This window comes from Mumia xiangluensis, from assembly GCF_010994095.1.
Classification (GTDB): domain Bacteria; phylum Actinomycetota; class Actinomycetes; order Propionibacteriales; family Nocardioidaceae; genus Mumia; species Mumia xiangluensis.
Genome location: NZ_WJYO01000004.1, coordinates 400,976 through 458,646, shown reverse-complemented (window position 1 = coordinate 458,646; position 57,671 = coordinate 400,976). Strand labels below are relative to the sequence as shown.

Sequence of the window (57,671 nt, the reverse complement as noted above, 5' to 3'; positions counted from 1 at the left end):
CGCGCGAGGTCGGGGGCGTCCTCGCCCCAGATCTCCTCGAGCGTCTCCTCGGCACGCCCGAGGACCTGCGCCTCGGAGCTCCCCCACGCGCTGACGCGGTCGTGCGGGGAGAGCTCGGCATCCGTCGTCGCCAGCACCTTGCGGACCAGCTGACCGTGCACGCCGAGCAGGTCGTCGCGCAGGGCGGCCCGCGCCATCGATCGCCACCGGTCGTCGCGCGGAAGGCCCTGGATACGGTGACCGAGGCGGTCCAGGCCCAGCTGCTCGCCGAGCTCCAGGAACACCCTCGCGACCGTCTCGACGTCGGCGTCGGTCGAGCGGACGACGTCGGCCATCTCGATCGCGCCGTACGCCGGGTCGAGGACGGCGAACTGCTCAGCGACCTCGCGGGCGACGCCCGCCGCGGTGAGCCTCTCGGTGCGCGCCTCCCACGCGTCGCGCTCCCGTCCGATCAGGAACCCGGGCAGACTGCGCAGCAGGTGCTCCACGGTCGTGTCGAAGTAGTCGACGCTGCCCTCGACGTCGGCGTACCGCCGATGGTTCACCAACCACCGCGACATGCGCTCGACGAGCGCCTGGACGGCGCCACGCATCCGCTCCTGCACATCGGCCGGCACGACGTTGTCGAGCTCCGCGACCTGCGCCAGGAGACCCCGCTCGCCACAGATCTCCGCGGCGATCGAGCGAGCGCGCGCGAGGTCTGCCGCCGAGATGCCGGTCTCCCCCGACAACCGGTGGAAGTAGGAGATCCCGCCCCGGTTCACCATCTCGTTGACGATCGCCGTCACGACGATCTGCCGGCGCAGCGGGTGCTCGGCCATGTCGGCGCGGTACGGCCGTTGGAGTGCCGACGGGAAGTATCGGACGAGGTGCGTCTTGTAGTAGGGGTCGTCCGCGATGTCGGAGTCCAGCAGCTCCGCCTCGAGGACGATCTTCGTGTACGCCAGCAGGACCGCGAGCTCCGGTGCCGTCATGCCCACGCCAGCCGCGCGCCGCTCGGACACCTGCTTCTCGTTGGGAAGGAACTCGAGGGCCGGATCCAGGTACCCGCCTCGCTCCAGGCGCGTCATCCAGCTCGCGTGCGCGTGGAGCAGGCTGACGGCCGCGTCCACGGACCCGGCGAGCGACACGTTCTGGTCGTAGTTGTCCTCCAGCACCAGCCGGGCGACCTCGTCGGTCATCGACGCCAGCAGGGTGTCGCGCTCGGCCTCGGTCAGGTCTCCCCGTGCCATCACCTGGTTGAGCAGGACCTTGATGTTGACCTCGTGGTCGCTCGTGTCGACGCCGGCGGAGTTGTCGATGAAGTCCGTGTCGATGCGGCCGCCCGAGAGTGCGTACTCGATGCGCCCCAGCTGGGTGAGCCCGAGGTTGCCACCCTCGCCGACGCACTTGCAGCGCAGGTCGGCCCCGTTGACGCGGATAGCGTTGTTGGCCTTGTCGCCGGCGTCGGCGTTCGACTCCGACGACGCCTTGACGTACGTCCCGATCCCGCCGTTCCAGAGCAGGTCGACCGGCGCCTTCAGGATCGCGCGCAGCAGCTCCGGCGGGCTGAGCGTGGTGACCTCGTCGTCGATGCCGAGGGTCGCCCGCATCGCGTCGCTGACCGGGATGGTCTTCGCCGTCCGCGGGAAGACACCGCCTCCCTCCGAGATCAGGCCCGGGTCGTAGTCCGCCCAGCTCGAGCGCGGCAGAGCGAACAGCCGCTGACGCTCGGCGTACGAGGTCGCCGCGTCGGGGTCGGGGTCGATGAAGATGTGGCGGTGGTCGAAGGCGGCGACCAGGCGGATGTGCTCGGACAGCAGCATGCCGTTGCCGAACACGTCGCCAGACATGTCGCCGATGCCGACGCAGGTGAAGTCCTCGGTCTGGCAGTCGACGCCCATCTCGCGGAAGTGCCGCTGCACCGACACCCAGGCGCCCCGCGCCGTGATGCCCATGGCCTTGTGGTCGTAGCCGGCCGACCCACCGGAGGCGAACGCGTCGCCGAGCCAGAAGCCGTACTCGCCGGCGATCTGGTTGGCGATGTCGGAGAACGTCGCCGTGCCCTTGTCGGCGGCCACGACGAGGTAGGTGTCGTCGCCGTCGTGGCGGACGACGTCCGGCGGTGCCACCGCCTCGTCGCCCACCCGGTTGTCGGTGAGGTCGAGCAAGGACGAGATGAACGTCTTGTAGCACGCGACGCCCTCCGCCATCCAGGCCTCACGGTTGCCGGGGTCCGGGAGCCGCTTGCAGTAGAAGCCGCCCTTCGCGCCCACCGGCACGATGACCGCGTTCTTGACCATCTGGGCCTTCACGAGGCCGAGGACCTCCGTGCGGAAGTCGTCGCGCCGGTCGGACCAGCGCAGCCCACCGCGCGCGACGCTGCCGAAGCGCAGGTGGACGCCCTCGACCCGCGGCGAGTAGCAGAAGATCTCGTGCTCGGGCCGCGGCTCGGGGAGGTCCGGGATCTCGCGCGGTGCCAGCTTGAACGAGATGTACGACCGTGGCCCGCCGTCGGCGCCCCGCTGGTAGTAGCTCGTGCGCGCCGTCGCTCGCACGAGGGTCCGGTACGACCGCAGGACACGATCCGTGTCCAGTCCCTCGACCGCCTCCAACCGCTTGCGCAGGTCGGCCTCGACGGCCTCGGTGAGCCCTTCGCGGTCTGCATCGTCGATCGACGGGTCGAACCGCGTCTCGAACAGGTCGACGATGCGCCGGACGACCTCGGTCTCGGACATCAGCACGTGCTGCAACGACTCGAGGCTGAACGGCGTGCCGGCCTGCTGGAGGTAGCGGGCGTACGCGCGGAGGACGACGACCTGGCGCCACTCGAGCCCCGCGGCGAGGACGAGCCGGTTGAAGCCGTCGACCTCGGCGCGGTCCTCCCAGCACGCGACGAACGCGTCGGTGAGCCGACGGCGCCCCACGTCGTCGGTCACGGTCTGCGAGCGGGCGCGGAACCAGTAGACCCAGACGGGCTCCTCGGTCTCGAGCCGGTACGGGCGTTCGTCGAGGACGTCGACCCCGTGCGAGGCGAAGACCGGCAGCACGTCGGTGAGGGCCGCGGGTTCGCGGGTGTAGAGCCGCAGCCGCAGGGCGTGCGGGTCCTCGGCCGCGGGATCGGGCTCGACGGTCAGGCGGACCCTCGCCTCCGGGCCCGCAAGCAGCGAGCGCGCGGCGAGCACGTCGTCGACCGCGTCGACGGCCGCGACGTCCTCCTTGTAGCCCGCCGGGAACGCGTCCCGGAAACCGGCGAGGGTCGCGGTGGTGCTGGCCGGGCCGAAGCGGGCGTCGACGGCTTCACCGAGCGCGTCGGACCAGGAGCGTACGGCGGTGGCGATCTCACCCTGGAGCTCCGCAGGTGTGACGGTGCCGAGCTCCTCGCCGGGGCGCGGACGCACCACGAGGTGCACGCGGGCCAGCGGTGACTCGCTCACCCACACCCCGTAGTCGATCATCGGGTCGTTGCCGACCCGCTCGGCGATCATCGACTCGACCTTGAGGCGCACGGCCGTCGTGTAGAGGTCGCGCGGCAGGTAGACCAGGCACGACAGGAAGCGCTCGTACGGGTCACGGCGTACGAACAGCTGGACGTGGCGCCGCTCCTGGAGGTGGATCAGTGCCTCGGCGATCTCCGAGAGCCCCGCGACCGGGATCTGGAACAGCTCGTCGCGCGGGTACGTCTCGAGCAGGTCGAGGATCTCCTTGGCCGCGTGGCTGTCGGCGTCGTAGCCGAGGGTCGAGACGAGCTGCGCGACCTTGCGGTCGAGGATCGGGATGCGGGTGATGCTGCCGGTGTACGCCGAGGAGGCGAGCAGCCCGAGGAACCGGCGCTCACCGACGACGTTGCCTGCGGCGTCGAACGTCTTGATGCCGATGTAGTCGAGATAGCTGCTGCGGTGCACCGTCGAGCGCGAGTTGGCCTTGGTGATCACCAGCACGGTCTTCTCCCGCGCCCGCTCGCGGGACGACTTCGGAAGACGGTTGAGCGTCGCCGACTCGGGGCGCTCGTGGCGCAGGATGCCGAGCCCGCTGCCCTTCACCGGACGGAGCCGCTCGTCGCCGACCTCGCCCTCGAGGTCGTACTCACGGAAGCCCACGAACGTGAAGTTGTCGTCAGCGAGCCAGGCCAGGAGCTGGGCTGCCTCACCCGCCTCGTCGGCACCGATCCCGACCGGCGGGTCGGAGCGCAGCTCGGCGACGATCTCGTGCGCACGCGACCGCATGGGTCCCCAGTCGTCGTTGACCAGACCCACGTCGTGCAGGACGCGGCGGACCCCGTCGACGATCACCTCGGCCGCGTCGTTGCGGTCGCTGCGGTCGATCTCGAGGTACATCCAGGACTCGCGGACCGTGCTGGCGCCGCCGGCTCCGGGCGTCGTGCCTCCCGCGAGGCCGGCGAGCTGGGCGGACACCAGCCGGCCGTCCCCGTCGCGCTCGACGTCGAGCTGCGGATGGACGAGCCAGTCGACGCCGAACCCGGCGGTCGCGAGGTACGCGACGGTCGAGTCGACCAGGAACGCGCGGTCGTCGGTGACGACCTGGAGCACGAGGTGCCCGCCGGCGGACCACCCGTCGGTCTCCTCGGCGGGCTCCCAGGCCCGCAGCAGCGTCTCCCCCGGTCGACGCTCCCGCGCCAGCTCGGCATGGCTGAGGACGGCGCCGCGCAGTGCGTCGGGCAGCCGTTCCTCCCGTTCGTCAGATGGCACGTGCTGGTAGTACGAGGTCACCAGGACTTCGGTGACTTCTGCTGGCAGCTCGCCTTCCTCGACGGACAAGATCGGACTCCTTCGGGTTCACATCGTTGTGACCTCTCGAACACTACTTTGCCGCGTCGGCGCTGCGGACTGCCATGATGTCCGGATGAAGCTGCACGAGATCGCCGACTACCCCGGCGCGACCCCGGACCAGGTCTTCGACATCATCCGCGACGACGAGTTCCGCGCCGCGGTGTGCGAGAAGATCCACGCGATCGCCTACGAGGTGACCGTCGAGGACGGCGGCGACGAGGTCCAGGTCCAGATCGACCGGACGATGCCTGCCGACATGCCCGACTTCATCAAGAAGATCACCGGCGAGACCGTCGAGGTGCGTCAGGTGGAGTCGTGGGGACCGCCGGCCGCCGACGGGTCACGGTCCGGCACGGTGCGCCTGACGATCAAGGGTCAGCCGGCGACGATGGACGGCACGATGGCGATCCGTCCGGCTGCGGGCGGCTCCGAGCTCGTCGTCGACGGCGAGGTGAAGGTGAAGATCCCGCTGATCGGCCGCAAGATCGAGCCCGAGGTCGCGAAGGCCGTCATCGAGGCGCTCCGGGTGGAGTCGGAGGAGGGCCGGGCCAAGTTCGCCAGAGGCGAGTAGTGGGCCTGGCCGGTCAGACGGCGGTGCGCCAGGAGTACACGACCTCGGTGCCCGTCACGATGTCCTGGACCGACCGTGAGTGGCGGTTGACGGCGGACCAGAACAGGCCGATCGGGAAGACGACGACCACGAGCGCACGCAGCGCCGCCCGCCACAGGCGTACGCGTCCTCCATGCCGTCCGAGCACCCGCGTGCCCATCACCTGACCGCCGAGCGTCTTGCCGCTCGTCGCCCAGCACGCGGTCAGGTATCCGCCGAGGTAGACCCCACCGAGCACCAGCAGGACGATGAACGGCCAGCGCGGCCAGTGCCAGCTCACCGGGTTGTAGAGGAAGCTCAGCGCCGCGAGACCCGCGTACGTGCTCCCGACCGCCACGACCGCGAGCGCGTAGTCGATCCCGCCGGCGATCGTGCGCGTGACCACACCTGCGGGCTTGCCCTGCAGGCCCGCGCCGGGGCCGACCGGATGGCTGTGCGCGACGCTCACCTGTCGCCCCTCTCGCGGTTGCGGCGCCACACGAGCACCCGGTCGACCGCGCGTGCGACGACCTCGTCGGCGGACGCGGCTCCTGAGCGTGCCTCGACCACGAGGTCGGCGGCCACGCCGCTGGAGGAGTCGCGGATGATCTCGGGCAGGTCGACGTCGTCGATGACCTGGTTCGCGAGCGAGTCGAGGTCGACGCGCTCACGGACGAGGGCGGTGAGGTCGAGTCCATCCAGGACGTGCGTGACGATCCGCTGGAGGTCGACGCGGTCGAGGACGGTCGCGGTGAGGTCGAGGTCGTCGAGGGCGGCCTGGACGACGTCGCCCAGCGCGACCTGCTTGGTGACGAGCTCGGTGAGGTCGAGCTGGTCCAGGACGACGGAGACGACGGAGAGGAGGTCGACGCGCGACAGCACGAGGGCTGTCAGGTCGATCTGGTCCAGCACCGCGTCGGCGATCAGCGGCACCGCCTGGCGTGCGCTGCGCACGGCGAGGTCCTCGGACTCGCGACGCCTCCGCGCCCCGCGGGCCCCGAGGCGCGCGACCAGCGTGCCGGGCGCGCGCGAGGTCGGCACGAGGGGCGGGTACGCGAGGTGGTGGGCGATCTGGGAGACGGCGGGGCCGAGCAGGGCTCGCGCGGTGACGACCGCGCGTACGCCGATCGTCAGCGTGAGGTCGGCGGCTCCGACCACGACATCGAACGCGGTGGCGGACGCACGCGCGGCGTCGCCCGCGTCGTCGGCACGAGAAGGCTCACCCGCACCGGGAACGCTTGCAGCCTCACTGCCGCCGTCGTCCGGTCCGCTGTCCACGGCTCGAATCTAGAGCACGCTCGACGTCACGGCAGCAGCAATGCGTTCGAGAAGTGCGGACGCATCGGTCACGCACCGGTCCAGATCGGGCTCGACGTGCTGGAGGGCGAACACGTGGTCGACGCCGGCGGTGCGTGCCTCGTCGTCGGAGAGCGTCGTCCTGCCGCAGACCACGACCACGGGGATGCCGCGGGCGGCAGCTCGGGCGGCCACGACCGCAGGGCCCTTGCCTCGCAGGGTCTGGGCATCGAACGACCCCTCACCGGTGATGGCGACGTCGACGTCGTCGAGCGCCCGGTCGAGCCCGACGAGATCGAGGACCAGCTCGGCACCCGAACGGGTCTCGGCGCCCAGCACGGCGAGCGCCGCGAACCCCACCCCGCCCGCGGCCCCGGCGCCGGGCACGTCGCGCAGGTCGCGCCCGGTCGCGTCGGCGACGACGTCGGCCCAGCACGAGAGGGCGGCATCGAGCGTCGCCACCTGAGCGGGGTCGGCCCCCTTCTGCGGTGCGTACACGACAGCCGCGCCGTGCTCGCCCGTCAACGGGTTGTCCACGTCGCAGGCCACCACGAGTGCCGTCCCGCCGAGATCGATGCCGCTCAGATCGAGCGACGCGACCTCGGCGAGGCCCGCACCGCCGTCGGCCAGCGGCACGCCGTCGCCGTCGAGGACACGGGCACCGAGCGCGGTGAGCATCCCAGCACCTCCGTCGGTCGAGGCGCTGCCGCCGATGCCGACGACGACACGGGTCGCGCCGTCGGCGACCGCGGCGGCGATCGCCTCGCCGAGCCCGCGTGACGTGGCGGTCATCGGCGCAGGCGCGCCGGGCAGGCGTACGAGTCCGCACGCGTCGGCCATCTCGACCACAGCGTCGTCCCCGTGACGCGCGACCGTGGTCCGCACCGGCTCGCCGGTGGGCCCGGAGACCGTGACGGGCACGGGGGTCCAACCCGCGGCGAGCGCCGCCGCAACCGTGCCGTCACCGCCGTCGGCGATCGGCAGCTCGACGACGTCGGCACCCGCGGCGCACAGACCGCGTCCGATCGCCGCGGCGACCTCGGTCGCGTCCAACGACCCCTTGAACTTGTCGGGCGCGACGAGGAACCGTGTCACAGGTAGGGCTCGACGAGCTCGGCGTAGCGTCGTGCCATCGTCGCGACGACGTCCTCCCCTGCCGCCGCCCACACGTCGGCGTTGAAGATCTCGACCTCGACGTCACCGGCGTACCCGGTCGCCGCGACCGCCCGCGTGAACGCCGGGAAGTCGACGTGACCGTCGCCCATCATGCCGCGGCCCAGCAGGTTGTCCGCGGGGACGGGCGTGATCCAGTCGCACACCTGGTAGGCGACGATCCGCTCGCCGGCGCGCGCGATCTGCTGCTCGACGTCCGGCTCCCACCACAAGTGGTAGGTGTCGACGACGACGCCGACCTGTGAGGCGGGGTGCTGCTCGGCGATGTCGAGCGCCTGCCGCAGGGACGAGACGACGCCCCGGTCGGCGGCGAAGATCGGGTGCATCGGCTCGATGCCGAGCCGTACGCCGCGCTCGCCTGCGTACGGCGCGAGCCGGCCGATCGCCTCTGCCGCGCGTTCGCGGGCACCGGCGAGATCCTTGCTGCCGCCGGGGAGCCCACCGGGGACGAGGACGAGCACGTCGGTCCCCAGCGCCACGCACTCGTCGATCGCTGCGCGGTTGTCGGCGTCGGCGGCCTCACGGGCGTCGGGCTCCTCGGCCGTGAAGAACCCTCCGCGGCACAGCGAGGACACCCGCAGACCGCTGTCCGCAACCCACTGGGCCGCGGTCTCCAGACCGACCTCGGCCACCGGCTCGCGCCAGAGGCCGATCGACGACAGCCCCGCGGCGCGGGCACCGTCGAGGGCCTCGCGCAGCGACCACTGCGCGGTCGTCCGCTGGTTCAGCGAGAGCCGCGCCAGGCGCGGATCCCCGACCGGCGGCGTCTCGACGCGCGCCGCGTCACCGCTCGGCACGTCCAGCACGGCCGTCACGGTCGCGCCCCGGCGGTCTCGAGGAGCAGACCGAGCCGGTGCGCCGCGAGGTCGGGGTCCGGGAGCAGGCGTGCCTCGTTGGCGAGGGCGAACACCTCGGACAGGTGGACGACGCTGCGTGCCGACTGGAGACCGGACACCATCGTGAAGCCGGGCTGGTGGCCCGACAGCCACGCGAGGAACGCGATGCCGGTCTTGTAGTAGTACGTCGGAGCGCTGAACACGTGCCGCGACAGCGCCAGGGTCGGCGCCATCTCGGCGTCGTACGTCGCCACGTCGCCCTCGTCGAGCGCAGCCAGCGCGGCCGACGCCGCAGGGGCGACGGCGGCGAACGCTCCGAGCAGTGCGTCGGAGTGGTGCGTGCCGTCGCCGCGGATCAGCTCCGGGTAGTGGAAGTCGTCGCCGGTGTAGAGGCGTACGCCCTCCGGCAGCGCCGCGCGCAGCCCGACCTCGTGCTCGGCCGACAGCAGCGACACCTTGACGCCGTCGACGCGGTCGGCGTGGGTCTCGACCAGCTGGAGGAACGTGGCCGTCGCCGTGTCGACGTCGGCCGAGCCCCAGTAGCCGGCCAGGTGCGGGTCGAACGCCTCGCCGAGCCAGTGCAGGATCACGGGCTCGCTGACCTGCCCGAGGACCGCGTCGTACACCGCCAGGTAGTCGTCGGCCGACGACGCCAGCGCCGCGAGGTGCCGCGAGGCCATCACGATCACCTGGGACCCGGCGCCCTCGATCGCGGCGACCTGCTCGAGGTACGCGTCGGTGACCTCCGCGAGCGTACGGAGCTCGGCACGATGGTCGGTTCCGGCGCCCGAGGCGATCCGCGCACCGGCCTCGCGCGCCTGCTCCGCGCTGCGGGTCACGAGCTCGACGACCGCGGGCCAGTCGAGGCCCATGTTGCGCTGAGCGGTGTCCATCGCCTCGGCGACGCCCATGCCGTACCGGAACAGGTGCCGGCGGAACGCGAGCGTCGACTCCCAGTCGATCGCCGCCGGTGCGCCGGGGACGTTCTCTCGATAAGGGTCGGCGACGACGTGCGCGGCTGCGAACACCGTACGGCTGCGGTACGGCGCGGGGTGGTCGACCCAGTCGCGAGGCTCCCGCAGGTCGACGCCCTGCCACGTCCCGTCGGCCCGCGGGACCGCGATCGTGCCGCGCGTGGTCGTCACGCGATCCCCTCGATGCTCACCGTCCGGCCCTCCCGCGACGACTCCAGAGCGGCGTCGACCAGCTGCAGCCCGCGCACGCCCGACCAGAGGTCGTGGCGGTGCGGGCGTCCGGCGTGCCAGTCGAGGAGGAACTCCTCCCACTGAGCCCGGAAGCCGTTCGCGAACTCCTGGTTGTCCGGCACCTCGGACCACTGGTCGCGGAAGACCTGGTCGGTCGGCAGGTCGGGGTTCCACACCGGCTTCGGCGTGCGGACCCGCGACTGCACCTTGCAGCCGAAGAGGCCAGCCACCGCGGAGCCGTCCGTGCCGTCGACCTGGAACTCGACGAGCTCGTCCCGGTTGACCCGCACGGCCCACGACGAGTTGATCTGGGCGACGATGCCGCCCTCGAGCTCGAAGATCCCGTACGCTGCGTCGTCGGCGGTCGCCTCGTACTCCTCGCCCTTCTCGTCCCAGCGGGTGCCGATGTGCGTGACCGCCTTGGTCGTGACCGTCTCGACCTTGCCGAGGATGTTCTCGAGCACGTAGTTCCAGTGGCAGTACATGTCGAGGACCATGCCGCCGCCGTCCTGGGCGCGGTAGTTCCACGACGGCCGCTGGGCGGGGAGGTAGTCGCCCTCGAACACCCAGTAACCGAACTCGCCCCGCACCGACAGGATGCGGCCGAAGTAGCCGGCATCGACCAGGCGGCGCAGCTTGAGCAGGCCGGGCAGGTACAGCTTGTCGTGGACGACGCCGTTCATCACACCGGCTGCGTCAGCGGCGCGCGCGATCTCGACGCCCTCGCCGACGGTCTCGGCGATCGGCTTCTCCGTGTAGATCGCCTTGCCGGCCGCGATCGCCTTGAGGAGCGACTTCTTGCGCTCCGAGGTGACGAGCGCGTCGAAGTAGATCGGCGCGGACTCGTCGGCGAGAGCCTCGTCGACGTCGACCGTCCACTCGGCGATGTCGTGCTTGGCCGCGAGCTCGGCGAGCTTGTCGGCGTTGCGGCCGACGATCACCGGCTCGACCTGCAGACGGCTGCCGTCCGGCAGCTGCACGCCGCCGTCGTCGCGGATCGCGAGGATCGAGCGGAGCAGGTGCTGGCGGTACCCCATCCGACCGGTGACGCCGTTCATGACGATCCGGACGCTCTGCTGTGCCATGGACTTCACCTGTTCTTCGTAGATGCGGGCTCGCTCGGGCGCCCACCGAGGTAGAGCGCACCGAGCTGCGGGTCGGCGAGGAGCTCGGGTGCAGGACCCGAGATGTGGACGCGTCCGAGGTCGAGCACACAGCCGACGTCGGCGGTCTCGAGGGCGCGACGGGCGTTCTGCTCGACCAGCAGCACGGCGATCCCCGCGTCGCGCATGCGGACGACCTGGTCGAACACGGTGGCGGTCGTCTTCGGGTCGAGGCCCATCGACGGCTCGTCGAGCAGCACCACCTTGGGGCTGACCATCAGCGAGCGGGCGAACTCGACCTGCTTCTGCTGCCCGCCGGACAGCAGGCCGGCGAGCTGCTTCCACCGCTCCCCCACGATCGGGAAGAGCGACTGGACGAACGCCACGCGCTCCGCGACCTTCGCCTTGTCCCGCACGGTGAAGGCGCCGAGCATAACGTTCTCCTCGACCGTCATCTCACGGAAGACGCTGTGCCCCTGGAGCACGTGGGCGAGACCGGAGGCGAGCATCGCCTGCGGGCCCTGGCCCGTGACGTCCACGCCGTCGACGACGATCGACCCCGACCGCGGTGTGAGCAGGCCGCTCGCCACCTTCAGGACCGTCGACTTGCCGGCGCCGTTCGGGCCGACGAGGCACACCACCGAGCCGGCGGGCACCTTCACGGTGAGGCCCCGCAGCACGAGCGCTGCGCGCCCGTAGCCGGCCTCGATGTCGTTGAGCTCGAGCAGGTATTCAGACACCGAGATACGCCTCCAGGACTCGAGGATCGGTCTGGACCTCCGACGGAGGTCCTTCCGCGATCGGGCGGCCGCGGTCGAACACGATGACGTGGTCGCTGAGGCTCATCACCATCTCCATGTTGTGCTCGACGACGACGAAGGTCCGGCCCTCGGCGTTGAGCTCGCGGATGAGCGTGCCGATCCGGCCGATCAGCGCCGGGTTCACGCCGCCCGCGGGCTCGTCGAGCATGATCAGGTCGGGCTCGGCCATGAGGACGCCGGCGAGCTCGAGCAGCTTCTGCTGGCCGTACGAGATGTCGGCCGCCTCGGACCGCTCGAGGTGGTCGATGCCGACCCGCCGCAGGTAGCCCCGCGCGCGCTCGATCTCGTCGTCGTTGCGGGCACCCTTGAGCAGCGAGCGCAGGCCGTCCGTGCGGTGCGCGACCAGGACGTTCTCGAGGACGGTCATCCGCGGGAAGATCCGGCACAGCTGGAAGCTGCGCCCGATCCCTGCCCGGGCGATCCGGTGCGGAGACCGCCCGGTGACGTCGTTGCCGCGGTAGGAGACCGAGCCGGAGTCCGGCTTGATCATCCCCGTGACGCAGTTGAAGAACGTCGTCTTGCCGGACCCGTTCGGGCCGATCAGCGCGTTCACCTTCCCGTCGACGAAGGTGACGGTCGCATCGTCCACGGCCTTCACGCCGCCGAACGACTTGCTGAGCGAGACCGTGGCGAGGCTCTCGCGGGGAGGGGCGTCGGTGAGGGTCATCGCTTCGCCTTCTCTGTGGTCGAGGGCTCTGGGTCCGAGGGCGTCGACGCGTGCCGTCCCGCCCGCTCGGACGACTCGCTCTGGTCGCGCTCGAGCAGCTCCGCGGCAGTCATCTCCCGGATCGAGCTGCGCTCCGGGGTGAACCGGTCGACCAGCTTCATGCCGGCGGGGATGATGCCGTCCGGCATGAAGAGGACGACGATGCCCAGCAGGAGACCGGTCGCGACCAGGTGGAACTGCGTGTCGCCGAACTCGAGCTTGAAGTACTCGAGGGCCGTGCCGACGATGAGCGCGCCGAGCAGCGGGCCGTACAGCTGACGGACGCCGCCGAGCAGCGCCATCAGCACCATGTAGGAGCCGATCAGGATCGAGAACTGGAACACGGGGTCCAGATCGCCGAACCACAGCGCGTACATGCCGCCGCCGAGCGCGGTGAAGAACGCCGAGACGACGTAGACGACGAGCTTGTACGAGTACGTCGGGATGCCGAGGGCCTCCGCCTTGTCCTCGTCCTCGCGGATCGCCTTGAGGCCCATGCCGAAGCGGGAGCGGTCGATCAGCCACCAGCACAGCAGCGTCACTGCGAGGAGCGCCGCGAACAGGTAGAAGAACGTCTCGTGGTGCTCCGGGCGCAGCATGTCCGGGAACGGACGGGGCACGACCAGGCCGTTCGAGCCGCCCGTGAAGTCGCTCCAGCTCTGGAACACCAGCAGCATGATGAGCACGAGCGCGATCGACACGATCACGAACGACGCACCGCGCACCCGCAGCGCTGCCCACCCGACCGGGATCGCGAAGAGCGCGACCCCGACCCCGGCGAGGAACCACGCGACGAAGCTCGACAGGTCGAGCTTGGTGATCAGCAGAGCGGTGCCGTACGCCCCGAGGCCGAAGAAGGCCGCGTGACCGAGCGAGATGTAGCCGGTGAAGCCGCCGACGAAGTTCCACGAGGTCGAGAGCACCGCGTAGCTGAGCACGACGACGCCGGCCGACAGGATGTACGGGTTGGCGGCCCAGGAGGGGAAGGTCAGCAGTGCTGCCGCGCACGCGGCGAACACGACGACCTTCGCGACGAAGGCCTTGGAGACGCTGAGTCGATCAGAAGCGTTGAGCAAGGCGACCTCCGAAGAATCCCTGCGGCCGCAGCATCAACGTGGCGAACAGCGCCACGTAGAAGATCGTCTGCGCCCACGTCGTCCCCATCGGGATCTGCAGCAGGCTCTGACCGATGCCGAGCACCATCGCGGCGATCGCGGCGCCGGGGATGCTCCCCAGCCCGCCCACGACGATGATCGCCATCAGAGGCCCGATCCAGTGCCAGTGCAGGGACGGGTAGATGGTCGCGTCGAGCGACAGCGCGGTGCCGCCGATCGCCGCGGTGGCCAGACCGAGCCCGAAGCCGTAGCCCGCGACCCGGTCCGTCTTGATTCCGACCAGCTGCGCGGCCTCCTTGTGCTGGATCGTCGCGCGCAGCGACTGGCCGAACTTCGTGTACTTCATGATCACGTAGAGCGCGGCCAGCGAGGCGGCAGCGAGCCCGAAGGTGATGAGCTTGACCACGGCGACGTGGGCTCCGAACACCTCGATGCTCTCGCCGCTGTAGCCGAGCTGGATGCGACGCTGCGTGCCCGAGAAGACGAACCCGAGCAGGCCCTCGATCGTCAGAGCGATCGCGAAGGTCAGCAGCACCGACATCATCGTGAGCGTGACCGGCCGGAGCCTGGCCACGAGCAGCCGCTGCATCAGGACGCCGACGGCGAAGAACAGCGGGACGGTGACGAACAGGGAGAGCAGCGGGTCGATCCCGGTCTCGCGGTGGAACCACCACGCGAGATAGGCCGCGAGGATGAGGAACGCGGAGTGCGCGATCATCACCACCCGCATGATCCCGAAGTAGAGCGTGAGCCCGGCTGCCAGGAGGGCGTAGAGCCCTCCCAGCAGGATGCCGAGCACCAGGCTCTGGAAGAGGAGCGAGCCATCCATCAGCGTGTCACCAGGCCGGCTTCGGGTAGATGATGTCGGCTTCCTTGACGTCCTCGGGGAGCACGATCTTGATCTCGCCGCCGACCCACTGCTGGATCATGTGGGCGCCCTGCGGACGGCCGTCGGCGTCCCAGCTCAACGGGCCGACCACGGTGTCGACCTCGTTCTCGTGGAGCCAGTCGATGAGCTTCTGCTGGCACTCGCCCTGCTCGGCACAGCCGACAGCCTCGACGGCGGCGGCGACGACCTGGCCGGTCGTGTAGGCGTTGGCCTCGTCCTCGCCGGGCGGGTTGCCGTTGCGCTCGGTGTAGCTCTCGACGAACTCCTTGTTCGTCGGGACGTCGGCCTGCTCGGTGTAGCCGGTCGGCGAGAGGATGCCCTCGGTCTTGTCACCGATCGCCTCGGGGAACTCGGGGTTCGTCGGGGCGGTCGAGAAGGCAGCGAGCTTCGGCTGGTAGTCGAGCTGCTGCAGCGCGACGATGAGGTTGACCGCGTCCTGGTACTGCGTGCCACCGACGATCATGTCCGCGTTCGACGCCTCGATCTTGGCGGCGATGCTGCTGAAGTCGGTCGTGTTCGGCGGGTACTTCTCGTCGACGACGGTCTCGATACCCGCGGCCTCCATCTTCTCCTTGAGGCCGTACGCCGTGCCCATCGCGAACGGGTCGTCCATCGCCGCGTACGCCGCGGTCTTGGGGCGCTGATCGGCGGGAAGCGCCTCGATCCACTCGGCGAGGTAGTTGTAGTGGTCGTTCGCGACAGCGGGAGCGGCGTAGAAGAGGTTGCCGAAGCCCTGCTCGAAGACCTCCGGCGCCGCACCGGCGGGCTCGACGAACAACATGCCGTACTCGTCGGCCACGCGTGCCGACGGCACGACCAGGCGGGTCGAGAACGGGCCGAACACGAGGTCGACCTCGTCCTGCGCGATCAGCGACTCGTAGTCGGCGACGACGCGGTCGGCGTTCGACTGGTCGTCGAGGATCTTCAGCTCGACCTTGCGGCCGAGGAGACCGCCTGCGTCGTTGACGTCCGCTGCCCATGCCTCGTAGCCGCGCTGGACGCCCTTGCCGGGCTCGGCGAAGTCACCCGTCAACGGGAGGGAGACGCCGATGGTGATCGGGCCGTCGTCGTCACCGGAGCCGGAGTCAGAGCCTCCGCATGCGGTGAGGGCGAGGGACGCGGCGCCGAGCAGGGCGCCGATCCTCATGATGCTCGTTGTCTTCATCGACATGACACTCCTACGATTTGAGGTCCGCGTGTCCGGGCCGCCGTAAGCGCTTTCGTAAGCGCTTACGTAGGATAGACAGGGAACGGCGACTGTGGCAAGGGTCACAGGCGCCAGAGGTAGGCCGGACGTCACGACGCACCGGCCAGGACTGGCTCGGCCAAGAGAGGGGCAAACCGATGGCGAGAGGTCGGACCGCGCCACGGCTGGTGGACGTCGCCGAACGAGCGGGAGTCTCGCTCGCGACCGCGTCCCGCGCACTCTCGGGGCGCGAAGGTGTCAGCCCGGCCGTTGCCGAGCGCGTCCAGGCGGTCGCAGCCGAGCTCGGCTACGTGGTCAACGCGCACGCCCGGTCGCTGGCCGGCGGGTCGGCCTCGATCGTCGGGCTCATCGTCCACCAGATCGACGACCCGTACTTCTCCGAGATCGCGGCAGGTGTCATCTCCGTGGCCTACGAGCACGGCATCACGGTGCAGATCTGTCACTCTGCCCGCGACCCCGAGAACGAGCTCAGGCAGATCCGCACGCTCGTCGCCAACAACGTGCGCGCGATCATCGTCGCGGGATCCGGGTACGTCGGCGACGAGGTCGAGACCGCCGCGAAGCGCGAGCTCGCCGCCTTCCAGGACACCGGCGGACGCGTCGCGGTGATCGGCCGGCACGCCCTGCGCGCCGACGCGGTGCTGCCCGACAACGAGGACGCGGGTGCGGCGCTCGCCGAGCACCTCGTCGGGCTCGGCCACCGGCAGATCGCGATCGCCTCCGGGACCGTCAACCTCACGACCGTCGTCGACCGGCTCGCCGGCATCGAGCGCGCGCTCGCCGACCACGGCATCGACATCGACGACCTCCCGCTCGTGGAGGCCGAGTTCACGCGCGACGGAGGGGCGTACGCCGCTGAGCGGATCCTCGCCGAGCACCCCGGGTCCACGGCGATCATCGCGCTGAACGACGCGATGGCCATCGGCGCCCTGGCGACCCTGCGCGCGCACGGGGTCGCGGTCCCCTCGCAGATGTCGGTCGTCGGGTTCGACGACGTCACGGTCGCGGCCGACCTCGCACCCAGCCTCACGACGGTCAGGCTCCCGATGGCCGAGATGGGGGCGGACGCGCTCATGATGGCGCTCAAGGACCCGTCGTCCCGGCCACGGCGCAGGCACACCGGGCACGAGCTGATGGTGCGCGACTCGTCCGGCCCCGTACGCGCCTGACCCACCCCTGGACACGCCGAAGGGGGCGGCGGGCCTCGGCCCGCCGCCCCCTCCGTACGCTCACCGCTCGACGCGGCGGAACTGCTGGTTCACCTCCAGCTTGGTCAGCGAGCTGTCGAGGAACATCAGGCTGTCCATGCGGCAGTTGCAGGGGTTCCGCTCGGAACCGTTCTGCGGGAAGCTGCCGCCGATCTTGATGCCGCGCGGGTTGGTCGCCGAGGTGACCTCCTCGCCTGGAGCGGCGTTCTGCCACGGGTCGTCGGTCCGGGTGTAGAAGCCCGGGATCGGCTTGCCGTTCTTGTAGAGGGCCATGGTGCCGTTCGTGTAGTTGAACGTCGCCGCGATGTGGACCCACTCACCCTGCGGGAGCAGCGTGCGCCAGTCCTCCGACGCCGCGAACGTCTGGGACGCCCCGGTGTCGACACGCCGGCCGAGGGCGACGAGCCGCAGCTCGCCGTTGACGTCGATGAGCTCGAGGAGCGCACGCACGCCGTGGCCGTCGGAGTTGCCGGCGAGCACACCGGCCAGCCCGATCGCGTTGTAGCGGTCGTTCGGGTCCGGGGTGTTGGTGTTCAGCGACGGCCCGTCGCCGGTCATCTTGACCCAGCCCATCACCGTGATGCCCTTGGCGGCGTTGAACCGCGACAGGGACTCCACGCCGTCGGCGTCGTCCTCGTAGATGCCCGCCTTCCAGGGCAGCTCACCCGCAGCCGGATCAGCCTCGCGGATCTGGATCGAGCGCTTGCTCCCGGCGAACGCCCCGTCCCTGACCCGCATGTCCGACCCGCCGTTGATCAGGGAGATCGGCGTGCCGGAAGCACCACGGTCGGCCTCGACGTCGCCGCGCGGGCGCTCGAAGTCGTAGTGGGCCACCATGTACGGCGCCACGGCCGGGTGCACGTCGCGCTCGTCCTTGACCTTCTTGGTCCCGACGATCTTCCAGACCTTGCCGTTGGCCTTGGCCAGGAGGTAGAGCTCGTCGTCGCCGTCACGTCCGAGCCGCAGGTCGACCCGACGGTCACCCACCAGCACGGGCGTCGTGACCTCGTTGCCCTGCTTGTCGAACAGCGTGAGCTCGTGGATCTGCGCAGCGGGCTTGCCGCGGCGCATCTCGCGGTTCTCCGTGTACATCACGCGGCCGTCGACGAGGTCCGCGAAGAGGTACTTGTCCTTGAGCTTCGGGACGTCCTTGCCGCGGTACACGAAGCCACCGCTGACGGCGTGACCGACGTCGGCACCGCACGGGTATCCCGGCGGCGGGTTGTGGTCGTACTGCGCCACCGGGTAGTTGTAGCCGTTGGCCTCGTCGCCCTCGGGGAGCGGGTAGAGGTTGCAGCGGTCGTTCTTGTCGAACAGGAACGACCCTTCCCGCTCGCTCCAGCCGGAGTTGTCCCCGGCCTTGACGTCGTAGATCGCCTCCACGTCCTTCTCACCGATGTGGCCGAGGAGCAGGCGGTGGGAGCCACCCGTGTCCCAGCTGAAGCGGTGCGGGTCGCGGTAGCCGTACGAGAAGATCTCGCCGATGGCACCGGGCGTGCCGACGAACGGGTTGCTCGCCGGGATGCCGTACTTGCCGTTGTCGCTGTTCGTGCCGGCGGGATCGATGCGCAGCAGCTTGCCCTGCGGGGTCGCGAGGCTCTGAGGCTCGTCGGTGCTGACACCGATGCCACCGTCCCCGGCCGCAACGTACAGCAGGCCGTAGTCCTCGTCGCGCTTGTCGGCGGTCGGGTTGAACTCGATCTGCTGGATGCCGTGGATGCGCGTGGCGAAGCCGAGGCGGAGCACCTCGCGGTGGGTTCCGCTGAACGTGCTCGCCTTCGGGTCGTCGGCGGTCCACTCGATGATGACGCCGTGGTACGCGGTGTTCGGCTGCGGCGTGAGGTCTGGCGTCTTGTTCGTGAGCGCACCGAAGGCCTCGGTGTGCACCGTGTAGAACTTGCCGTTCTTCTTGAAGTCGGGGTGCCAGGTGGCGAAGCCGAACCCGCTCCCCATGCCTGCGCCGGAGAAGAAGTCGGCGCCGACCTCCGCCTTGAGATCGAGGTACGGCGTGGGCGCGCCCGGCTTGCCGTGCTTGCCGCCGCCGCTCATGAGGTAGAGCGTGCCGTTGAGGTCGGGGACGTAGAGCCGCCCGGAGCCGTCGGGCAGCTCGCCGAGGTAGTTGATGCGTGCGTGCCGCATCAGGCGGGGATCGGTCGGGGCCGGGGTCGGCTCGGACTTCGGGAACTGGGCGACCTCCTCGACCACCAGACCGAAGTCGGCCATGACCGGCTCCGGGAGCGGGTCGGTGAGGGGTGCGGGCGCGACGGGATCTGCCGCCGTCGCCGCTGTCGTGGCTGTGGTCATCGTCGCGGCGACCAGTGCGGCCGCTGCGAGAAGACTCCACCTTCGTTGGGTCATTCCATCCACCATCCGTGTGTCGTCAGAGGGTTTCGCGGATGGCTCGAGACGAGGTCGTCGAGACGGAGCTTCGAAAACCAGGTCTCCCCGAGATTGAGCTGTCCTTGGGTGCCGAAAGCGCTTCCGTAAACGCTTTCGTGAAACGTATGGCTATGACGTACGTCACGTCAAGCGGAGGTTACGACGCTGTGTCATCAAGGCATCCGCCCAGGTTTGGCTGCTCTTGACGCATTCGCCTTCGAGGAGGATCGTTCCCACGCAAGCGCTTTCTGCAAGCGCTTGCGCCCCTCTCGGGGTAAGCCTCGGAGCGGCGTACGACGCGTCGATGACGCCTCAGATCGAAGGAGTGTCATGAGGATGAGGAAGATCCTGGCCGGAGCGTTCGCGCTGCTGGTCGGTGCCACAGTGCTCGCTGCCTGGCCCTCGGTCGCCGACCGCGGCGGGACCCGGTGGGCCGTCGACGACGACACGCGGGCCGACTACGGCGTGTGCCGAGGCACCGACGACGACTGCTACCACGACTGGCAGACCGCCTTCCGCGCCGACGGCGTCGACCGCGTCCTGGTCTACAGCGCGACGGGCGTGTCGCGTCACGCGCACCTCGGCCCGCGTCTGGCCACCGGCATGAACCCGCCCCTGACCGACGCGAACGTCGCCCAGCAGGCGATGCGCCGTTGGGGCGCCGAGAACGGGCTGACCATCGACTGGACCGAGGACGTCCTCCAGCTCGACTCCCCCGCCAAGCTGCTGCGCTACGACGCGGTGGTCTTCCTCAGCAACTCCCGCGACATCCTGGACGACGCGGCGCAGACGTCGCTCATGCAGTACGTCCGAGCGGGCGGCGGGTTCGTCGCGGTCCACAACACCCTCGGCGCGGAGTACCACTGGCCGTACTTCCAAGGTCTCCTCGGCGGTGCCAACTTCTACGACCACGGACCCTCCCGCAACGGCGTCGTCGAGAAGGCGAGCCGTCGGGACGTCTCGGTCGCCGAGCTGCCGAAGCGGTTCACCATGAAGGACGAGTTCTACAACCTCGTGCCCTTCCCGACCGGCGTACGGGTCCTCGCCCGGGTCGATCCCGACACGCTCGAGGGCGGCGGCAAGGGCTTCAACGGCCACCCAGGCCACCCGGCCGAGCACCCGGTCACCTGGTGCCAGTACTACGACGGCGGTCGGTCCTGGGTGACCTCGCTCGGTCACGAGGTCGCACTCTGGCAGGACACGGCGGGCGACGAGCAGGCCCGCCTGTTCAAGAGCCACGTGGTCAACGGTCTGCTGAGCACGATGGGCAAGAAGCCCTTCTGCAAGGCCTGACCCTCGCCTCGGCCGCGTTCCGTCCCCGATTCGGGCAGTTCGGGTGAGAATCGATTCGTGATTCCTACCCATACTGCCCGAATCGGGGACGAGGCGTGATCGACCGTGACCGGCTCGCGAACGCGTACGCCCGCGAGCTCGAGACCTTCGCCGTTGCGCACCCGCGCTCACAGGCGGCGTACGCGTCCGCGACCCACCTCTTCGGTCAGGTCCCGATGACGTGGATGAACAAGCTCGCCACGGGGTTCCCGCTCTACCTGGACCGGGCGCAGGGACACACGGTGCACTGCATCGACGGCCACGAGTACCTCGACCTCGCGCTCGGCGACACCGGCGCCATGGCCGGTCACTCCCCCGAGCCGACGGTCCGGGCCGTACGCCGGCGGCTCGAGGAGCTCGGCGGGATCACGACCATGATGCCGACCGAGGACGCCGAGTGGGTCGGCGCCGAGCTGACCCGGCGCTTCGGTGCGGCACGCTGGAGCTTCTCGCTGACGGCCACCGACGCCAACCGCTGGGCGATCCGGCTGGTCCGGGCACTCACCGGGCGCCCGAAGATCCTGGTCAACCCGTACTGCTACCACGGCACGGTCGACGAGTCCCTCATCGTCGTCGACTCAGACGGGCACGGCATCGACCGCCCCGGCAACGTCGGCGCCCCGGTGGACGTCACGCTCACGAGCCGGGCCGCCGAGTTCAACGACCTCGCGATGCTCGAGCGCGAGCTGGCCCACGGCGACGTGGCCGCGGTCCTGATGGAGCCGGCTCTGACCAACATCGGCATCGTGCTGCCCGAGCCCGGCTACCTGGAGGGCGTCCGCGAGCTCACCCGCGCGTACGGGACGCTGCTCATCAACGACGAGACGCACACCTTCTCCGCCGGTCCCGGCGGGGCGACGGCAGCGTGGGGCCTCGAACCCGACGTGGTCGTGGTCGGCAAGGCGATCGGCGGCGGGATCCCGAGCGGCGCGTACGGGCTGTCGGAGGACCTCGCGGCGCGGGCGCTCGCCCGGACCGACCTCGACCTGGTCGACATGGGCGGTGTCGGCGGCACGCTCGCCGGCAACCCGCTCTCGGTGGCAGCCATGCGCGCCACGCTCGGCGAGGTGCTGACCGACGAGGCGTTCGCCGGGATGACGGCACGGGCCGAGCGGTTCGCGGCCGGCGTGGACGCGGTGATCACGCGACACGACCTGCCGTGGTCGGTGAGCAGGCTCGGGGCACGCGCCGAGTACCGGTTTGCGCGACCCGCCCCACGCAACGGCACCGAGTCGGCCGCGGCTGCCGACGGCCCGCTCGAGGACTACCTGCACGTGTTCCTCGTCAATCGCGGCATCATGCTCACGCCGTTCCACAACATGGCGCTGATGAGCCCGACGACGACGGACGAGGACGTCGACCGGCACACCGCGGTGTTCGAGGAGGCCGTCGCGTCGGTGCTCTAGATGTCATCAGCGACTCGACGGTGACCACGCAGCGACCAACCCGATGGTCAGCTGGAGGGGCCGAGGCCGGCGATGACGGTCTCGAGCTCCTGAGTCGCGTACCAGGCGAGCTCGTCGCCGACGTGGATCGCCTCGACGTCGCGCAGCGCGACGGTGCCGGTGACCTCGTCGGCGTCGGTCTCGGTCGCGAGCACCAGCACGGCGCCCCAGCGCTCCTCGGCGATCTCGCCAGCCACGGCCATCGCGTCGTACTCGTCCTGCTCGTCGTCGCTCTCGGCGACCACGCACGCGTAGGCATCGGCGGGCAGCACCCCGTCGCGCCCGAGCGCGCGCAAGCCGTCCCCGTGGGTCGCGAGGTACGCGCGGCTCACGCGCCGGCCCCCATCCCGCGCGGCTTCGCGTCGCGCGACACCGGTCCGCGGGGCGCGCGGACCCGCGTCGGGCCGGTCGCCTCCACCAGCTCGGCCAGCGCCTCCTCGATGCACTGCCCGAGGACCTCCGGCTCCGGCACGGCCGCGCGGTCGGTCACCAGGCCGTAGTAGACGCCCCCGGCGTACGAGGTGACGCCGATCGACAGCGTCCGGCCGTGCGACAGCGGGATGCCGGGATAGGTCTCCACGATCGGCGCCCCCGCGATGAACATGCGCTCCTGCGGGCCGGGCACGTTGGTGATCACGATGTCGTACGGGTGGTGGGCCTGGGTCTCCGCCACCCGGGCTCCGACCGCGTGGAACGTCGTCGGCGCGAAGCCGGGCAGTGCCGCGAGCGTGTTGGCGGCGACGGCGACGCCGGTCTCCTTGTGGGCCTTGAGGGCGTACGACACCTGGTGCAGGCGCACGATCGGGTTGGTCTCCCCGACCGGCAGGGTCAGCAGCTGACCGCGGACGGTCGAGCCGTACGAGGTGGGGACGCCGTCGGGCGCCGCGACCGACATCGGCACCATCGCGCGCAGGCGCGTCTTGTCGCTGACCGGCTCCGCCTGGGTGAGCATCCAACCGCGGATGCCGCCCGCGATCGTGGTCATGATGACGTCGTTGACGGTGCCGCCGCGCGCGTCCCGGACGAGCCGGTAGTCGTCGAGCCGCGTCCGGACGGTGACGTAGCGACGGTGCGGGCTCAGCCGGGCCGAGAACGGACCCGAGGCGTCCGCGGCGACGGGACCGACGACGGGGAGGCTCTGGACCACCTTGCCGACCGCGGACTGCACCCGGTCGATGCTGCCGGAGAGGCGCTCTGCGGCGCGGCGGGGGTGCGTCGCCACGTCCCAGAGCGACCCCGCGACGAGCGAGGGCCCTCCGGGGGTGCCGCGCGGGACCCAGCCGTCCGACGGGACGTCGCGGTCGTGCGGCGTCTCGTCGAGCAGGACCTGGGCGAGGTCCACCGTCACGGAGCCGTCGACGAGCGCCTGGTGCGACTTGATGAGGACGGCGACGCGGCCGCCCTCGAGCCCTTCGATGAAGTACGCCTCCCACAGCGGGCGCGAGAGATCGAGGTGCCGGCCGACAAGGCGGCTCACCAGCTCTCGCAGCGCAGCGTCGGTGCCGGGAGACGGGAGCGCGGACCGCCGCACGTGGTAGGTGAGGTCGAAGTCCTCGTCGTCGACCCAGACCGGGGCACCGAGACCACCGGGGACGTTCGCGACCCGCCGCCGGTAGCGCGGGACCAGGCCGATCCGCTCGTTGACCACGCCGACGAGCGTGTCGTAGTCGAACGTGCGCTCACCAGGCTCGATCACCACGAGCGTCATCACCTGCCGGGGCGCGGTGGAGGTCTCCTCGTCGAGGAACGTCACGTCGAGCGCATCGAGACGGCGGGGCACGGCCACAGATTACGCCAGTTAAGCGGGCTGAACCCGCAGTTGATCCACCAGCGTGACCAACGTCGTACGAAACGGCGACCCGGCCGCACCCTCGACCGTCGTGTAGCCGTGCACGAGGCAGTGGTCGATGACTGCAGGGGCGTCGGGCAGGAACGCGAGCGGTCGAAGTCCCGTGAAGCGTTCGACGGCATCGGCGATCTCGCGGGCGCTCCACCCGAGGGTCGGCCGCATCCGGTTGATGACCACGTCGGGCTCGATACCCAGGCGCGACCGGACGTCCAGCACCGCACGGGCGAGCCGGGACAGTCCGACCGGATCGGGGCTGCCGACGACGATGACCCGGTCGGCGACGGCGAGCGTGTGCCGTGCGACGGCTGCGCGTCGGGGCGCGGCGGAGTCGTACGCCGGCTCGTCCGCGTCGTCGAGCGCGTGCCCGAGGTCGACCACGACGTCGTCGGCGACCTCGCGCGCGGTCTCGAGCACCGACTCGTACGCCGCGGCGCGCAGGCTCGGCCACCGGTCGGCCCGCGGCAGCCCGGTGAGGACACCGAGCTCGGGACCGATCCAGCGCAGGCAGGCCGTGAGCGACTCACGGGTCAGGGTGCCGGAGTTTGCGTCGCGGGACGCGACGAGGATGCCGCTCACCTCGTCCAGCAGCGCCAGCGCCGCGGCCTGCGTCCCGCCGTCGACGTCCGCGTCGATCAGGACCGTCCGTCGGCCGTACGCCGCGAGCTCGGCGGCGATACCGCGCGCCACGGTGCTGCGGCCAGGGGCACCCGGTGGTCCCCAGACCGCCGTGATCCGCCCCTCCCGCTGGTGGTCGCTCACCGGCACGGCGGCATCGTCGCGCTCCGCCGACGACGGTCTCAGGTCGAGCTCGGCGCCGCCGTCGCGGCGGGTGGCACGAGCGAGCGCCGGGACCTCTCGCAGACGCGTCCACGGGACGACGGACGCGATGCCCAGGGCTCCGGCGTGCTGCCGGGCGGCCTGCTCCGTCTCGTGGCCGCCGACGACGGCGACGACGAGGACGTCCGTCCCCGCGAGGCGGCGCACGGCATCCGCGTCGAGCCCCGGCAGGCCGACCGACACGAGCGCGACGCCGACAGAGCCGCTCGACGCCGTCGCGACCGCGTCCGCGACGTCCACGCAACGGCGTACGACATCGATGCCGTCGGTCGCGACGGCCGCGGCGACCAGGTCGGCCTCCCAGGGCTCGCCCCCGGCGGCGATGAGAACCGGGACGCTCACGCGGCCCCCGACCTCCGTACGAGCGTCGTACGCCCGTCCGCGAGCGCGGCGAGCGCGTCGGGGAGGACACCCGCTCGGGCGTCGTCGACCAGCACGACCACGCTGCGGACGCCGCTCTCACCGAACGCACTGCTGTCCCCGTGGACCGCGACCACACCGACGTCCTGGAGCACCCGGCGCGCGGATGCCGTCCCGCCGCGTGCGGTGCCGGGCTCCGGGGCGACCCAGACGTCGACCCGGTGACCCGCCGCGAGGTCCGCGGGCATCGCCGTACCGGTCACCTGCAGAGGCACCTCGACGCCGGAGGCATCGGAGGCCGCGGCCAGGGCAGCGACGGGCACGAGCTCACCGGCAGCGAGGTCGTGGGCCCAGGTCGCTTCCGCCACCCGGCTGGCGAGGGCTGTGGGGTCGGGCTCGGCGAGGTAGGCGGTGGCCGCGGCACCCGTCAATCGCACGTCGACGCGCTCGAGGTCGGCGGGCCGGACGGGCTCCCCTGCGCGGACGTCGTCGCTCACCGCCCAGACCTCCGTCGTACGGGCGACGTTGGTGACGAGCAGGCTGCCGAGGAGCATCGAGCCGGCGACCAGCGCAGCACCCGCGACGGCGCGCGGATGGGTCCACCGGGGCCGCTGCAGGCGGCGGGCGTCGGCGCGCGCGGGCGACGAGGGTCGTCGCGTGAGCGTGGGCATGGCACCTATTCATGCCCGACGCGAGACCACTGCGTCCACCCTCTGTCCACAGACCGTGCACGCAGGGCCGCGCCGTGGGTGCCACGACTGGCATGATCGAGCCATGCCCCTCGGTTCCGAGTCCCCCCGGTTCCTGCGGCTCTCGGACGTGGCCGACGTGCTCAACGTCTCGGAGCGGCAGGTCTACGCGCTGGTGCGCCGCGGCGACTTGCCCGCCATCCGGCTCGGGGGTCGCGGCGTCTGGCGTGTGGAGGCCGAGGCGCTGGAGGAGTTCATCACCCACCAGTACGCCGCCGCGCGAGACCACATCGCCGCACACCCGTGGGTCGAGTCGGAGGAGTCGCGCGACGAGGACGTCAACGCGGACACCTGACGGCGACGACGGCCGCGTACGGCACGAGCTCGTCCGCGATCTCCACGTAGTCGCTCCCCGCGCGTGACGGCACGCCGCGCAGCGTGCTCCCGTCGACCAGCATCACCATGACGCTGTCGCGGTCCCGGATGAGCTCGGTCCAGGCCTGACGCCACGTCGTACGACGCTCGACCTCGCGGCGGGCGGCCGCGGGCCCGCCACCGGCGACCGTCACGGCGAGGACCTGCCCGACAGCGACGACCCAGTCGGTCGAGGCGTCCTGGTGCACGAGCAGCCAGTCGGCAGTCGCCATCGCCAGCTCGCCGCGGATCGGACCCAGCACCGCGACTCGCAGGGTCACCTCCCGCCCCCGGCACCGGTCTGCCCACGACACCGTCGCTGCACGCTCCACGGCGAGCTCGTCGATCTCGCGATCGCGGTCGGTGAGCTGCTCGCCGGCGGACTCGAGAGCCAGGCCGGTCTCGAGGGCTTCGAAGCGTTCGTCCCACCGCATGGGCGCACTCTAGCGAGCGTCCGGGTCTGTGGACGAACGCTTGACGACGTATCCAGCCGTACGCAAACGTAGGCAAACGTCATCAAGAGAGGCCGAGTGATGCATCGACGATCGGGCGCCGTGCTGCCTACTGCGATTCCGGCGGCAGTGCTGGTCACGCTGCTCCCCCACGTGCCCGGTGCCCTGACGCGGATCGCGACCCTCACCAGCCCGTACGCGCCCCGCCTGGACAGCGTGATCCGCGACGCTGCACTTCTCGGGGTCGTCGGTGCGACCGGCTGGCTCACGGCGCTGAGCGTGCTCGCGTGGTCGTACCGGGCGGTGCGCCGCCCGATCCCCGCGGTCGTCCTGACGCTGACCCCGCGCGTCTGGCGACCCGTGATCGCTGCCGCTGCCGGAGCTGCGGTGCTCGCGGCGTCGCCCGCCGGAGCCGCACCGTCAGCGTCGGACACCGCGCGAACGACGGGTTCCGAGGGCAGCACCACCCCGACCTCGGTCGCTGCCGCGCCGCCCGCCTCGGCAGTCGCGGGCCTCGCCCTTCCCGACCGCCCCGCACGAGACGTCAGCACCAGGGGCAGGAGCGTCCGAGCAGCGGACGACGTGACTGTGTCCCCCGGCACCCGCGCTCCCGGCACCCGCGCTCCCGGCACCCGCGCTCCTGGGCCGGGCGCGGCAACCGAGCGGCTTCCTTCTCCCAGCCGTGACCCGTCCACCCGCCGTCAGCGCCGCTCCTACGAGGTCCGCGTCGGCGACACCTTGTGGAGCATCGCCACGGATGCCCTCCGCACGGCCGGCGTCCGCCCCACCACGCGCCGCACCAATCGCGAGTGGCGCCGCTGGTACGCCGTGAACCGCGCTGCCATCGGCCGCGACCCCGACGCACTCCCTGCCGGGATCACGCTGCGGCCCCCCGCCCCGCGCCGGACTACGGCGTCCAGCACACCCACCGCACCACCGACCGCCGCGCCACCCGGTGCGGCGCCCACCACCGCCGCACCAGCCACCGATCCCAGCTCCAGCACCCACCCCGCACCGCACGCAGCCGGAGGAGACCGATGACCGCCACCGCCACCGCCACCGCCACCACCACCACCGCCAACGCCCGTCCCACCACCACCGCGACAGCCGCCGCCGAGGCCCAGCTGTACGCCCTCGAGCCGACGCCATCCGTCCAGTGGGCGCTGCCCCTCGTCGAGGGGTCGCTCGCGGTCGCGCTCGACGACCCCGCTCCGTCGGGGCCACCGCGCCGGGCTCGGCTGAGCCTCGTCCCGCCACCGGAACGCGACCTGGAGCAGCGCGCCGGCCGCTTCGTCCAGGCCGTCCTCGAGGTCAGCGCCGGCACCCGTCCCCTCCAACAGCTCGTGCGGATCCTGCGGCCCGACGTCTACGAAGAGCTCCACGGCCGGCTCTCCGTGCTCGCACGCGCGCGCACCCGCACGCCCCACCGACCCGCCGCCGGACGGGTCGCCAGCGTCCACGTCTGTCGGCCCCGCGACGACGTCGCCGAGGTGAGCGCCAGGGTCGTCCGGGAGGGTCGGTCGCGCGCCGTCGCCGCGCGGCTCGAGCACGACACCGACCGTCGCGACCCCACCTGGATCTGCACCGCGCTCGTCTGGGTCTGAGCCTCGGACGACGAAAGACCAGGCATCTGGCCCGCGTACGGGTCCGGATGTCTGGTCTTTCGTGCGGGTGCCGCGTCGGGAGCGGCTTGCGTCAGCGGTTGCTCTTGCGCGACTTCCGCTGCTGCTTCGCCTTCTGGCGCGCCTTCGACTTGAGGTTGGCCTGGCGGACCTTCTCGTTCTCGGTCAGCGAGAGCGGATCGTCGTCGTCCTCCTGGACCTCGACCTCGACCTCGCCGGTCTCGGTCGGGCCGCTGTACGTCAGCTGCTGGGGGACGTTCTCCTCCAGTCCCTTGGCCGACACCTCGACCTGGCCGTCCTCCTCGGGCGCGACCTGGACGTCGACGTTGAAGAGGTAGCCGACCGACTCCTCCTTGATCGCGTCCATCATCGCGGTGAAGAACTCGTGCCCCTCACGCTGGTACTCGACGAGCGGATCGCGCTGGCTGTACGCGCGCAGCCCGATGCCCTCACGCAGGTAGTCCATCTCGTAGAGGTGCTCGCGCCACTTGCGGTCGACGACCGACAGGACCACGCGCCGCTCGAGCTCGCGCGTCACCTCGGCGCCCAGCTCGGCCTCGCGAGCCTCGTACGCCGTGCGGGCGTCGGAGGTGATCGCCTCGACGAGGGCCTCGCGGGTGAGACCGGAGCGGCCGCCGTGCTCGTCCTCGAGGCCGGCCACGGTGACCGAGATCGGGTAGAGCGTTTTGAGCGCGGTCCACAGCGCGTCCAGGTCCCACTCGTCGGGGAAGCCCTGAGCCGCGCCGTTGACGTAGCCGGTCACCGTGTCCGAGATCATCTCGCGCACCCACTCGGACAGGTCTGCGCCCTCGAGCACGCGACGTCGCTCGGCGTAGATGACCTCGCGCTGACGGCTCATCACGTCGTCGTACTTGAGGATGTTCTTGCGCGTCTCGAAGTTCTGGCCCTCGACCTGGGACTGCGCCGACGCGATCGACTTGGTGACGTTCTTGTTCTCGATCGGGACGTCGTCGGGAACCTTCATCCGGGTGAGGATGAAGTCGACCCAGTCGGCCTTGAACAGGCGCATCAGGTCGTCCTGCAGCGACAGGTAGAAGCGCGTCGAACCCGGGTCGCCCTGACGGCCGGAACGACCGCGGAGCTGGTTGTCGATGCGCCGCGACTCGTGACGCTCGGTGCCGATCACCGCGAGACCGCCGAGCGAGACGACCTCGTCGTGGTCCGCCTGGACCTGCTTCTCGACCTCAGCGACCGTGTCGGCCCACGCCGCCTCGTACTCCTCAGGAGTCTCGACGGGATCGAGACCCTTGGCCCGCAGCGCCTGGTCGGCGAGGAACTCGACGGAACCACCGAGCATGATGTCGGTGCCTCGGCCGGCCATGTTGGTCGCGACCGTGACGGCGCCCTTGTGACCGGCGACCGCGACGACCGCGGCCTCGCGCTCGTGCTGCTTCGCGTTGAGGACCTGGTGCGGAACGCCGCGCTTCTTGAGGAGCTTGGCGAGCCGCTCGGACTTCTCGACGCTCGTGGTGCCGACGAGGATCGGCTGACCGTGCTCGTGGCGCTCGGCGATGTCCTCGACGACCGCGTCGAACTTGGCGTCCTCCGTGCGGTAGACGAGGTCACGCTCGTCGACGCGGGCGATCGGCTTGTTGGTCGGGATCGGGACGACGCCGAGCTTGTAGATCTTGTCGAACTCCGAGGCCTCGGTCATCGCCGTACCGGTCATGCCGGAGAGCTTCTCGTAGAGGCGGAAGTAGTTCTGGAGCGTGATCGTGGCGAGCGTCTGGTACTCCTCGCGGATACGGACGCCCTCCTTCGCCTCGATCGCCTGGTGGAGGCCCTCGTTGTAGCGGCGTCCATCGAGGATGCGGCCGGTGTGCTCATCGACGATCAGGACGTCGCCCTCGATGACGACGTAGTCCTTGTCGCGCTTGAAGAGCTCCTTCGCCTTGATCGCGTTGTTGAGGAACGAGATCAGCGGCGTGTTGACGGCGTCGTACAGGTTGTCGATGCCCAGGTGGTCCTCGACCTTGGTGATCGCGGGCTCGAGCACGGAGACGGTGCGCTTCTTCTCGTCGACCTCGTAGTCGACGTCGGCCTCCATCGGCGCGACGATCGAGGCGAACTCGCCGTACCACTTCACCTCGTCCTGGGTGGGGCCGGAGATGATCAGCGGCGTGCGGGCCTCGTCGATGAGGATCGAGTCGACCTCGTCGACCACGGCGAAGAAGTGCTCACGCTGGACGCACTCCTCGATCGAGTCAGCCATGTTGTCGCGGAGGTAGTCGAAGCCCAGCTCGTTGTTCGTCGCGTACGTGATGTCGGCCTTGTAGGCCTCGCGGCGCTGCGCCGGGGTCATCGACGGCAGGATCACGTCGGTGGTCAGACCGAGGAAGCCGTGGACACGGCCCATCCACTCGGCGTGGTACTTGGCGAGGTAGTCGTTGACCGTGACGACGTGCACGCCCTTGCCGGCCAGCGCGTTGAGGTAGCTCGGGAGGGTCGCGACGAGCGTCTTGCCCTCACCGGTCTTCATCTCGGCGATGTTGCCGAGGTGCAGCGCCGCGCCGCCCATGATCTGGACGTCGAAGTGGCGCTGGCCGAGGACGCGCTTGCTCGCCTCGCGGACGGTCGCGAACGCCTCCGGCATGATGTCGTCGAGGGTCTCGCCGTCAGCCAGACGCTCCTTGAACTCGGCCGTCATCGCGCGGAGCTCGTCGTCGGTCATCGCGACGAAGTCGTCCTCGAGAGCGTTGACCTGCTTGACGATGGCCTGCAGCTGACGAAGGATCTTGCCCTCGCCGACGCGCAGGATCTTGTCGATCACCTTGGGCACGGAACGCACTCCTGAGAACTTGCTCGCCGAGCCGTCGTCTCCGGGCCCCACAAAGGGTGTGCCGACCGACGGCAGAATCCTGTCCATCCTAGGCGACCGCTGGGCGCAACCGTAAGTGCACCGGATTTCGGGCTCAGACGACCGCAGCGACACCCTCGACGGCGGCGGCCAGCTCCTCTGCCAGGTCGCCCCGCGGCTCGATCTCGACGGCGTCGAGCGAGGTCCAGGCCGCGATCGTCCGCAGCTGTACGGCGAGCTGTGCGGCGACATGGCCGAGATCGTGCCCGGGCTCGGCCCAGGCGGCCCGCACGAGGAGCCGTCGCGTCGGCCGGTCGGCCTTGAGATCGACCCGGGCCACGATCGCCTCGTCCAGCAGGAACGGGAGCACGTAGTAGCCGTGCACCCGCTTGTGCGCCGGGACGTAGATCTCGATGCGGTAGCGGAACCCGAACAGGTCCTCGGTGCGTGCGCGCTCCCACACCAGCGGGTCGAACGGGCTGAGCAGCGCCGCTGCACGGACAGATCGCGGGGTGGACGCCCCGACGTGCCTGTACGCCGGCCGCTGCCACCCCTGCACCCGTACCGGCTCGAGCGTGCCGTCCTCGACCAGCTCGTGGACGGCCTGGCGCGTCGGCGCGACCCCCATCCGGTAGTAGTCGCGCAGGCTCGCCTCGGTCGCCACCCCCGACGATGCAGCCGCGCGGCGTACCAGCTCGCGGGCAGCCTCCTCAGCGGTCGGCACGGGCGCCTCGAGGACTGCCTTAGGCAGCACCCGCTCAGGGAGGTCGTACACGCGTTCGAACGCCCCGTTGCGGCGGGCGACCGCGAGCTCACCGGCCAGGAAGAGGTACTCCAGGGCGAACTTCGTCTCCGACCAGTTCCACCCCCACTGCTCCCGGCTGCGCTCGGTCGCCGAGTCGAGGTCGCGAGCGGTCACCGCGCCACGGCGCTCCACCTCGGCCAGCAGCGCATCGGCGACGTCAGGGCGACCCTGGCGGCCACCCCACGCGTGCCCGGTGTCGCGGTAGTGGCGCATCCGGTGCTGCATCGTCGGCCACAGGTCGACGGGCATGTACGCGGCGACGTGCGCCCAGTACTCGACGAGACGTCTCGGGCTGCGCTCCGCGGCGCGGTGCAGCAGCTGAGTGTCGTAGGGGCCGAGCCGGCTGAACAACGGGAGGTAGTGCGCCCGCTGCAAGACGTTGACCGAGTCGATCTGCAGCACCCCGGTGCGGGCGACGGCACGGTCCAGGGAGCGTGCCGTGGTCCGGATGTGCGGACGGTCGGTGAACCCCTGGGCGGCCAGCACCGTACGGCGTGCTGCCGCCGCGGACATCTCCTGCGGGCGGCTCACGGCAGATCGAGCAGCCGCTCGCGGACGGCGTACGTTGCAGCCTCGACGCGCGACCGCAGCTGGAGCTTCTCGAGGATGTTGCGGACATGGTTCTTGACGGTGTTCTCGCTGATGAACAACGCGCGCCCGATCTCCTTGTTGTTGTGGCCGAGCGCGACGAGGCGCAGCACCTCGAGCTCGCGGTCGGACAGCTTGGTGCCCCGCGGCTCCGGCTCGTCACGCGTGGCGAGGACCCGGAACTCCTCCAGCAGGCGTGTCGCCACCTGGGGGCTGATCAGCGACTGGCCGGACGCCACGCGGCGCACCGCGTCGCTGACCTGGTCGACCGAGGAGTCCTTGAGGAGGTAGCCGGAGGCGCCGTTGCGGATCGAGTCGAGCAGGTCGCTCTCCTCGTCGCTCGCGGTGAGCATCACGATCCTGGCCGACGGCGCGGCCTCCTTGATCGCACCGGCGGCCTCGGGGCCGTTCATCCCGGGCATGCGGACGTCGAGCAGGACGACGTCCGGTGGGCTCGCCGTCGCCTGGGCGACCGCGGAAAGCCCGTCCTGGGCCTCCTCGACCTCGAGGCCGGGATCTGCCTCGAGAACCATGCGGAGCCCGCGCCGGAAGAGCTCCTGGTCGTCGACAAGAAGGACCCGGATCGTCTCGGCATGATCGGCTACGAAGGTCATCGCAGCCGATCATGCCATGCGACGGCTCAGCCGACCGCTGCGTCGATGCTGTCGGCGGACTGGTCGATGTGGATGACGCCGTAGTCGTAACCGCGGCGGCGGTACACGACACTCGGGTGACCGGAGTCCTTCTCGACGAAGAGATAGAAGTCGTGCCCGACCATCTCCATCTCGTTGAGCGCCTGGTCCAGGGTCATCGGAGCGGCAGCGTGCGTCTTCTCGCGCACGACGAGCGGCCCCTCGCCGCGGACCTCGACCGGGCCCGCGTAGTGGACGGCGTCGATCGGCTCCTCGGCATCGGAGGCGTCGGCGGTGCCGTCGACCGCGGCCGCGAACTCGGCCACCGACATCGGCGTGCGGTTGCCGCGGTGGACACGGCGACGGTCCTGCACCTTGCGGACCTGGGTCTCCAGCTTGTCGACGGCCTTGTCGAGCGCGGCGAGAGCGTCGTCGGAGCAGGCCTCGGCACGGACCACCGGTCCACGGCCGCGGAGGGTGATCTCCACCCGCTCGCTGCGACCGCTCTGACGCGGGTTGTACTCCTTCGTGAGCTCGACCTCGACGCGTTGGATCTTCTTGCGCTGGTCGTACTTGTCTATCCGGTGCGTCTTCTCGTCGACGTAGTCACGAAAACGCTGGCTGACCTCGCAGTTTCGGCCCTTGACGACAACTTCCACGAGTCCTCCTCGGATGAGCGTCGGCCACCGCTGACGGGTGACCGAAGCGCGGCGGATGACGTTCACATGTCTCGACCGTAGACCGGACGGACGCATTTCTCCACATGAACGCCGGATCTTCTCTCACCGTGACCCCGACCCGTCGCCGGCTCGTCCGAGGCGGCGGCGCGTGGCCGCGACGGTCACGACGGCGACCGGTCGCGAGCCCGCCTCCGTGAGCACACGGACGGCCTCCGCAGCGCTCGCGCCGGTCGTCAGCACGTCGTCGGTGACCACGACCAGGCCGGCGCCGAGCGGCCTCCTGAGGCGGTAGGCGCCGGCGAGGTTCCGGGCACGATCTGCCGCTGTGAGGCCCGCCTGGTCGGCGATCCGCCCGACACGGAGGACGGGCGCGGCGCGTGCGGGCAGCCCCCGGCGCCGCAGGTCCGCGGCAGCGGACCGAGCGAGAGCCGCACCGGCGTCGAAGCCCCGGGCGCGGACCGCGCTGCGCCGCGACGGCACCGGGACCAGTCTGACGGGACCGGCTGCGTGGGGGTCCTCCTCCCCCGTGCACCGCCCGATCGCAGCCTCCACGGCATCGGCGAGCAGCCCGCCGAGCGGTGCGGCGAGCGCGGTGCGTGGCTCCTCCTTGTAGGCGTGGAGCACCGGGACGACGACGCCTGCGTACGGGGTGAGCGACATCGGCACGACGGGGGTGGGCCGGCGCAGCGCGGACGGCGCCGGGTCGGGGATGCGCACCGCAGCCCGGTGGCCGATCTCCGAGCGGCACGTGTCGCAGAGAGCGCGCCCCGGCGCCTCACAGCCCGCGCAGCGCACGCCGAGGACGAGATCGGCGAGGGCTGCGCGGAGTGCGTGCATGGGCTCAGCCTGGCCGAGCGCGACCCGCCGCGGGCAGGCCCGACGCTGAGCTGTGGACGACGCCGAGCTGTGGACGGCCCAACGCTGTGGACGGCCCAGCGCTGTGGACGGCCCAACGCTGTGGACGGCCCAGCGCCGTGGACGCCGAGCCCCACGCCCGCGAGGTCGCTCAGCCCGCGAAGGCGGCGAGGTCGACGGGGTCGTCGCCGGTCTGCTTCCACCGACCGTCGCTGGTCTGCGTCCACAACGCACCGTCCGCGTCGAGCACGTACAACGGCGGCGCCGGCAGCCCGGCCCCGAGCACCTGCCTCGCGCCGTCCTGCGGGAACAGCCCGACCCGTACAGCGCCGGTGACCGGCGTCGAGGAGTCGATGGCGACGAGCGACACCTGCGGCACACGCTGCGCTGCCCTGGCCAGGACGGCGACAGAGGTGCTCGACCGCCACGCCGCTGAGACCGGGACCCCGGTCTCGGCGGGTACGGGGATCTCCGCGACGTCGACCAGCCCGACGGGCACGCCTTCCTCGTCGTAGCGGATCGCGCCGACGTACAGCCCGGGCTGGCCGTCGAGCTCGGCGATGGCCAGGAACCGTGCCCCGTCCGCCGACAGCTCGAACGCCGCGACCCGCGCACTCTCGAGGAGACCGAGGCTCACCGCGCGTGGCGGTGCGTCGGTCGCGCCGACCGTCAGCGCGGATCCGCTCGCTGTCCGGTCGACGGTCCAGAGGCGCCCCTCGGCGTCCCAGCTCGGGCGCAGCAGGTCTGTGCCCTGTCGTACCACGACCAGCTCCGGCTCCCCCGCGAGCGGGGACACGCGTACGACGCGGCGGGCGTCGGTGACCAGCGCGATCCGCTCGGCGTCGAGCGACACCCGGAAGTCGTCGGCCCGCACCTGGTCGGTCCCCCAGGCGCCCGCGAACGGGCTGGTCGTCGCGCGGTCGACGACGTACAGGCGCCCGTCACGCAGCGCGAACAGCTGCGTCGAGCGCCCGGCTGCGGGGTCGTACTGGATCCAGGTGTCGAGCCGCTGGACGTCCGGCGTGCTGGGAAGCGAGAGCGCACGGTCGCCGACCCGGATCTCGACGCCCGTGATGGTCGGGATCTGCCTCAGGCTCGCCACCAGCTGCGCCGAGAGCCGCTCGCGGTCCTCCAGCGAGATGCCCGAGTCCGAGCCTCCGAACCGCACGACCGCGACGCCGTCGTCGTCGATCTCGACCGGCCGCGCCAGCACCCACGTGTCCGGCAGGTAGGTCTTCGCCTGACCGCCGAGCGCCCCGGCGGTCCCCATCAGCAGCGACGAGACGAGGTACGTCGCACGGTTCGCGTCGTCGGGCAGGTGCACGGGAGCCGCCACGAGCTGACGTCCGGTGGAGTCGAAGAAGTACAGGTTCTGGGCGTCGTAGTAGCTCTCGAAGAACGACTGCGAGATCAGGGCGCCCTGGGGCGGGTCGGCGATGCGCCACTGCTCGTCCTCCTGCACCAGCGTGAGGCCGAGGCTCTGCTCGCGGGACTCGGGGACCGTGAAGCCGCCCTGGGCGGTGAGCACGCCCTCGCGTGCCAGGTCCACGTCGACGGTCGACCCGATCGCAGGCGAGTCGCCCTCGGACACCGAGGTCTGCGAGTAGATCGTGACCGAGTCGCGCGGCGACCAGTCGTCGGAAGCCCCGTCGGTCAGGAACCGGCGCGCGATGTCGTAGCGGACGGGCGACGACATCATCGCCTGCAGGAAGCCGTTGACGATCTCGGTCGGCGAGGCGCCCGAGACCGGACCGGCCGGACGGATCCGCGCCGGCGAGACCTGCTGCGGGCGTCCGCCTTCGACGGTCTGCACCGGGCCGTCGTCCGGGATCGACACGCAGCCCGCGACGAGGGCCGCGATCGCCGCCAGCACGGGCGCCGTACGAGCAGGTCGGACGTGCGGGGTCATCGGATTCCTCCCGTACGGTCGAGCGCGGACCCGCTGTCCGGCACGAGCGGCAACGGCGAGCGGTGGGGGTCGTCGCCGGCGTGCCGCGGCAGGGTCAGACGGAACTGCGCACCGAGCCCCGGCTCGCCCCAGGCCTGCAGCCAGCCGCCGTGCAGCACGGCGTCCTCCAACGCGATCGCGAGCCCGAGGCCGGTGCCGCCGCGGCTGCGCTCGCGAGCCGGGTCGGCACGCCAGAACCGGTTGAACACCAGCTGGGACTGCCCCGGGTCGAGGCCGACGCCGAAGTCGCGGACCGCGATCGCCGCGCTGGTCGACCCGTGGGCGACGAGCAGCTCCACCACGTCGGACCCCGAGTAGTGGATCGCGTTCGCGACCAGGTTGCGGACGATCCGCTCGATCCGGCGCACGTCCGCCTCCACGATCGCCGGCCCGTCGCGGTTGACGACGCGGAGGTCGACACCGTGGCGTGCCGCGAGCGGTGAGTACTGGACACAGACGCGTTCCGCGAGCTCGACGAGATCGATCCCGTCGAGGTCCAGGCGCGCTGCTCCGGCGTCGAAGCGGCTGATCTCGAGCAGGTCGCTCAACAGCGCCTCGAACCGGTCGAGCTCGGCCTGCATGAGCTCGGCCGACCGGTGCGAGAGCGGATCGAAGGCGTCGCGGTTGTCGTACAGGACATCGGCCGCCATGCGCACCGTCGCGATCGGCGTCCGCAGCTCGTGCGAGACGTCGGAGACGAACCGCTGCTGCAGGCGGGACAGCTCCTCGAGCTGACGGATCTGGCGCTGGAGGCTCTCGGCCATCTTGTTGAACGAGATCGAGAGCCTCGCGATGTCGTCCTCGCCCTTGACGACCATGCGCTCCTCGAGACGCCCGTCGGCCAGCCGCTCGGCGATGCGCCGGGCGAGCCGCACCGGGGTGACGACCTGGCGCGTCACCAGCCAGGCGACCCCCGAGGACAGCACCACCAGGGCGAGCCCGGCGTACAGGAGGGAGTTGCGCACCAGCGCGAGCGTGCGCTCCTGGTCGGCCATCGAGAACGCGTAGTACAGCGCGTACGTCTGGGTGCCGTCCGGCATGCGCAGGACGTCGCCCACGAGGATCGCCGCCGGTTGCTCGTCAGTGTCCTCGAGCTGCATCCGGGTGTAGGTGTACGCGACTCCGTCGCCCTCGGCGACAGCACGCGCGAGATCGTCGGGGATGGTCTGCGGTGCGATCCCTGACGACGACACGACAGCGGCCTCACCGTCGCCGGCGTTGTCCAGCGGCCCCTCGAGAAGGACCTGGTACGAGGGAGGCGACCCCGCGCGCGAGGCCAGGTCGTTGACCAGCGTGCGCAGTGCCTCGGGCTCCGACGACGCGTCGGAGATCGCGCTGACGTCCAGCGCCTGCTGCGCGGCGGAGAATCCGGCGCGCGCCTCGGAGAGCGCGACCGTCTTGCGTGCCTCGACCATGCCGTCGGCGACGCCCTGGAGCATCAGCCAGCCGACACCGCCGATGACCAGTGCGCTGATCGCCATCGTCGTGATGACGACCCGCGCCTGGATCGACCTGCGCCACAGCGAGACGGCGGGCAGCACCGCCTGGCGCACGCGAAGGAGTCCACGGCGCAGCCAGCTCGGCGCGCGCCACGCCATGGTCGTCAGGAGCCGCCGGCCTTGTAGCCGACCCCGCGAACCGTGACGATGACCGTCGGGTTGTCAGGATCGGGCTCGACCTTCGAGCGGAGCCGTTGGACGTGCACGTTGACGAGCCGGGTGTCGGCGGCATGGCGGTAGCCCCACACCCGCTCGAGCAGCACCTCGCGCGTGAAGACCTGGCGGGGGCTGCGGGCGAGGCAGACGAGGAGGTCGAACTCCAGCGGGGTGAGCGACAGCTCCTGCGACCCTCGACGCACCGCGTGGCCGCGGACGTCGATCTCGAGGTCGGAGATCGTGAGCAGCTCCGGATCAGGCTGGTGGTGCACCCGCGTGCGCGCGCGGACCCGGGCGATCAGCTCCTTGGGCTTGAACGGCTTGACGACGTAGTCGTCCGCACCGGACTCGAGCCCGAGGACCACGTCGACGGTGTCGCTCTTGGCCGTCAGCATCACGATCGGCACACCGGACTCGGCACGGATCTGCCGCGCCACATCGATGCCGTTCATGCCCGGCAGCATCACGTCGAGCAGCACGAGGTCGGGCTGGTAGCTGCGGAACACCTCGACCGCGGCGGTGCCGGTCGCGGCGACCGCAGTGTCGAAGCCTTCAGCACGCAGCACGATCGTGAGCATCTCCGCGAGCGCCCGGTCGTCGTCGACGACCAGGATCTTGCCGCCGGAGCGGACGGGCGCCGGCGGCTCCTCGCGGGCCGCCGGCTCCCTGACAGCGTCGTTGCCGTCCACGCCTGATCTCCTCGCCTGGTCTCCTGGGCTCGATGCCTCAGTAGCGGTAGTGATCGGACTTGTAGGGGCCCTCCACCGGGATGCCGAGGTAGGAGGCCTGGTCGTCGCTGAGCTCGGTGAGCTCGACGCCCAGCGAGTCGAGGTGCAGGCGGGCGACCTCCTCGTCGAGGTGCTTCGGCAGCGTGTAGACGCCGACCGGGTAGGCCTCGTTCTTCGTGAAGAGCTCGATCTGCGCCAGCACCTGGTTGGTGAAGGAGTTCGACATCACGAACGACGGGTGGCCGGTCGCGTTGCCAAGGTTGAGCAGTCGGCCCTCGCTCAGCACGATGACCGTGTTGCCGCTCGGGACGGTCCACAGGTCGACCTGCGGCTTGACGTTCTTGGTGGTCACGCCCGGCGTCGCGGCGAGGCCGGCCATGTCGATCTCGTTGTCGAAGTGGCCGATGTTGCCGAGGATCGCCTGGTGCTTCATCCGGCCGATCTGCTCGGCGGTGACGACGTCCTTGTTGCCGGTCGCCGTGATGACGATGTCGGCCTGCTCGATGACCGAGTCGAGGCGTGCGACCTGGTAGCCGTCCATGGCTGCCTGCAGCGCGCAGATCGGGTCGATCTCGGTGATGATCACGCGGGCGCCCTGGCCGCGCAGCGAGTCGGCGCAGCCCTTGCCGACGTCGCCGTAGCCGCAGACGACGGCGACCTTGCCGCCGATGAGGACGTCGGTGGCGCGGTTGATGCCGTCGATGAGCGAGTGGCGGCAGCCGTACTTGTTGTCGAACTTCGACTTGGTGACGGAGTCGTTGACGTTGATCGCCGGGAAGAGCAGGCTGCCCTCCTTGAACCGCTCGTACAGGCGGAGGACGCCGGTGGTCGTCTCCTCGGTGACTCCCTGGACGCTGTTGCCGATGCGGGTCCAGCGCTGCGGGTCGACCTCGAGGCTGCGCCCGAGGACCCGCAGGACCTCCTTGAGCTCGGCGTTGTCGGTGGTGTCGGGGGAAGGAACCGCGCCGGCCTTCTCGTACTCGACACCGAGGTGGAGGAGAAGGGTGGCGTCGCCGCCGTCGTCGAGGATCATGTTGGGAGTCTCGTCGTTCGGCCAGACGAGGATCTGCTCGGCGAGGTCCCAGTACTCGGCGAGGGTCTCGCCCTTCCAGGCGAACACCGGGACGCCCTGCGGGTCCTCCACGGTGCCGGTGCGTCCGACGACGACGGCCGCGGCGGCCTCGTCCTGCGTCGAGAAGATGTTGCAGCTGGCCCAGCGCACGTCGGCGCCGAGGTCGACGAGGGTCTCGATGAGGACGGCGGTCTGCACCGTCATGTGGAGGGAGCCCGCGATCCGGGCTCCGGCGAGCGGCTTGCTGTCGCCGAAGCGCTCGCGCATCGCCATGAGGCCGGGCATCTCGTGCTCGGCGAGCGTGATCTCAGTGCGGCCGCGGTCGGCCAGGGTCAAATCAGCAACCGAAAAGTCCATTGCACCATCGTAGCCGCGCCATCCCCGCGAACCGCGAGTGCCGCGGCGAGAGAGCGTCAGGCACGTCTCAGTGGCCGAGCCCGATCTCGAGGTACGCGGCCGTGTAGCCACCGGTCGCGACGAGGGACGCGTAGCGTGCCAGATCGCCGCCCTCCCCCGCGAAGACCTCGTCGTGGCGGGCTCCGTGACGGGCCGCAGCACCGAGGACGTTGCCGCGGTCGACGCGTACGGCGGGGGCCTCCACGCGGTCGTCGAGCAGGATGAGCGACGACGCGGGCGCGGGAGTCGGAGGGTCTTCGAACGGGTCGGCGAACAGATCGCGCGACGGGCTCGCGTCGAGCACGGCGACGATGTCGTCGGCCTCGGCGGCGAGCGCAGGGCGACCCGATGCGCGCCGCAGCCCCTCGGCCCACCGGCGGGCGGCTCGTGCCGCCAGGACGCTCCCGCCCCACAGCAGCGGGACGTCGTCGCCGATGCTGCTCGCCAGCTGCTTCGCACGGTTGGTGCCGAGGTCGACGAACGGAGAGGACGCGATCGCCACGTCGTCGAGGGCGAGGGCCACCTCCTCGGTGTCGAAGGGTGCGGCGAGCCCCGCAGCAGCGAGGGCCTGGATGGCCACGACCGCAGCGGCGAGCGGATCGGCCGTCGCCGTGGGGACGAGCGTCGTCCAGCGCGACGCCGCGACCTCGGCGAGAGGTGACGTCGCCACGGTGACCACCAGCAGCGGGCAGCCCCTCCGGATCGCTTCGACGGCCGCGGCGTGCGCGCCGGGACCGTCGGGAGCGCCGAGGACGACGACGAGGTCCAGCGACCCCGCCCACCCCGGGAGGCCCGGCCCGGACCAGGCGACGAACGGCACCGGGCACGCGGGTTCGAGCACGGCCCGCACCAGGCGCGCCGCCGGACCGGCCGCGACCACGGCGCGAGGGCGGTGGTCGGCGTCACCCGCGAGGCCGGCGATCGCGTCCGCTGCCTCGTGCGCACCCATGCGGACGCGTGACCCGGACTCGGCCAGCCCGCGGAGCACGACATCGGCACGCGTCAGCGCGCGCTCGTCGTCCAGCAGGGCGTCGTCGAACACAGCGTCGGCCGCCGTGTCAGTCCGTGAGGCTCCGGGCCTCGCCGACGAGCATCACGGGGATGTCGTCGCGCACCGGGTAGGCGAGGCGGCACATGTTGCACACCAGCTCGTCGCGGTCGACGTCGACCGCGAGGGTCGCGCGGCACTGCGGGCACACGAGGATGTCGAGCAGCGCGGGGTCGAGGTTCACGGTGATTCCTCCTGGTGGATGAGTGTCAGGACGGCGTCACGGACCGACACCATCGTCTCCTCGTCGTCCGCCTCGACGTTGAGACGCAGCAGCGGCTCGGTCTGCGAGCTCCGCAGGTTGAACCACCAGTCTGCTGCGGTGACCGTGAGCCCGTCGAGCCGGTCCTGCTCCTGGTCGGCGTACGCGGCGGCGACCCGCGCGGTCACGGCGGCGGCGTCGGCGACGCGCGAGTTGAGCTCGCCCGAGGACGGATAGCGCTCGAACTCCGCGACGATCTCCGAGAGCGGGTCGTCCGAGGCAGTCATGGCGGCGAGCACGTGCAGGGCGGCGAGCATGCCGGAGTCGGCGAGGAAGAAGTCCCGGAAGTAATAGTGGCCCGAGTGCTCTCCGCCGAAGACGGCGCCGGTGCGCGCCATCTCGGCCTTGATGAGCGAGTGGCCGACCGGCGTACGGACGGGGGTGCCGCCGGACTCGACGATGACCTCGCGGACGGCTCGCGAGGTGATGACGTTGTGCAGGACCGTCTCACCGGGATGCTTGCGCAGCTCGCGCGCGGCGATCATCGCCGTCACGGCGGACGGCGACACCAGCTCACCCCGCTCGTCGACGACGAAGCAGCGGTCGGCGTCGCCGTCGAAGGCGAGGCCGACGTCGGCGCCCTGCTCGCGGACAGCGGCCTGGAGGTCGACCAGGTTGGCGGGGTCGAGCGGGTTGGCAGGGTGGTTGGGAAACGTGCCGTCGAGCTCGAGGTAGAGGCCATGGACCTCGACGTCGAGGCGCGCGAGGACCGCCGGGGCGATCAGGCCGCCCATCCCGTTCGCGGCGTCGACGACGACCTTCAGGCGGCGCCGAGTCGCCCCGCCCTGCTCGACGCCGACCAGCTCGGTGACCCGCTGCGCGTACGCGGTGAGAGCGTCGCGCTCGGTCACCGCACCGGCGCTGCCCGTCGGTGCCACCCCTGCGACGGCGCGGTCGGCGATCGCCGAGAGCCCGGTGTCGCGCCCGATGGGGCGGGCGCCGGCCCGACACAGCTTGAGTCCGTTGTCGCCGCTCGGGTTGTGGCTGGCCGTCACCATGATCCCGGGCAGGTCCCACTCGCCGGAGGCGAAGTAGAGCATGTCGGTGGACGCGAGGCCGATGGACACCACGTCGGCGCCGGTGCTCGTGATCCCCTCGGCCAGCGCCTCGGCGATCTGCGGTGAGGTGACGCGCATGTCGTGGCCGACGACGACAGCACCGCCGCCGCCACCGGCCGGGTCGGCCGCTGCACCGGTCTCGACGGCGAACGCCGCACCGACGGCCCGAGCCACGTCGGTGTCGAGCTCCTGCGGCGAGGCGCCGCGCACGTCGTACGACTTGACGAGCACCGCGAGGCGCTCGGCGAGGGTCTGCTGGTCCATCTGGTCAGTCCTGTGGTCCGAGGACGCGGAGGTGGCCGCGTCGGTGGGGCTCCGCCGGTGCCGCGACCGGTGGGGGTGCCTGAGCCGCCTCGCGTACGGCGTCGGCGAGCGCCTCGAGGTCGTCCGACGACGGCGCCTGGGCGGCTGCGAGGTCGATCTCGAGCCGCAGCACCTCCCACCCCTTGGGGGCGGACAGGCGCAGTGCGTGATCCTCGCAGAGGTCGTAGCTGTGAGGCTCGGCGTACACCGCCAGCGGGCCGAGGACCGCCGTCTTGTCCGCGTAGACGTAGGTCAGGGTCGACACGGCGGGGCGCAGGCACGCCGGACGGGTGCATCGACGCAGGGGACTCACATCGCTGAGAGTAGCGTGCCCCGCACTGCCGCCAGGACGCGGCGCTCCGCACCGTCGGCGGTCGGCGGGGCACGACGGCGGCCGGACGAGGCGCGCGGCTGCTTGCGACACCCTACGGCGCGAGGTAGGACGGTGCCATGGCCCGACGGAGCAACCCCCGCGTCGACCCGCTGCCCGCGCCTCGCGGTGGACGTCGCCGGGACCGGCGCGGTCGCGGCTTCCGGGGCCCGGTCGCCGTCCCCGGGCCTCTGTCACCGCGCGGCGTCCCGGGAGGGTGGGACCACCGGTCCCAGTTCGACACCGCCGTCCTCGGGGCGGCGGCGCGGCTGCGGCCCCAGCACGCGGCGGAGCTCGCGACGATCGACATCGCGGTGGAGGACGTTCCCGTCCTCCCCCGCCGCTGGCGGGACGACGTCCCACTGGGCACCGTCGTCCCTGATCACGAACGACCTCGCGTGGTGCTCTTCCGGCACCCGATCGAACACCGAGCGGAGTCGCGCGGCGACCTCGACGACCTGGTGCTCAGCGTCCTCGTCGACCAGCTCGCCACCCTCTGGCGCTGCGACCCCGAGGACATCGATCCCCGGGTCTGACCGTCAGGGTGCTACGGGCCTCACGACCGGGGCGGCCTCGCGTACCGGTGCCGCGGTGAGCGGCGTCACCGCGAACCCTCCGGTCCCGTAGACCGCGGCCGCACGCACGGTGCCGTTCGTCTGGAGCGTCAGGTACGCGACGTCGTCGACGTCGACACCGACGCCGCCGGCCCCGAACGGGTCCACTGTCGTCGTCGTGCCCCCGGGTGCCTCGAGCTCGGCGTTGCCGACCTCGGTGCCGTCCTCGGCGTGCGCGGTCACCCGGACGCTCGACGTCTCCTCGCCGCCCGGGGTCACGATCACGCGCATCGAGCCGGGAGCGAGCGCGCGTCCCATCTGGACCGGGACGACAGCCGTGCCCTCCCACGCGTCCGCGGCGACCGAGTAGGCGACGTCGCTGCCGACGGTCGTGCGCACCGACGCCGTCACGGGCACGTCGGAGGTGAGCCTGACCGCGTACGCGCGCGGGCTGATGTCCGCCGGGAGTCGGACGGGCGTCACCGACTGCGGTGCGATGTCCACGGTCTCGAGACCGGTGGGCGTGAACGCGCCGTCCTTCGTGGCGATCGACAGAGCCACGGTCGCGGTCCGGTCGGACGGGTTGGCGACCAGCAGTGTCCGAGCGCTCTGGTCGCCGGGCACCCCGGCCACCGTCACGTCGGTCGCCGGGAGCGCGGAGCTCGGGAGGAACTCGCTGCCCGCCGGGGTGCTGACGCCCTGACGGGTGACGTCGACGGCTGCCGCGGCAACCGCCCCGCGACGCACCACCACGCGGACCGCGAGCTCGGCCTCGCCGGCGGTGAGCTGGGCAAGGCGGACCGTCTTCGAGGTCCCCGGGTCGACGACGATCCCTGTGGCGCCGACGCCTTCGACCTCGCCCGCTCCGCCGTACATCGTGAGGTCGACGACGCCCGGCGACGTCGACGTGTTGGTGAGCACCAGCGCCGTGCTGCGCTCGGTGCTGCCGCCGGCTCCGACGAACCACCGCTCGGGTGCCGGGCGCGGGCATGCGCCGACCGCGAGGCCGCCGCCGTCGGCACCCGTCGCCTTCGACGCGGCGTAGGCCACCGTCCCCGGCGCCTGCGCGCCCACGACGTTCACGAGGACCGACGACGTCTTCTGGCCGGCCGCGGCTGTCGCCCAGGTCCCGCGCGGGGCATCGGCGAGCGCGGCGACGGGATCGGCGCCGGGCAGGCGCACGACCGTCCGGGACCCGCCGTCGACCGCTGCACCAGGCAGGGTGCCGACCGCGACCGTCGTGGGCGAGGCGGACCCGGTGTGGTTGAACGTCGGGCAGCCGTACGCGAGCTGGGCGACCTCCTGCGCGGACGGCGGCGCGGGCGCGTCGCCGGACGACGCCGTACGGATCTCGCCGACGACCAGCAGCAGGGCTGCGACCACGACGGCGCCGACGACCAGGCGGCCCGACTGGGCGCCGAGGGCGAGCGCGGCCGAGGTCGTCTCGACGACCTGCTCCTTGACGCGGCGGCCTCCGGCCTTGCGCTTCGGCGTGCGGGGACTCATCGCACCTCCCTCGCTCGTCCGGGGGCAGCGGCGACGGTGACGACCAGCAGCAGCCCGAGCTGGATGTACGCCGCGATCGGCCGCAGCGCCGAGTCGGGCGCAGGGGTGCGGTCGGACTCGGTGGTGAAGGTCCAGGCCCGCGAGCCCTCGGGGCTGCCCGACGGCTTGAGCCCCGGGACGGTCTCGAGCGCGTCGACGAGCGCGTCGTCGGCCGGTGCCGGGAGGTAGATCGCCTGGATGCCGTACGTCCCGAGACGCTCGAGGACACCGGTCGACGGGTTGGCGAGCAGACGGCGTACGTCGTTGTCGAGGTCGCGGAACGCCTCCGGTGGCGGCATCACGGCCTCGTCACCGAGCCGCGTCCCGTCGCCGGACACCACCTGCTGGGACACACCCTCCTCGCGGGAGCCGGTGAGGACGAGCGTCGAGTCACCGTCGGCGGCACGATCCGCGAGATAGGCGGGCACCTCGGTGATCGGGCCACGCTCGAGGGGGTCGTCGACGCCGCGCGCGACCCACCAGCCGGTCGCGAGGAGCGGGCCGGCGACCGCCAGCACGACCCCGATCGCGTACGCGCGACGCCGCAGCGGGCGTTCCGCCCACCGCTCGGTGAGGCCGTCGGCAGCCATCCCGGCAGCCGCGGCGAGGGCCGCGACCCAGAGCGTGGCAGGGACACCGACCCACGCGGGGCCGCTCGAGATCCCGTCGGTGAACCTCGCGCCCGCACCGAGGCTCGCCCAGGCGAGACCCCACAGGCCGGCCGCCCAGGCGACGAGGACACCGGCGCGGCGGTCGGTCCGCATGAGGGCGAGGAGGCCGAGAAGCACCAGGGCTCCCGTCGCGTACGTCGCCGCTCCCGGTCCGCCCGCGTGCCCGAGGGCGAGCTGCCAGGTCGGCGGGTCTAGGTCGCCGACACCGGCGTCGGCACGGCCCGCCTCCCACCACCACGCGCCGGGGTCCAGCGCACGGGTCCACATCCAGGACCCGAGGAGCGCCCACGGGAGGAGGAGCGCCGTCGCGATGCTCGGCCAGCCGCGACGTCGCAGGAGCACGCCGCCGGCGAGCAGGAGCGGGGCCGCGGTCAGGAGGTACGTCAGCGGGGCGAACGCGGTCGCCAGGGTCAGCCACAGCCCGAGCCTGAGCCCGTCGGTGACCCTGGGGCGTGTCGTCAGCAGGTAGGCGGAGTTGACGATCGCAGGAGCCGCGGCGAGCGCGACGACCGAGCCGATCCGGCCCTGCGCCACCGCGCCCGAGGTCGCCACGAGGACGCCGTACGTCGCTCCCCACCACAGCGCGATCCACGGTGAGGCGAACAGGCGTCGGGCGAGACGGTGGGCGGTCAGCGCGGCCAGGACCGCGCCGGCCAGCAGCACGACCGACACAGCGAGGTCGGCGTTGCCGCCGAAGAGCGTGCCGAGCAGCGCCAGCGGGACCACGTATCCCGGCGCCGCGGCGTCGCTGCCGATGCTCACGTCGTGCGAGCCGGAGGTGAACAGCGACCACCACGCGCCCGCGCTTTCCGGCGACGGCAGGAGCGCGCCGCCCGCCAGGTAGCCCGACCCGATCACGGAACGGGCGGCCACCAGCGCGACGAGCGCCAGCATGAGGACGGTCGCCGCCCACGGGTGGCGCGACAGGAAGGAGCCGCTGACGGGCAGCTCGTCCTCGTCGTCGTCACGCGCCTCGACGGCGGCACGACGGCCGGTCATCTCGGGTGCAGGGCCGACGAGGGTGTTGACGAGCTCGCCCACGGCGTCGAGGCCGTGGCGGTACGGGATCAGGGGCGACGGCAGCAGGCGTTCGCGGACCGACTTCTGGTCGACGCGGGAGGCCGCGGCGCGGCGTCGCCGGGCGCGGTACATCGCTCCCGGCCGCAGATAGACGGAGAGAGTCCCGCCCAGCTCGTCTGCCGCCTCGCGTGGCGCCTTCGCGACGAGGAGCGCGAGGGTGCGGAGGACCGAGCCGAGCAGCAGCCGGACCGACTGCCAGAGGAAGCCGGGTCGGCTCGCGTTCGCGAGGAGCGTGTACGTCGCCGCCCGGCGCAGATCGCGCCTGGGACGGCGGGCGATCGACCCCTGGCGTACACCGGTCGCGCTCGCCTCGACGTGGAAGACCACCGCGGCGGGGACGACCCGCACCCGGTAGCCGCGTCGCGCGGCACGCCAGCCGAGGTCGAGGTCGTCGAAGAAGAGCGGGAGCTGCTGGTCGAACCCGCCGAGGTCGTCCAGGACGCGACGGCGTACGAGCATGCCGGCCGTGCTCACGGCGAGGACGTCGTGCGGGCGGTCGTGCTGACCCTGGTCGGGCTCGCCGCGCTCGAGCCCGGTCTCGCGGGAGCCGGTGCCGGTGACCGTGACCCCGACCTCGAGCAGGCGCTTGAGGGACGGCCACTCGCGGAGCTTCGGGCCGGCGATGCCGATCTCGTCGGACTGCGTCGCCTGGTCGAGGAGATGGGCCAGGGCATCGGGGCCCGGTGCCGAGTCGTCGTGGAGCAACCAGACCCACTCCGTCTGCGGAGCCCCGTCCAGCGCGATCCGCACGGCGTCACCGAAGCCGGTGCCGGCCGGTGCGGTGCGGATCGAGGCCGGGTGCAGGTAGCGGCCGAGGATCTCGCGGGTCTCGTCGGTGGACGCCACGTCGACCGCGACGACCGCGTTCGGCAGGTGCGGAAGGGATGCGAGCGAGTCGAGAACCTGCGGGAGCCAGCGTGCGCCGTTGCGGCACACGATCACCGCCGTGACGGAGGGGGGCGAGGCTAGCCACTCGCGGGAAGGGACCAGGCCCTCGTCGACGCCTTCGAACATAGGTTGGCGAGTCTAGCCGTGCCGGTCCAGCGGGTTCCGCGGGGTACGCGCCGTGCGCGCGCACCCCCGCCGAACCGCCGCGTACCGGACTGGACCGACAGCCTGTCGGTCAGATCGCGCGCTTCTTCAGCTTTCGTCGTTCGCGCTCTGACAGCCCGCCCCAGATGCCGAAGCGTTCGTCGTTCTCGAGCGCGTACTCGAGGCACTCGCCGCGTACGTCGCAGGTCAGGCAGACCCGCTTCGCCTCACGCGTCGAGCCGCCCTTCTCCGGGAAGAATGCCTCCGGGTCGGTCTGCGCGCACAAGGCGCGGTCCTGCCAACCCATCTCCTCGGCGTCTGCTTGGAAGATGTCTTCCATCAGTCTCGCCTCCTACCCCTCGTGATCCCCGTGGCCAGCGCCGCCCGTGTCCCCGCTGCTGCTCCGCGACCCCTCGCGGAACCTGATCCGGCGGCCCGAAGGCCTCTGGTTCGTGCACCGGGAACGTCCAAGAGGACGACACTAGTGAAATTACATGCCTGTCAATACCCATCCGTCAAGCCGAATGGTGCTAATGCGAAGGCCCGTACCTGTGGTACGGGCCTTCACGAGAGTGATGCAGATCGCGTCAGGAGGGGCTACCTGGCGACCACCAGGACGTGGCACGCGAGTCGTCGCCGCCGTCGTCGTCAGTGCCGGAGCCCGACTGCTCCGCGGTCTCGGCGCCGGCCGGGGCCGCCTCGCCCGCACTCGCACCGGCGGCAGGATCGACCGGCGCCTCGGCGGGCGGCGGGTCGAACGTGGCGTTGCCGAAGCGGGCGTACGGCTGCTCTGCCTCCGTCTCCGAAGCGCCCCACCGGGTGGAGGGCGCTGGAGTCTCCCAGGACGGCGCGGGCTGCTCAGCGGCGCCGTACGGCTGCTGGGGCGCCGGCTGCGACCAGGTCGAGCCGTACTCGGTGGCCGGCTGCCACGTGGGCTGCTCGGTCGCCTCCTGCCCCCAGGCGTTCTGCGTCGGCTGAGCGGGCTGGGCCCACCCGTTGTCGCGGCCCCACGCGGAGTCCTGCTGGGTGCCCCAGCCGGACTGCTCGGGCTGCTGCGCTGCCCACGGGTCCGCTGCGGGCTGCTCGACCGGCGGCGTCCAGACCGCGGTCGACTGCTCGGCAGGCTCGATGCCCGCGGGGTCCTGCTGAGGCGCCTGCTGCTCCGGCGTCGGCTGCGCCGCGTGCTGCGGAGCTGCGTGCTGAGGCTGGTTCCACGACACCTGCTGTGCGCCCTCGGCCGCGGCGTAGCCCGCGACGCCCGCGGCACCCGCGGCGTACGGCTGCCAGGACTGCTGGCTCGGCGCCTGAGGTGCCTGCTGTGCGCCCTGCTGCCAGCTGCCCTGGTCGCCCCACTGCTGCGCGGGCTGCTGGCCCCACTGGCCCTGCTGCTGCGCGGGCTGCTGGCCCCACTGGCCCTGGCCCTGCTGCTGGCCGCCCCACGACGGCTGCTGCTGGCGGACGGGTGCGGGCAGCGCTCCGAGGACCCGGACGCCGGCGAAGATCGCCAGCGCGTTCAGCGCGAGCGTCGCGAGCTGAGCGATCGCGAGCGTGGCCTTGCCCTGGAGGAGGTCCGTCGCGAGCATCGAGAAGAAGCCCCACAGCCCGAGCACGACGCCGACGCCGAGGATCGAGAGCGCAGCGATCGTGATCAGACGCGCGTGCGGGCTCAGGTCGTCCTTGCGAGGCGCGGCGATCACGACGGCCAGGACGACCACCAGGACCCACGCCGCCGACAGGGTCCCGTCGAGCGTTCGGTCGTCCAGCAGCGCGATGAACGTCGCGAGCAGCGTCGCGGCAACCACGCCGAGCAGCGCGAAGGAGAAGATGTCGCGGTAGGTGCGGAGTGAGTCGGTCACGGATCCCCATCTCGTGGTTCGGGGGCGAGCATGGTCGGGGGCAGAGCGCGGCCCTGGATCCCCACGGACGGACCTACCCTACGCAGCAACGGGTGCACGAGTCTCCCCCGGGCGTGAAGGAGCATCGTCGCGAGCAGGGACAATGGGCCCATGAGGATCACTGTTCTGTCCGGAGGGATCGGCGGCGCGACGTTCGTCCGCGGTCTCCTCGACGAGGTCGACGGCGCCGATGTCACGGTGGTCGGCAACACGGCCGACGACATCTGGCTGTTCGGCCTCAAGGTGTGCCCGGACCTCGACACCCTCATGTACACGCTCGGCGGCGGCATCGATCCCGAACGCCGCTGGGGCCGCGCCGACGAGACGTGGAGCGTCAAGGAGGAGCTCGCCGCGTACGGCGCGCAGCCGACGTGGTTCGGCCTCGGCGACCGGGACGTCGCTACCCACCTCGTCCGCACGCAGATGCTCGCGGCCGGGTACGCGCTCAGCGACGTCACGCGGGCGCTCTGCGTGCGCTGGGAGCCCGGCGTGACGCTCCTCCCGATGACCGACGACCGCGTCGAGACCCACGTCGTCGTAGACGACAACGGGCAGCGCAGCGCGATCCACTTCCAGGAGTACTGGGTCCGGCACCGCGCGGCGATCCCCGCGCACGACGTGGTGATGATCGGGATCGACGACGCGAAGCCCGCGCCGGGAGTGGTCGAGGCGATCGCGGCGGCTGACGTGGTGATCGTGCCGCCCTCGAACCCGGTCGTGTCCGTCGGCCCGATCCTCGCCGTCCCCGGAGTCACCGAGGCCCTCCGCGCCACCACGGCGCCGGTCGTCGGCGTGTCGCCCATCATCGGGACCGGAGCGGTCCGCGGCATGGCCGACCAGCTCCTGACCGCGCTCGGTGTGGAGGTCAGCGCCGGCGCGGTCGGGGCACGGTACGGCGCCCGGGCGGCAGGCGGCGTCCTGGACGGCTGGCTGGTCGACACCTCCGACGCGAGCCAGCTGCCGGCGCTGGAGGCCGCCGGCCTCGCGGCCCGCGCCGTACCCCTCTACATGACCGACCCCACCACCACCCGCACCCTGGCGGCCGACACCCTCGCGCTCGCACGCGAGATCGGCGACGCCCGATGAGCCTCACGCTGTGGCCGGTGACCGGCCTGGGTGAGGTGAGCGCCGGGGACGATCTCGTGCAGCTGCTGCTGGGTCGCCTCGACGAGCCGCTGCGCGACGGCGACGTCGTCGTCATCACCAGCAAGATCGTCAGCAAGGCGCTCGGTCTCGTCTCGACGGCGGACCGCGAGGCCGTGATCGACGCCGAGACCGTACGCGTGGTCGCCCGGCGTGGTCCGACCCGCATCGTCCGCAATCCTGCCGGGCTCACGATGGCGGCGGCCGGCGTCGACGCGAGCAACACCGTCCCCGGGACCGTCCTCACGCTGCCGCGAGACCCCGACGGCGAAGCCCTCGCCCTCTGGCGACGGCTGCGCCGGAGGGCGGGTGTCGAAGTCGGCGTCGTGCTGTCCGACACCGCTGGACGCGCGTGGCGACGCGGGCAGACCGACATCGCGATCGGGAGCGCCGGCCTCAAGGTCGTCGACTCGCTGTCGGGCACCCAGGACACCTACGGCAACGCGCTGCACGTCACCGAGCGGGCGGTCGCCGACGAGATCGCCGGCGCTGCCGAGCTGGTCGCCGGCAAGACCGGTCGTACGCCGTTCGTCGTGGTCCGTGGGCTCCCCCGCCACTGGGTGGGCGACCACTGGGCCACCGCCCGCGCGGGTGCCCGGACGCTGCTGCGTCCCGACGACGAGGACATGTTCGGCCTGGGAGCGCGCGACGCCGTCGAGGTCGCGCTCGGCGACGACGACCCGACCGGGTTTCCCGGCGCGGCAGCCGACGCCGTCGCCCGGGTACGCGACCTTGCGGCGGCCGATCCGTCGCTCGTGGACGTCGAGGTCGCGGACGACGGCTTCCGCGTGACCGTGCTCCACGACGGCGCTGACGCGATGATCGAGGCCGGACGTGTCGCCGAGCGGCTGCGGATCGCCGCGCGGGCCCACCAGGTCGACCGCCCTGTGGAGGTCAGGACCACGGTGGCCTCGGGCCGTTAAAGTGGCAGCGTGACACTCGCCGAGCTGCTCGCAAGCGCCGCACAGACCGATGCTGCACGACCGGTCGTCACGTTCTACGACCTCGAGACCGGTGAGCGTGTCGAGCTGAGCCTCACCACGGCGGCCAACTGGGTCGCCAAGACGGCAAACATGCTCCAGGACACGCTCGGCACCGATGACGAGACCACCGTCGACGTCCTGCTGCCGCTGCACTGGGAGACCGTGGTGTGGGTGCTGGCGTGCTGGGTCGCCGGGTGCGCGGTCAGCATGTCGCCGGGCGACCGCATCGTCGTCGTCGGACCCCACGGGCTCGACACGGTCAGCGCGGAGAACGACGACGCCGACGAGATCATCGCGCTCTCGTTGCGCCCGCTCGGCGGGCGGTTCACCACGCCCCTCCCGGCGGGCGTCATCGACTACAACGCCGAGGTGCCGTCGCACGGTGACCGGTTCACCCCGTACTACCCGCCGGGCAACAGCTCACCGGCCGTCCGCGAGGACGGCGACGTCCTCACCCATGCCGACCTCGTGGCCGAGACCGCCGACCGCTACCCGGCAGGGGCACGGGTGATGCTGGTCGGCGACCGTGACGCGGTCCCGCTGCTGCACGTCGTCCCGGCTGTCCTCCACGCCTCCGGATCGCTGGTGCTGGTCCGGTCGGTCGATCCGGAGGCCGACCGCGACCGCATCACGGCGATCGCCGACACCGAGCGCGTCACGGTCCGCTGACACACGTCGGCGCCCGCCGGTGACGTGCCGCGACCGGCGCGCCGTCACCGGGCCGTGCGTCAGCACGCAGCCGCAAGGTCCTCGGAGTCGTTGACCTTCGCCGACCGCCGCTTGTCGGGGTCGGAGCCGGCCTGCGCGCCCTTCTTGGGCGCCTTCGCGGTCTTCGTCGTCGCCGGTGCCTTCGGGCCGGACTCCGACCGCTCGACAGCCTTCTCGACCATCGTGCGGATCTTGTCGAAGTCAGGATCCCCGGTGTTGATCGCCGGAGGCACGAGCGAGACCGTCGAGATCTTCGCGCCGCGTGCCTTCAGCGCCAGCTCGACGAACGTGTCGAGCTCGCCGGCCGGGATGTCGGTGCTCAGCATCTTCTTGCTCGACTCGGCGATGCCCGTGGCCTTGAGGAGCACCGTGTTCGGGTCGAGCTGCTGCAGCATCGCGCTCATCACGCACTTCTGGCGTGCCATGCGCGAGTAGTCGGAGTTCTGGACCCGGCTGCGGGAGTACCAGAGGGCCTCCTTGCCATCGAGCACCTGACGCCCCTTGGGGATCCAGCCGGTGATCGGCGCGCCGATGCCGCCGATCGCGGTCTTCTGCCGCACCCGCACCTTCACGCCGCCGACCGCGTCGACGAGCGACGCGAAGCCCTTCATGTTGATCATCACGTGGTAGCTGACCGGGAGGCCGGTGATCTCCTCGACCGCGGCCTGGGTGGCTGCGACGCCTTCGTGCCCCTTGCCCCCGAAGAGGTCCGGGTGGTCGTCGGCCCACGTGTTGACGCTGTTCAGGTAGCAGCCGTCGCAGTCGAACCCGTCCGGGAACTCCTCGTGCATCGGGAAGTCCTTCGGGAACGGCACGTCCGCGAGGTTGCGCGGCAGGCCGACCAGCACCGTGTCGCCGGTGTCGGCGTCGATGCTGGCGAGCGTGATCGAGTCGGGCCGCAGACCGTCGCGTCCCTTGCCGGAGTCACCGCCGAGCAGCAGGACGTTGTAACGACCGCCGTCTGCCTCGTGCACGACGGAGCTGCCGAAGACCGTGGTGATGAAGTCCTTCTGGACGGCCATCAGGTTCGACGCCACGAACAGCAACCCCGCGGTCACGAAGCAAAGCATGCCGGTGACGCCGCTCAGCGCCAGCCGGTGGCCGCGGTCGAGACGCAGCGGAGCGCCCAGCCTCCACGCGTCGGCGAACAGCGCGACCCATCCCAGCGCCAGTGCGATCAGACCGAACCGGAGCAGCCAGAGCATCCACGGCGTGGTCAGGATCGAGATCACGATGCCACGGTCGAGGAGCCCGAGGAGGACGACGAGCGCGACCACGACCCACAGCGTCGCCCAGACGCGGACGGCGATCCGGCCGATCCGCCGGTTGCCGGCGACGATCTGCGCGGAACCCGGCACGACCAGCGTCATCAGCATCAGCGACAACGCACGCCGGAAGCGTACGCGAGCCGATGCGAGATCAGCCTGCGTCCGGGCGTAGCCGTCAGCGTGGTCGGACATGACCCCCCGTGCCGTCGTCGTGACGTCCCCCTGACGCGGAGACGCTCCGTCAGTATCACCAGCGGCCACGGCCGTACGGCGGCGACGCGCCGAAGACTCCGCTGGCCCGGACCGGCCGTCCGGTACCTTCGAACGCATGCCTGAACCCGATCCGCGCCGCGGCGAGGGTGGCGACTACCAGTGGCTGTACGGCCCTGACGACGACGCCACCCGAGTAGTCCGCCCCCCTGCGTCGCAGCCCTACCCCGGTGCTGCGCCGGCCGGCGACCCCTGGGCGCAGCCGAGCGGGCAGGGGCAGTACCAGTCGGGTCAGCAGCCTCCCCCTCCGCTGCCGCCCATGCAGTTCCCAGATGAGCGGCGCCCTGATGAGCGGCGCCCTCTTGAACGCCGTCCCGGCGGCCCGGGCGGCGGTGCTGGCTCGCGCTCGGGCGGTGGCGGCGGCTGGTGGCGACGTTGGCTGCGACCCCGGAGGCTCTTGCCTCTCCTCCTCGCGGCGTGGCTGGTCTTCCTGATCGCCGTGCCGATCTGGGCGTGGGGCAAGATCGAGAAGGTCGACGCGTCGCCCGACGGCGAGCGCCCTGCCGAGCAGCCCGGCACGACCTACCTCCTCGTCGGCTCCGACAGCCGTGAGGGCCTCACCAAGGAGCAGCGCAAGGAGCTCGCGACCGGTGACGCCGAGGGCCGTCGTACGGACACGATCATGATGATGCACATCGGCAGCGGCCCGACGACGCTCGTCTCGATCCCCCGGGACTCGATCGTTCCGATCCCGGGCCACGGCAGGACCAAGATCAACGCCGCGTACGCCTACGGTGGCCCGAAGCTGCTCGTCGAGACACTGGAGAACACCACCGGCGTCCGGATCGACGACTACGTCGAGATCGGGTTCGGCGGCTTCGTCAACATGGTCGACGCCGTCGGCGGCGTGGAGATCTGCCCGAAGTCCAAGATCAAGGACAAGGACGCCGGCATCAACCTCAAGAAGGGGTGCCAGGAGGTCGACGGCGCGACGGCACTCGGCTACGCGCGGTCGCGCCACACGTACGCGACGCAGGACCTGCAGCGCGTCCAGTCTCAGCGCGAGGTGCTCGGCGCCATCGCCGGCGAGGTGAAGTCACCGTCCACGTTCCTCAACCCGTTCCGCTACGCCGGCGTGATCAACGGTGCGACCGCGTCGCTGCGGGTCGGCGACAACGTCGGGCCGATCTCGATGGGCCGCTTCGCCTGGAACCTCTCAGCGGCGATGGGCGGCTCCGGGCACAACTGCACGGTCCCGATCGCCGATGCGTCGGTGCGCTGGGACAAGGAGCGCGCGCTCGAGCTGTTCGGCTACATCAAGGCCGACGAGACCGACAAGATCACCAAGGCCGTCTGCACGAAGGACGGCCTGCAGCGCTGAGGTCCGGAAGACTGTCGCGCGCGGCTGGTTCCCTGCTAGTTTCAGGCCCGCGAGCGTGGGCAGCGATGCCTTGGACTGATCGGGAGTCGCTGTGGTGCGTCGAGGTGTCGTCGGAGTGCTGGCCGCCGTGCTGGTTGCGTCTGGAGCGGGACAGGTTCCCGCGGGCGCGGCGGAGGACTGGGCGCCGCCCGTCCTGACGTCGCCGGCCCCGGACGCGCTGCTCGTCGGGACGGCCGAGCTCACGGCGACGTCGGAGTCGCCGTACGTGGTCTTCGAGCTGGTGAACTCGCAGAACGTCGTGCGGCGCACGCCCGTGGCCGCAGGCGAGGACGGGGTCTTCCGCGACACGCTGCCGACCGTCGGGCTCTACGCCCGCTTCACGGCCCAGGTCCGGGCGTGCTCGGCCGCGAGTGTGGAGTCGTGCACCACGGCCAGCGAGCCGATCCCCGTGCGGGGACTGCTGCCGGACCTCGACATCACGCAACGGTTGGCATCATGGGTGATCGACCCGACGGTCGTCCCGAAGGTCTCGCTGCGCGTCAGCGGCCTGGCCGGCTCCCCTGCGACGGTGGACGGAGGCGTCATCCGCCGGACGGTCCACGATGGCGACTTGCTCGACATCGACCTGACGCGCGTCTCGAGTGCGCGCATTGACGTATGGCTGCAGCAGTGCAACCCGCTGAACGAGGGGGCGTGCGTGAAAACGGGGACCTATCTGATCGTACGGCGTGCGCCGGCCCTCGAGCTGTGGGGCCCAAGCACGATGCTGGTGAGTCAGAACGGTGACGGGCTATGGGAGACCGCGACCAGCCAGGTGGAGCTGGACGGCGACGTTCCGGTCACGGCCCGCTGGCGGATCATCTCCGCGCGGGGCGTCACGGTCGCCGGTCCGTACGAGTTCAGCGCCGACGAGATCCGGCAAGGGCGAACGCGACACGGGCCGTCGTGGCACGACGTCGGTATCCACGTCGTGATCGACCCGAGGGCGCGCCTGGGTCGCCCGCTGGCGGCAGGTGAGTATCGGTTCGAGGTGGAGACCACCGCGGCCGTCGAAGGCTTCACCAAGTCCGTCCGCAAGAGCGAGACGCTCTACGTCAGCAACGCCGCACCGATCACCCGGCTCACCCCGAAGACCCCCGTGTTCTACCCGCAGGCTGTCGCCGCGACGAACGTGCCACGAGTGCTGGAGCTGAGTCCACGGGTCGACTACTACGAGGCACGGCTGACTAGCTTCCGCTACCGCGTGCTCACGAGCGACGGCAAGCCGCTCGGGGACCCGGTGAGCGACGTGGGCTGGGACCAGCCAGTGATCGCGTGGGACGGAGCGATCCGCCGTAGCGGCCGACCCACGACGACAGCACCCGCAGGGACGTACCGCATCGAGCTCATTCGCACGATCATGACCGGTGTGGGCGTCGAGATGAAGGACGTCTACGGGCCGGTGTCGGCCCCGTTCACCCTGCGCCGCGGATACCCGGACTCGGCCGAAGCCTCGGTGGCGGCGTCCGCTCGCTCGTCGTGGCAGCGGACCGCGGTGAAGCGGAACGCCCGGGTCCAGCGTGGCAAGCAAGGCGCGATGCGATTCGTGCGCACGGCCACAGGCCAGGGAGCCGGGCGGGTGACGTCCGTGCACTCCGTCCGAATACCGCGTGACCGCATCAAGGATCGCCGGATGCGGATCAGGCTG

The 57,671-nt window shown here is 71.4% G+C and carries 49 protein-coding genes (2 of these 49 running past the window's edge); 13 read left to right on the top strand and 36 right to left on the bottom strand.

Annotation, left to right across the window (positions count from 1 at the left end; genetic code table 11):
• A protein-coding gene (locus tag GH747_RS15235) for an NAD-glutamate dehydrogenase (RefSeq protein WP_163695664.1) crosses the window boundary here: on the bottom strand, window positions 1-4,757 show its 5' portion. It extends 43 nt beyond the left edge of the window; only the first 4,757 of its 4,800 coding nucleotides appear in the window; its start codon is at window positions 4,755-4,757; its stop codon lies beyond the left edge, outside the window.
• Between the two features lie 85 nt (window positions 4,758-4,842).
• On the opposite strand from GH747_RS15235, the gene GH747_RS15230 reads away from it, so the two are divergent.
• Complete coding sequence (locus tag GH747_RS15230; RefSeq protein ID WP_149770430.1) at window positions 4,843-5,340, top strand: DUF2505 domain-containing protein; 498 nt, start codon at window positions 4,843-4,845, stop codon at window positions 5,338-5,340.
• A 13-nt stretch (window positions 5,341-5,353) separates the two neighbouring features.
• On the opposite strand, the gene GH747_RS15225 is transcribed toward GH747_RS15230, so the two are convergent.
• Genes GH747_RS15225 through GH747_RS15175 form a run of 11 tightly spaced genes read right to left on the bottom strand, consistent with a single transcriptional unit; the run spans window position 5,354 to window position 15,673 of the window.
• Window positions 5,354-5,827 carry an RDD family protein gene (locus tag GH747_RS15225; protein ID WP_205602956.1) on the bottom strand — a complete coding sequence of 158 codons (474 nt, stop codon included), beginning with the start codon at window positions 5,825-5,827 and terminating at the stop codon, window positions 5,354-5,356.
• On the bottom strand, window positions 5,824-6,636 hold the full coding sequence (locus tag GH747_RS15220; RefSeq protein ID WP_149770429.1) for a hypothetical protein: 813 nt from the start codon (window positions 6,634-6,636) through the stop codon (window positions 5,824-5,826). Before GH747_RS15220 ends, GH747_RS15225 begins: the two co-directional genes overlap by 4 nt.
• Window positions 6,637-6,645: 9 nt before the next feature.
• Window positions 6,646-7,749, bottom strand: a complete 1,104-nt coding sequence (locus tag GH747_RS15215) for a glycerate kinase (protein ID WP_149770428.1) — start codon at window positions 7,747-7,749, stop codon at window positions 6,646-6,648.
• Window positions 7,746-8,642, bottom strand: coding sequence for a sugar phosphate isomerase/epimerase family protein (locus GH747_RS15210; RefSeq protein WP_228552945.1), 897 nt, complete (start codon window positions 8,640-8,642; stop codon window positions 7,746-7,748). The genes GH747_RS15215 and GH747_RS15210 overlap by 4 nt, the downstream gene beginning before the upstream one ends.
• Window positions 8,639-9,808 (bottom strand): dihydrodipicolinate synthase family protein, encoded by a 1,170-nt coding sequence (locus tag GH747_RS15205; RefSeq protein WP_228552944.1) that lies wholly within the window; start codon window positions 9,806-9,808, stop codon window positions 8,639-8,641. Before GH747_RS15205 ends, GH747_RS15210 begins: the two co-directional genes overlap by 4 nt.
• Window positions 9,805-10,953, bottom strand: coding sequence for a Gfo/Idh/MocA family protein (locus GH747_RS15200; protein WP_149770427.1), 1,149 nt, complete (start codon window positions 10,951-10,953; stop codon window positions 9,805-9,807). The genes GH747_RS15205 and GH747_RS15200 overlap by 4 nt, the downstream gene beginning before the upstream one ends.
• A 5-nt stretch (window positions 10,954-10,958) precedes the next feature.
• Window positions 10,959-11,711, bottom strand: coding sequence for an ABC transporter ATP-binding protein (locus GH747_RS15195; protein WP_149770426.1), 753 nt, complete (start codon window positions 11,709-11,711; stop codon window positions 10,959-10,961).
• On the bottom strand, window positions 11,704-12,459 hold the full coding sequence (locus tag GH747_RS15190; RefSeq protein ID WP_149770425.1) for an ABC transporter ATP-binding protein: 756 nt from the start codon (window positions 12,457-12,459) through the stop codon (window positions 11,704-11,706). Before GH747_RS15190 ends, GH747_RS15195 begins: the two co-directional genes overlap by 8 nt.
• Window positions 12,456-13,574: a branched-chain amino acid ABC transporter permease gene (locus GH747_RS15185; RefSeq protein ID WP_228552943.1), complete on the bottom strand. Its 1,119-nt coding sequence runs from the start codon at window positions 13,572-13,574 to the stop codon at window positions 12,456-12,458. Before GH747_RS15185 ends, GH747_RS15190 begins: the two co-directional genes overlap by 4 nt.
• Entirely contained in the window at window positions 13,558-14,442 is an 885-nt protein-coding gene (locus tag GH747_RS15180) for a branched-chain amino acid ABC transporter permease (protein WP_149770424.1), read from the bottom strand. The genes GH747_RS15185 and GH747_RS15180 overlap by 17 nt, the downstream gene beginning before the upstream one ends.
• 7 nt (window positions 14,443-14,449) lie before the next feature.
• Window positions 14,450-15,673: an amino acid ABC transporter substrate-binding protein gene (locus GH747_RS15175; RefSeq protein ID WP_205602955.1), complete on the bottom strand. Its 1,224-nt coding sequence runs from the start codon at window positions 15,671-15,673 to the stop codon at window positions 14,450-14,452.
• A gap of 173 nt (window positions 15,674-15,846) precedes the next feature.
• On the opposite strand from GH747_RS15175, the gene GH747_RS15170 reads away from it, so the two are divergent.
• Window positions 15,847-16,878 carry a LacI family DNA-binding transcriptional regulator gene (locus GH747_RS15170; RefSeq protein ID WP_149770423.1) on the top strand — a complete coding sequence of 344 codons (1,032 nt, stop codon included), beginning with the start codon at window positions 15,847-15,849 and terminating at the stop codon, window positions 16,876-16,878.
• 60 nt (window positions 16,879-16,938) lie between these two features.
• Here GH747_RS15170 and GH747_RS15165 read toward each other — a convergent pair whose 3' ends face one another.
• Window positions 16,939-19,275, bottom strand: a complete 2,337-nt coding sequence (locus GH747_RS15165) for a PQQ-dependent sugar dehydrogenase (protein WP_194842918.1) — start codon at window positions 19,273-19,275, stop codon at window positions 16,939-16,941.
• 351 nt (window positions 19,276-19,626) lie between these two features.
• On the opposite strand from GH747_RS15165, the gene GH747_RS15160 reads away from it, so the two are divergent.
• The gene (locus tag GH747_RS15160; RefSeq protein ID WP_149770422.1) at window positions 19,627-20,589 is read left to right on the top strand and encodes a ThuA domain-containing protein; all 963 of its coding nucleotides are present in this window, start codon (window positions 19,627-19,629) and stop codon (window positions 20,587-20,589) included.
• A 95-nt stretch (window positions 20,590-20,684) separates the two neighbouring features.
• Entirely contained in the window at window positions 20,685-22,034 is a 1,350-nt protein-coding gene (locus tag GH747_RS15155) for a transaminase (protein ID WP_205602953.1), read from the top strand.
• Window positions 22,035-22,081: 47 nt separating this feature from the next.
• Here the strand turns inward: GH747_RS15155 and GH747_RS15150 are convergent, their stop codons facing one another.
• The 4 genes from GH747_RS15150 to GH747_RS15135 are packed head-to-tail and all read right to left on the bottom strand — an operon-like array spanning window position 22,082 to window position 25,790.
• Window positions 22,082-22,405, bottom strand: a complete 324-nt coding sequence (locus tag GH747_RS15150) for a hypothetical protein (protein ID WP_149770421.1) — start codon at window positions 22,403-22,405, stop codon at window positions 22,082-22,084.
• Window positions 22,402-23,853: a WS/DGAT/MGAT family O-acyltransferase gene (locus tag GH747_RS15145; RefSeq protein WP_149770420.1), complete on the bottom strand. Its 1,452-nt coding sequence runs from the start codon at window positions 23,851-23,853 to the stop codon at window positions 22,402-22,404. Before GH747_RS15145 ends, GH747_RS15150 begins: the two co-directional genes overlap by 4 nt.
• An 18-nt stretch (window positions 23,854-23,871) precedes the next feature.
• Window positions 23,872-25,101: a CpaE/TadZ family protein gene (locus GH747_RS15140; protein ID WP_149770419.1), complete on the bottom strand. Its 1,230-nt coding sequence runs from the start codon at window positions 25,099-25,101 to the stop codon at window positions 23,872-23,874.
• On the bottom strand, window positions 25,098-25,790 hold the full coding sequence (locus tag GH747_RS15135) for a hypothetical protein (RefSeq protein WP_149770418.1): 693 nt from the start codon (window positions 25,788-25,790) through the stop codon (window positions 25,098-25,100). The genes GH747_RS15140 and GH747_RS15135 overlap by 4 nt, the downstream gene beginning before the upstream one ends.
• 103 nt (window positions 25,791-25,893) lie before the next feature.
• On the opposite strand from GH747_RS15135, the gene GH747_RS15130 reads away from it, so the two are divergent.
• A complete protein-coding gene (locus GH747_RS15130) occupies window positions 25,894-26,163 on the top strand; it encodes a helix-turn-helix domain-containing protein (RefSeq protein WP_149770417.1) in 270 nt (89 codons plus the stop codon).
• Here GH747_RS15130 and GH747_RS15125 read toward each other — a convergent pair.
• Window positions 26,147-26,656 (bottom strand): hypothetical protein, encoded by a 510-nt coding sequence (locus GH747_RS15125; protein WP_149770416.1) that lies wholly within the window; start codon window positions 26,654-26,656, stop codon window positions 26,147-26,149. The genes GH747_RS15130 and GH747_RS15125 overlap by 17 nt on opposite strands.
• 120 nt (window positions 26,657-26,776) lie before the next feature.
• Here GH747_RS15125 and GH747_RS15120 point away from each other — a divergent pair, with 120 nt between their 5' ends.
• Entirely contained in the window at window positions 26,777-27,715 is a 939-nt protein-coding gene (locus GH747_RS15120) for a LysM peptidoglycan-binding domain-containing protein (RefSeq protein ID WP_163695607.1), read from the top strand.
• The gene (locus GH747_RS22085; RefSeq protein ID WP_194842917.1) at window positions 27,712-28,278 is read left to right on the top strand and encodes an Rv3235 family protein; all 567 of its coding nucleotides are present in this window, start codon (window positions 27,712-27,714) and stop codon (window positions 28,276-28,278) included. Before GH747_RS15120 ends, GH747_RS22085 begins: the two co-directional genes overlap by 4 nt.
• A gap of 91 nt (window positions 28,279-28,369) precedes the next feature.
• Here GH747_RS22085 and secA read toward each other — a convergent pair whose 3' ends face one another.
• From secA to GH747_RS15045, 13 genes are all read right to left on the bottom strand, one after another.
• Complete coding sequence (secA, locus tag GH747_RS15105; RefSeq protein WP_456085356.1) at window positions 28,370-31,096, bottom strand: preprotein translocase subunit SecA; 2,727 nt, start codon at window positions 31,094-31,096, stop codon at window positions 28,370-28,372.
• Between the two features lie 133 nt (window positions 31,097-31,229).
• A complete protein-coding gene (locus GH747_RS15100) occupies window positions 31,230-32,450 on the bottom strand; it encodes a winged helix-turn-helix domain-containing protein (RefSeq protein ID WP_149770413.1) in 1,221 nt (406 codons plus the stop codon).
• Window positions 32,447-33,121 (bottom strand): response regulator, encoded by a 675-nt coding sequence (locus GH747_RS15095; protein WP_149770412.1) that lies wholly within the window; start codon window positions 33,119-33,121, stop codon window positions 32,447-32,449. Before GH747_RS15095 ends, GH747_RS15100 begins: the two co-directional genes overlap by 4 nt.
• Before the next feature lie 26 nt (window positions 33,122-33,147).
• Window positions 33,148-33,798, bottom strand: a complete 651-nt coding sequence (hpf, locus tag GH747_RS15090) for a ribosome hibernation-promoting factor, HPF/YfiA family (protein ID WP_149770411.1) — start codon at window positions 33,796-33,798, stop codon at window positions 33,148-33,150.
• A 123-nt stretch (window positions 33,799-33,921) separates the two neighbouring features.
• Window positions 33,922-34,656, bottom strand: a complete 735-nt coding sequence (locus tag GH747_RS15085) for a ComF family protein (RefSeq protein WP_149770410.1) — start codon at window positions 34,654-34,656, stop codon at window positions 33,922-33,924.
• 169 nt (window positions 34,657-34,825) lie between these two features.
• Complete coding sequence (locus GH747_RS15080) at window positions 34,826-36,583, bottom strand: LpqB family beta-propeller domain-containing protein (RefSeq protein WP_149770409.1); 1,758 nt, start codon at window positions 36,581-36,583, stop codon at window positions 34,826-34,828.
• A complete protein-coding gene (gene mtrB / locus GH747_RS15075) occupies window positions 36,580-38,220 on the bottom strand; it encodes an MtrAB system histidine kinase MtrB (RefSeq protein WP_149770408.1) in 1,641 nt (546 codons plus the stop codon). Before mtrB ends, GH747_RS15080 begins: the two co-directional genes overlap by 4 nt.
• Window positions 38,221-38,225: 5 nt before the next feature.
• Entirely contained in the window at window positions 38,226-38,891 is a 666-nt protein-coding gene (mtrA, locus tag GH747_RS15070) for an MtrAB system response regulator MtrA (protein ID WP_267236272.1), read from the bottom strand.
• 112 nt (window positions 38,892-39,003) lie between these two features.
• Window positions 39,004-40,434 carry an adenosylhomocysteinase gene (ahcY, locus tag GH747_RS15065; protein ID WP_149770407.1) on the bottom strand — a complete coding sequence of 477 codons (1,431 nt, stop codon included), beginning with the start codon at window positions 40,432-40,434 and terminating at the stop codon, window positions 39,004-39,006.
• Between the two features lie 67 nt (window positions 40,435-40,501).
• On the bottom strand, window positions 40,502-41,515 hold the full coding sequence (locus GH747_RS15060; RefSeq protein WP_205602952.1) for an SIS domain-containing protein: 1,014 nt from the start codon (window positions 41,513-41,515) through the stop codon (window positions 40,502-40,504).
• 16 nt (window positions 41,516-41,531) lie between these two features.
• Window positions 41,532-41,705: a Trm112 family protein gene (locus GH747_RS15055; protein WP_149770406.1), complete on the bottom strand. Its 174-nt coding sequence runs from the start codon at window positions 41,703-41,705 to the stop codon at window positions 41,532-41,534.
• On the bottom strand, window positions 41,702-43,105 hold the full coding sequence (locus GH747_RS15050) for a phosphomannomutase/phosphoglucomutase (protein WP_149770405.1): 1,404 nt from the start codon (window positions 43,103-43,105) through the stop codon (window positions 41,702-41,704). Before GH747_RS15050 ends, GH747_RS15055 begins: the two co-directional genes overlap by 4 nt.
• A gap of 4 nt (window positions 43,106-43,109) precedes the next feature.
• Window positions 43,110-43,457, bottom strand: a complete 348-nt coding sequence (locus tag GH747_RS15045; protein ID WP_149770404.1) for a DUF3499 domain-containing protein — start codon at window positions 43,455-43,457, stop codon at window positions 43,110-43,112.
• 137 nt (window positions 43,458-43,594) lie between these two features.
• Between GH747_RS15045 and GH747_RS15040 the strand changes: the two genes are divergently transcribed.
• Window positions 43,595-44,050 (top strand): metallopeptidase family protein, encoded by a 456-nt coding sequence (locus GH747_RS15040; RefSeq protein ID WP_149770403.1) that lies wholly within the window; start codon window positions 43,595-43,597, stop codon window positions 44,048-44,050.
• Between the two features lie 3 nt (window positions 44,051-44,053).
• Here the strand turns inward: GH747_RS15040 and GH747_RS15035 are convergent, their stop codons facing one another.
• From GH747_RS15035 to GH747_RS15020, 4 genes are all read right to left on the bottom strand, one after another.
• The gene (locus GH747_RS15035) at window positions 44,054-45,574 is read right to left on the bottom strand and encodes a DUF5719 family protein (protein WP_149770402.1); all 1,521 of its coding nucleotides are present in this window, start codon (window positions 45,572-45,574) and stop codon (window positions 44,054-44,056) included.
• Window positions 45,571-48,378, bottom strand: a complete 2,808-nt coding sequence (locus tag GH747_RS15030; RefSeq protein ID WP_149770401.1) for a glycosyltransferase family 2 protein — start codon at window positions 48,376-48,378, stop codon at window positions 45,571-45,573. The genes GH747_RS15035 and GH747_RS15030 overlap by 4 nt, the downstream gene beginning before the upstream one ends.
• Before the next feature lie 109 nt (window positions 48,379-48,487).
• Window positions 48,488-48,736 (bottom strand): WhiB family transcriptional regulator, encoded by a 249-nt coding sequence (locus tag GH747_RS15025; protein WP_149770400.1) that lies wholly within the window; start codon window positions 48,734-48,736, stop codon window positions 48,488-48,490.
• Window positions 48,737-48,983: 247 nt separating this feature from the next.
• Window positions 48,984-50,252 (bottom strand): hypothetical protein, encoded by a 1,269-nt coding sequence (locus tag GH747_RS15020; RefSeq protein WP_149770399.1) that lies wholly within the window; start codon window positions 50,250-50,252, stop codon window positions 48,984-48,986.
• A gap of 150 nt (window positions 50,253-50,402) precedes the next feature.
• Here GH747_RS15020 and cofD point away from each other — a divergent pair, with 150 nt between their 5' ends.
• Genes cofD through GH747_RS15005 form a run of 3 tightly spaced genes read left to right on the top strand, consistent with a single transcriptional unit; the run spans window position 50,403 to window position 53,086 of the window.
• The gene (gene cofD, locus GH747_RS15015; protein ID WP_149770398.1) at window positions 50,403-51,377 is read left to right on the top strand and encodes a 2-phospho-L-lactate transferase; all 975 of its coding nucleotides are present in this window, start codon (window positions 50,403-50,405) and stop codon (window positions 51,375-51,377) included.
• Window positions 51,374-52,357 carry a coenzyme F420-0:L-glutamate ligase gene (cofE, locus tag GH747_RS15010; RefSeq protein WP_149770397.1) on the top strand — a complete coding sequence of 328 codons (984 nt, stop codon included), beginning with the start codon at window positions 51,374-51,376 and terminating at the stop codon, window positions 52,355-52,357. The genes cofD and cofE overlap by 4 nt, the downstream gene beginning before the upstream one ends.
• Window positions 52,358-52,366: 9 nt before the next feature.
• Complete coding sequence (locus GH747_RS15005; protein WP_149770396.1) at window positions 52,367-53,086, top strand: TIGR03089 family protein; 720 nt, start codon at window positions 52,367-52,369, stop codon at window positions 53,084-53,086.
• 59 nt (window positions 53,087-53,145) lie between these two features.
• Here the strand turns inward: GH747_RS15005 and GH747_RS15000 are convergent, their stop codons facing one another.
• A complete protein-coding gene (locus GH747_RS15000; RefSeq protein WP_149770395.1) occupies window positions 53,146-54,585 on the bottom strand; it encodes an LCP family protein in 1,440 nt (479 codons plus the stop codon).
• Between the two features lie 136 nt (window positions 54,586-54,721).
• Here GH747_RS15000 and GH747_RS14995 point away from each other — a divergent pair, with 136 nt between their 5' ends.
• Entirely contained in the window at window positions 54,722-55,984 is a 1,263-nt protein-coding gene (locus tag GH747_RS14995) for an LCP family protein (protein WP_149770394.1), read from the top strand.
• Between the two features lie 91 nt (window positions 55,985-56,075).
• A protein-coding gene (locus tag GH747_RS14990) for a hypothetical protein (RefSeq protein WP_149770393.1) crosses the window boundary here: on the top strand, window positions 56,076-57,671 show its 5' portion. 234 nt of this gene lie beyond the right edge of the window; 1,596 of the gene's 1,830 nt are visible here — the first part of the coding sequence; the start codon lies at window positions 56,076-56,078; its stop codon lies off the right edge, out of view.

Bases quoted from the DNA above. Each gene is read 5' to 3' on its own strand.
- GH747_RS15230 (WP_149770430.1), top strand. From the start codon at position 4,843: ATGAAGCTGCACGAGATCGCCGACTACCCCGGCGCGACCCCGGACCAG.
- GH747_RS15200 (WP_149770427.1), bottom strand. From the start codon at position 10,953: ATGGCACAGCAGAGCGTCCGGATCGTCATGAACGGCGTCACCGGTCGG.
- GH747_RS15190 (WP_149770425.1), bottom strand. From the start codon at position 12,459: ATGACCCTCACCGACGCCCCTCCCCGCGAGAGCCTCGCCACGGTCTCG.
- GH747_RS15180 (WP_149770424.1), bottom strand. From the start codon at position 14,442: ATGGATGGCTCGCTCCTCTTCCAGAGCCTGGTGCTCGGCATCCTGCTG.
- GH747_RS15175 (WP_205602955.1), bottom strand. From the start codon at position 15,673: ATGTCGATGAAGACAACGAGCATCATGAGGATCGGCGCCCTGCTCGGC.
- GH747_RS15170 (WP_149770423.1), top strand. From the start codon at position 15,847: ATGGCGAGAGGTCGGACCGCGCCACGGCTGGTGGACGTCGCCGAACGA.
- GH747_RS15165 (WP_194842918.1), bottom strand. From the start codon at position 19,275: ATGACCCAACGAAGGTGGAGTCTTCTCGCAGCGGCCGCACTGGTCGCC.
- GH747_RS15160 (WP_149770422.1), top strand. From the start codon at position 19,627: ATGAGGATGAGGAAGATCCTGGCCGGAGCGTTCGCGCTGCTGGTCGGT.
- GH747_RS15135 (WP_149770418.1), bottom strand. From the start codon at position 25,790: ATGCCCACGCTCACGCGACGACCCTCGTCGCCCGCGCGCGCCGACGCC.
- GH747_RS15130 (WP_149770417.1), top strand. From the start codon at position 25,894: ATGCCCCTCGGTTCCGAGTCCCCCCGGTTCCTGCGGCTCTCGGACGTG.
- GH747_RS15125 (WP_149770416.1), bottom strand. From the start codon at position 26,656: ATGCGGTGGGACGAACGCTTCGAAGCCCTCGAGACCGGCCTGGCTCTC.
- GH747_RS22085 (WP_194842917.1), top strand. From the start codon at position 27,712: ATGACCGCCACCGCCACCGCCACCGCCACCACCACCACCGCCAACGCC.
- GH747_RS15095 (WP_149770412.1), bottom strand. From the start codon at position 33,121: ATGACCTTCGTAGCCGATCATGCCGAGACGATCCGGGTCCTTCTTGTC.
- GH747_RS15085 (WP_149770410.1), bottom strand. From the start codon at position 34,656: ATGCACGCACTCCGCGCAGCCCTCGCCGATCTCGTCCTCGGCGTGCGC.
- GH747_RS15080 (WP_149770409.1), bottom strand. From the start codon at position 36,583: ATGACCCCGCACGTCCGACCTGCTCGTACGGCGCCCGTGCTGGCGGCG.
- mtrB (WP_149770408.1), bottom strand. From the start codon at position 38,220: ATGGCGTGGCGCGCGCCGAGCTGGCTGCGCCGTGGACTCCTTCGCGTG.
- ahcY (WP_149770407.1), bottom strand. From the start codon at position 40,434: ATGGACTTTTCGGTTGCTGATTTGACCCTGGCCGACCGCGGCCGCACT.
- GH747_RS15050 (WP_149770405.1), bottom strand. From the start codon at position 43,105: ATGGACCAGCAGACCCTCGCCGAGCGCCTCGCGGTGCTCGTCAAGTCG.
- GH747_RS15040 (WP_149770403.1), top strand. From the start codon at position 43,595: ATGGCCCGACGGAGCAACCCCCGCGTCGACCCGCTGCCCGCGCCTCGC.
- GH747_RS15035 (WP_149770402.1), bottom strand. From the start codon at position 45,574: ATGAGTCCCCGCACGCCGAAGCGCAAGGCCGGAGGCCGCCGCGTCAAG.
- GH747_RS15030 (WP_149770401.1), bottom strand. From the start codon at position 48,378: ATGTTCGAAGGCGTCGACGAGGGCCTGGTCCCTTCCCGCGAGTGGCTA.
- GH747_RS15025 (WP_149770400.1), bottom strand. From the start codon at position 48,736: ATGGAAGACATCTTCCAAGCAGACGCCGAGGAGATGGGTTGGCAGGAC.
- cofD (WP_149770398.1), top strand. From the start codon at position 50,403: ATGAGGATCACTGTTCTGTCCGGAGGGATCGGCGGCGCGACGTTCGTC.
- cofE (WP_149770397.1), top strand. From the start codon at position 51,374: ATGAGCCTCACGCTGTGGCCGGTGACCGGCCTGGGTGAGGTGAGCGCC.
- GH747_RS15000 (WP_149770395.1), bottom strand. From the start codon at position 54,585: ATGTCCGACCACGCTGACGGCTACGCCCGGACGCAGGCTGATCTCGCA.
- GH747_RS14995 (WP_149770394.1), top strand. From the start codon at position 54,722: ATGCCTGAACCCGATCCGCGCCGCGGCGAGGGTGGCGACTACCAGTGG.